The sequence below is a fragment of the Mucilaginibacter sp. L196 genome (genome assembly GCF_009765905.1).
Lineage (GTDB): Bacteria > Bacteroidota > Bacteroidia > Sphingobacteriales > Sphingobacteriaceae > Mucilaginibacter.
This window is the reverse complement of record NZ_LMUO01000019.1, coordinates 965,635-1,023,305: the sequence shown is the minus strand read 5'-3', so window position 1 is coordinate 1,023,305 and position 57,671 is coordinate 965,635. Positions and strand designations below refer to the sequence as shown.

Here is a 57,671-nt window from a genome sequence, read left to right as displayed (position 1 = left end):
TTACTACGCTGCTACTTTTAAGCTAAACCGGGATATAGTTAATTTCAAGGTCCCTAAAGATTTATTTCCAACTGGCGTGGCACATTTCACCTTATTCAACGCTCAAAACCAACCATTGAATGAACGGTTGAGCTTTATCAACCATAATGACAATCTTAAGGTAGAGATTAATGCAGGATCAGCGTTGTACGCCCCAAGAGATAGCATACCATTGCACATTACCGTGAAAGACAATAAAGGGAACCCGGTAGTGGGCAGTTTTTCACTGGCGGTTACAGATAACGGGCAGATCAAAAAAGCAGACATTAGCAAAACGAATATATTTACTCAACTGCTACTGGCAGCAGACCTAAAAGGATATATTGAAGACCCAGCATGGTACTTTACCCGGGATAATGATGCTGCAAAAGCGCTCGACATCCTATTACTGACCCAGGGCTGGGTAAGTTACAATTGGAAAGATATTTTAAACACGCCTACACAACCAGCTTTTACCGCCGAACCTGAATATATGGTCAGTGGCAAAGTCAATAATATATTGAATAAACCTATGGTCAACTCAAATATAATTTTAGTGAGCACGGGCAAAGTAAGGCTGTATAAGGATACCGTTACCAATGCCGCCGGGCAATTTGTTTTTAAGAACTTTCCGCCAATAACCGATAATACAACATTTGTGCTGGAGGCCCGCAAAGCCAAAGGAAAAATTATTAATGCCGGAATATCGGTTGATGAAAACAGGACGCCGTTGAATGTTGCATTGCCTTATTTCCCTGCGCCCACTCCATGGTATATCAATAGCGACAGTACTGTTCTAAATTATGTTAAAAAAAGCGCTGATTATCACGATGCATTGGCGGATTCAAAAAATGGCCCGGGCAGGCATATATTAAAAACGGTAACAATAAAAGCCAAGGCCATAATTAAAGATTCAAAAAACCTAAATGGTGCGGGTAATTATGATCAGGCCATTGCCCAGGATGACATAGAAAAGGCAGGCAAAATATCCTTACTGCAACTAATTAAGCAAAAGGTAAATAGTTTTCATGATGGTTACGGGACTAAAGGCAAAGGCTTAACCTTTATGTTAAAAGATAAAAAAATACATTTTTGGATAGACGGGATTGACATAGACAGATTTTATGATCCATCAGACAACCCGATTCCGGACGAGCATTACAACTATCAAAAGGATATACTTGAATATTTTACAGCTGAAGATATCACAGGCATAGAAGTGTTGTATAATCCGCAATATACTGCTTTATATGATGACAAAAATCTACCAGCGCTATATGATGATCAAAATCTGCCAACACCGCCGGTATCCGGCTCAAATGATATTACCACTGCCTATATTGAAATTACCACAAGGTCGGGCCAGGGCCCATTTGCAAATAGCCCTAAGGGTATTTATGTTTACAGGCCAGCGCCAATCACTATACCGGCACAGTTCTACACGCCAAGGTATCCTGTTAAAAATATGTATCCCGGCTTTACGGATCTCCGCTCAACAATTCATTGGGAACCTAATATAATTACCAATAAAAATGGTGAGGCCAATACATTCTTTTATGCGGCCGATCCGCTAACAACATATACCCTTGTTTTACAAGGAGCCGATTTGAACGGAAATGTAGGTTATACATCCCAGGAAATAACTATAACCAATAAAAAATAATACCTAAACCTTATATGTAAAAAGCTCAGGCATCCTTGTTGATACCTGAGCTTTTTTATTAAGTGATTAATCAATTATTACACTATCATCTTAAATCCAATTATTTAATAGTATAAACAGTACCTTTTACTATAACTTTTCCGGCAGTAATATTAGTTGCTGTATGCCCTTGGTGATCTGGCTGCGCACCGCCAATGAAAATTCGCGAAATGCCCGCCCGTTCTGTTTGCTTATTATTTTTATCAACCAGCGAAAGACTTTCCGGATTTATATTGAAACTTACCGTTTTAGTTTCCCCTGCCTTAAGATATATCCGCTTAAAACCTTTAAGCGCTACAATAGGCTTCCTTATACCATTATCCAAGTGTTTTACATACAGTTGTACTACCTCTTCACCAGCCACCTTTCCGCTATTTTGTACTTGTGCGGTAACTATATAGCTTTTGCCGGTAATTAACGTTTGTGGAACTTTAATGTTACTGTATTTAAAAGTAGTATAGCTTAATCCATAACCAAATGGATAAAGCACTTCTCCGTTAAAATAACGATAGGTACGGTTTCGCATACTATAATCATCAAAGGCAGGCAAGTCGGCTGTACTTTTATAAAAAGTAACAGGTAAACGCCCGGCCGGATTATAATCGCCAAACAATACATCGGCAATGGCCCTACCGGCAGCCTGGCCACCATACCAAGCATCTATAATAGCGGGTACATTTTCAGCTTCCCAGTTAATTGCCAATGCACTACCATTTAACAATACCAACACCAGCGGTTTATGTAATTTACTGAGGGCTTTTATCAAATCTTCCTGTGGTTTTGGCAGATCGATAGTTTCGCGGTCGCCTCCAGAAAATCCTTTAGCCTGTACTTTCATTTCCTCACCTTCAAGGCGCGGAGATAGCCCTAAAAACATAATCACTACATCAGATTTTGTGGCAACGGAAATAGCCTCATCAAAATTCCGTTTTACCTGCGCGCTATCAATTGCTCCTGTTGATTCGGCAAGTTCACAACCACGCGCGTAAACAATATTTGCACCAGGTAATTTAGCTTTAATGCCCTGTAATGGTGTTACTGTTTCTGCCGGTGTGCCATTATAATTGCCCCATAACATTTCTTTATCATCGGCATTAGGGCCAATAACAGCTACGTTTTTAATATTTTTGCTTAACGGCAGTATTTGATTGGCATTTTTCAACAATACAATAGATTTCCTTGCCGCTTCAAGCGCCAGTTGCTGATTAGCTTTTGAGTTAACTATACTATAAGGTATTGATGCATACTTTACCATGTTATTAGGGTCGAACATACCGAGTTTAAAACGGGCCATGAATAAGCGTTTTACAGAAATATTGATCCTATCCTCACTAATTAGCCCGCTTTTAACAGCATCAACCAGTGCCCGGTAGGTGCTGCCGCAATTTAAATCGGTCCCGGCGGTAACGGCCATGGCCGAAGCCTCTTCTTTATTTGCCGCCTCTTTATGTCCCTCATAAATATCGGCTACCGCATCGCAATCAGAAACTACATAGCCGTTAAAGCCAAGCTCCTGCCTTAAAACCTTCGACAATAAAAAGATATTGGCCGATGCTGCTACACCGTTATAACTGTTATAGGCACTCATGATAGAAAAAGCTTTGCCCTCCTGTACCGAGGCCTTAAATGCAGGCAAATAAGTATCCAGAAAATCATATTGATCTGTAGTTGCATTAAAACGATGCCGTTCCGATTCGGGGCCGCTATGTACCATATAGTGCTTGGCAGTCGCTACCAGTTTCAGATATTTTGGATCATTACCCTGTAGTCCTTTTATAAAATTTACGCCCATTGCAGATGTGAGGTAAGGATCTTCTCCATAAGTTTCCATTCCCCTGCCCCACCTGGGGTCACGAAATATATTAATATTGGGCGACCAGAATGTTAATCCTTCGTATCGCTCGTGCTTACCCTGACGGATGAATTCGTTATGTTTTGCCCGTGCTTCATCACTTGTAGCGTTTCCTATGCGATTAATCAGGCCAGCATCAAATGATGCGGCAGAACCGATCGGCTCAGGAAACACCGTTGCTAAACCAGCCCTGGCCACGCCATGCAGGCACTCATTCCACCAATTGTATTCGGGTATACCCAGGCGTGGTATTGCAGGCGCTTCGTCCACCATCTGGCTTACCTTCTCTTCCAAAGTCATCCGCGAAACTAAATCATTTACCCGCTGTTCAAAAGGCAGCTTTACATTTTGATAGGGCAATACTTGAGCTTGTAATTGCCCTACGCCAAACAAGCTTAAAACCACTGAGGTAATTATTCTCTTTTTCATTATAACAATATTATAATAATAAACTGATATTAGTGATAGGTTCAACTAATTGCTCACATCCCTGTTTCATAACGAGTTGCTTAAGATCTATTCTACGCCCCAACTTTTATTGGGTTTCGGCCCCATCTCTAGTTCCAGCGTCCCGCCGTTTACTAATTGTTCATGTGTAAACCAGGGTGTGTTCAGCACCTGCCCGTTCATTTTCGCGCTTTGGATATATTTATTTACAACAGAACAATTGTTGGCGATCATTGTAAATTGTTTGCCGCCGGGCAGATCAATAGTCACTTTACTAAATACCGGGCTACCGATAGTATAAATTGGCAATCCTGGTGTTATAGGATAAAAGCCCATTGATGAAAATACAACAAAGGCCGACATTCCGCCACCATCTTCATCGCCGGGAATACCGAAGATATTATCCTTAAACCATACATCTAACAGCAACCGTATGTGTTTTTGTGTTTTCCAGGGTGAGTTAGTAAAATTATACAGATAAGGAATGTGGAAGCTTGGCTCATTCCCATCAGAGTATTGACCAACCAAACCTGTAGCATCCGGAAATTTTGCCCAAAACGCATATTTACTGCGCCCTAATGGTTCGCGGAATAATTGGTCGAGTTTATTTTCAAACATGATTTTGCCGCCCATTAGCTTAACAAGACCTGGTATATTTTCCTGTACCTGCCATAAATAGGTCCATCCGTTGTTTTCATCATAGTAATCTCGGCCGCCCATGCCGCCATCAAATTTAGGGTCGATGTTAATCCAATTACCGCTATTATCCTTAGGCATGAACATTTTCACATCATCATTCCATAAGTTTTTGTAATTGCCTGCACGGATGCTGAATCTCGTTTGATCATCTTTCTTTCCCAGTTCGCCGGCCATTTCACTAAGTGCCCAGTCGTCATAACTAGCCCCAAGTGTTACCGCGACAGCTTGTCTTCGCTCTAAAGGATTAACCTGTGGCACTGTTTCAACTTCTCCCTTTTTTAAAGCTGGATAGTAACCTTTCGCGTAATAAAACTCATCCAGACTAGTTTTCGGTCCATTACGCCATGGTAGCAGAGTAGCTTCTGTAGCATTTTTAACCATTCCCTCATAAGCTTTATTAACATCAAAATTCCTAAGCCCTTTTCGGTAATCATCCAGTATCATAATAGTAGAATGAAAGCCGTTCATACATGCATAATCGCCAAATAAAACCGGGAAGGTGGGCATCCAGCCTCCTTGTGTATACATGGTAACATATGAATTCACCATATCCTGCTCCATAACCGGGTTAACAATAGCCCGCAATGGATGTAGCGCCAGATAGGTATCCCAGGTCCAGTCATCTACATAAAAAGGCCTGTTGGTATTGTGTATCTTTTTATCATAGCCGCTATAATATTTGCCATCTTCGGTAATATCCACCATTCGCTCATTACAGCGGTAATATGCTGTATAAAATGACCGTCGTTGCGCTTCAGTACCACCTTCTACCTGAATGTTGTTGATAGCCTTATCCCAGGCTTTTTCACCATTGGCTTGTATATCTGTAAATGATTTTCCGGCTATTTCCTCTTGAAAATTAGCCCGTGCCTGCTCTGGGTTGATATAAGATATAGCATAACGGAACTCAATTACCGAAGGTGCATCTTTACCAAAGCTGATCCACGAACGCACACCTTTACCCTGTATTTCAGTATCATTACTTAATTGATTGTTCCTAATTGTACCTGGTTGTCCAGCACTGCTAAACTCACCGTACATATATACTTTAATGTCATCATGGTAAGTTTCTATGCCTTCCATCACATTACCGTTTATAAATTTCCAGGAGCCCATGCCTGAATTATATAAATCAAACAACAGGTTTTTGTCTGTTTTACCGGTAGGGAAAGTGAATCGGTAAATACCGGTTTTCTTTCCGGCAGTAAATTGCACGGTTATCTCATCATCAATTAAATAAGTCGAATAATACCATGGCCGGGTTATTTCTAAGTCATTATCATAGGTTAATTTCTGTTTCCAGGCATTAACATTAACCGATTTGTTCCAAGGTTTTAAGGCAAAAACCTCACCTAACCTGTGCGATACAATCGTAAGCGGGAAGCTTGATATCTGATCATCCAGATAGTCGCTACGTTCAGGATACACCCTGATCACTTGATTAGGTAACTGTACCGTAGGGCGCGTTGGCTGCAATAGCTGGCCAACATTTCCTATCCGCGGATCAATATATTTCAGATTACCCGTGCCCTCGTTTGATGAATTATCCTGAGCGTGGCTATTTCTTATACCGAAACAGCAGCAAAACATCGCCAGATATAATACGGTACGGTTAAAAGGAGTTGATATCAACCTTAATTTGTGTTTTAACATTATTGGTAGAATTTATATAGAAAAAAAATGTCCCAGAGGGATAAGTAATAATCGGTTCATTAACCCCCGCAGGCAATTACTCCTGCAGGGGATAAAATTTTTATTGACTTACTTTAAATGCAGTCCTTGTAATATCCAGGTAATTAGTCCCATAAAATTGAGTAGGTTCAATCTGGGTGTCAGAAATAAAGTTATTAAACGAGTCTACGAAAATGAGCCTGCTTTTTGAGGCATTCCGTTTGGCGACATTGGTATATGTTGTGTACCAACTGCCATCAGCGGTTCTTGGCACGCTTACTTCCGTACTGGTTGGGCTATTGATCTGATAATTCCAACCCGCTTGAACGCATGGTACAAATTCCATGTTCCATGCTTCAATAGTTGATTTCCAATACGCCCAGTTTTGATCGCACATTTGAGGAAATAAATTGCGCCTATCTAAATCACTTCCTCCATAATCAGCCATATTTGCCTCATACATAGCATCTACACAATTTTGAAAACGATAGTAATATCTCGCCGGAGGCGTCCAATTGTTTTGCATACCTACGATATACAGTTGAAAGCCCATTGCTGATAAATTAGTCCTGAGCTGTTGATATAAGGTCACATTATTATTGGAATTTAACTCATAGGCATTGTTTATAATCAATAAATATTTTCCGTTAACTTTTTGATAGTTACTTTTGCTTAGCCAGAAAGCTAGTCTTTTAAAATCATTATAAAATCCTTGCAGTTTTGCTGCATTACTTTCTACTGTTGTACCAAAACCGGTAGTACCTCCAGAAAGCGTTATTCCTAATGTTGATTCACTCAGATTATAGCTTAGGGCAAAATTCATTGTAGCAGCATTAGGCTGGTTTATGAAAGTATTAACCAGTAAAGAATCTTGCTTGTAATTGGCATTATCAAGCGTAGGCGAACGGACAGAGAAAATAAAATAATCAATTTTGGCTGTTCCGGCATCGGCAATATGCTGCTGCATTATTGATGGTGTAGCTACACCGCCAACAGTAGGCACACCGTTAACATAGTAATATTTACCTACTGTTGGTACCTGGGTAATATTGGCATTAAATGAGCCAAATGAATAATAGAATGCACCTACAAGATAATCTGATGTAACCGGTACATTCGGAATAGTGTAATCAAGGAAATTATCCGCTGGGGTGGCATCCTTCTTTTTACAGGAAAATAACCCTGCTATCATTAGTAGCATAAAGCTGCTATAAATATAAAAATGTTTATTTTTCATCTTAAATCTTTATTATTAAGGTTATTTAATAAGTTGATAATACAGAGTATTTTATACCTGCTGCTTGTAAACTTTCTATAGTAGTTCCATACCATTTTTCCACAAAGCTGTAATCAACAAAGGCAGAAACTTTTGTCCAATCAATTGGCGTATAAGCTGGTTCTATTTTTAAGTGTGTAAATACATAATCACCACCGGAGCCTAATAATTTCACACCATTGGCATAACCTATCGGATTACGGTTAACCTCACTTTGAATAGGGTAAAACCAGCGGTCGGGTAAATCTGCATAAGTTCCATTTTCACCAGGATTATTACCGGGGCTAGTATGTGGAGGAAGGACAAGATTTTGTGTTCTGCGTTGTAAAGCCCATGCATCAAATGCCCCATCATCATAATAATTGAGCCACTCCTGTATCCAGATCTTAGTGGCGTTACCGGCAGGGATACTGGTATTAATGAAACCTAGGTCATAATTAAACCCGCGGCCTGCGGTACTCCATTTAATCCCGTTTTGAGCCTCATAAGCTGTGGCTTGGGCAGCTGTTAAGCCCCAAAAAGCAAAGTTGGCGTTTATTCCGGCGTAATAATACTGGTCGGCTGTTTGTGTGCCTCCATACCCATTTAATGCTGCCTCCGCCTTCATAAAGCAAACTTCTGCATAGGTCGTGATATAGAACGGGCGTGCGGCTGCTGTAAGCGCAGGCTGCATCGTACTATAGTTATTTGGTATTGTCGCTCCTGAAAATGGAGGAGTCGTTATATCCCATTGCGCAAGCATAACGGGAGATTTGGGCGTACCTAAATAAGGTATTGGGTATGAAACAATATAATGCAGGGCACTATTGACACTGGTTAATGTATCGGTTATATTGAAAGGAACAGCTGATGGCTGGAAATATGCGCCCAGGCGAGGATCCTTATACGATCTGAAATAAGTAAATGCATAATCACTCATCACAGGGGTTGCCGTACCGGTATAGGATGTACCTTGAACTAATTGCAAATAATAAACAGACTGGCTGCCGGTAGCAGTTCCATAAGTTAATTTAGCATCATCAGCATCTGAGGTTGGGAGCATGCTCTCATTTGACATTACATCCTGGATATTGCTTGCAGCCAAAGTGGGTAAATTAGTTTGTACCCTTAGTGCAATCCGTAATCTAAGTGTATTAGCAAATTTAATCCATTGGGTTAGGTTACCGTTAAATATAACATCCGTAGTAAGTTTATCACCATTAACATTAACCGCAGCTGCATCCGCCTTTAACCTGGAAAGCAGTGAGGTATAAACGGTATTTTCATCGTCATAGTTAACAACTGTAAGGCTTGTGTTAAAAGCATTACTATAAGGTATAGGCCCGTATGTACCTACCATATAGGCAAACACATAACATTCCCACATATCAGCAATGGCCATCCTGTTTGTGTAGGCTGGATTACCCTGATATAGTTTTTTGATTTGTTCTATATTTCCTAACACATTGATATACATAGTTGTCCATGTAGATTCATTTCCACCAAGATAGCGTCCGGATGGATCTACGATATGTCCACACTCCCATAGATATACGATATTATTAGTTTCCATTTGGTTTATCGTATTCAGATATACACCTGTTAAAACTGATTCAGGTGAGGTTGTTGTAAAGCGTGAAGGATCTGTATTAAGGCTCGTGAAATTTTTCGTACACGAAAAAGTAGTGCTAATAAGCAGTACAATTAAAATTTGGATAATCTTTTTCATAATAATTATAATGACAGTTTTAAATCAACACCATAGGTTGCGTACGGAAGCGAACCTCCCATTTCAAGCCCTTGCCCGTTTCCTGAAGAAGAAGCAGATTCTGGATCGATTCCAGGTGGAGTTTTTTGGAATATAGTCCAAATATTACGTCCTACTAATGATAGGCCCATGCTCTTGAACACTGTTTTCCTTAAAAACCGCGGGTTGAAAGAGTATCCGATGATAACCTGGGTTAGTTTAACAAAGGATGCATCATAGGTATACATGTGGCCAATGTGCCCTCCTACTTGCTGCCAGTAGGTTTGTGGAGAGATATACCTTGTATTAGGATCATTTAAGTTGGCTATCATATTGCCATTTGCATCCAATAAAGGTTGGCCATTTGAGCCTAACACAGGAAAGTAGCCCTCAAATATAGAGCCCTGTGCACGGCCGCCCGTCGGATAAGGCAAATTGTATGATGTTGTGGTACCATTTAGCTCATTTCCGCTCTCGCCCAATACCCCGTTGCTAAATAACCACGCGCTACGCCCACCCAGCGTTTGCGCTGAAGCTCCTGAAGTGAGATACCTGAAAGCAGTTCCTGAATAAATAGAACCACCAATATGGCTGGAAACCAAGAAATTAAAACTAAATCTTTTATACCTGAATGTGGAACCGAATGACATTAGTGCCTTGGGTTCGGCGTTGCCAAGTATTGGATTTGTAGTGGTATAATAAGGCACACCGCTGGTTGCATTAATAATAGGCAAACCAGAGGATGAGTAAGCTTGATCCTGTGCCCTTATTACTCCAATAGGTTGCCCTACTTGTGCATAAACATTACCGGTAACAGCCTGACCCAGTAAAATGGAGTTTATTCCCGGGGCTAAGGCTAGTACCTTGTTCCTATTTAGTGAAAAATTGTAAACAGCATCCCAACTGAAATTTTCTGTTTTTATAGGGGTAGCTGATAAGGTGAGTTCAATACCTTTATTTTGTACTGATCCTGAATTAATTATTTGTTGATTGAAACCATATTCAGGAGGGGTATAACCTGTAAGAATCTGATTGATTGATTTTGATTTGTAAACGTCTGCGTCAAGATTTAACCGGCCATTTAAAAAATGGAGCTCGGTTCCAATTTCATCAGATGTGGTTAACTCAGGTTTTAAATTACTGTTTTTCAGTAGCTGATCAAATGTCGTATAGTTTATTCCATTAAAACTACCACCGTTACCAAACTCCGAATATAAGTTATACGGGCTTGTGTCATTACCCACCTTAGCAATAGAAGCTCTTAATTTACCAAAGCTCAAAATACTTTTAGGGATATTTAAAAGTTCGGTAAAAACAAAACTTCCGCTAATGGAAGGGTAAAAGAAGGAGTCGTTTGCTGTAGGTAATGTTGACGACCAATCATTACGACCAGTTATATCTAAGTATAAAAAATCTTTATAACCTACAGAAGCGGTACCGTATACAGAGTTAACTTCTGATCTGATTAATGATTCACTCGCGGTGTAAATACTGGTTGTGTTAGAAAGATTTTTAACATCATGCACCGCTAAAGAAGCTGTTCCGGTTGTAGTATTATAGTAATTTGTGCTACGCAGATTCCCGCCCAGGTTAGCTACAATGGAAAAATCTGAAATATGTTTATTATACATAAACAATCCTTCGGAATTCCATACCTTATTGTTTTGCTGAAACTCATTATAAGAGCCTGGAATATTAGTCAAAGAACCTTGTTGAACAAAAGTATAACGGTTACCCCAAATCAGGTCGCCGGATTCTTGCGCCCTGAATTGCAGGTCCTTATATATTTTAAGGGTAGCTGTAATACCGCCGATAATGGTATTATGAATATCCTGATTTGCATCTTCATTGATGTCCCAATAAGGGTTTTCAATACCGCTGTTATTTCCTAGATTAATCGCATTCCCATTAGCATTTTTCCAGGGGGTTAAGCTACTGAGCGGAATACTCAATACTGCATTATTAAGATAATTCATTGGATTGGTAGGATCTTCATTACGAGCTGTCCTGTCATTCACCTGCTCCTGTATATATTGAACACGTGTATCTATCCGTAGAAATGGCGTAAAATCTCTGCTCGCAGCAAATTGGAGATTATTTTTTGCCACAACATTCTGCTTCTGGATTATATCATCACCATCTACCCTGGTGTAAGAGAAGCGAAGTGAAGAGTGGTCATCAGCAGTACTTAATGACAGATTCTGTGTAGATGTATACCCCGTTTGAAACAGACTGGTTACATTTTGTGGAGAATAAGTATCTAATACACCATTGTACGCAAGATAAGGCTGTCCAAGCATCGGCCCACCCCAATTCCGGCCACTGCCGGTACCTGCCTGTAAAACACCTGAACCCAATGGACCTACCAATGTACCAGTCATTTCGCCATTAACTCCCTCACCATATTCATATTGGAAGTTGGGATACTGTAAAACACGAGATATCATATAATTCCCATTATAGGAAATTCCTAACCCGTTATTTTTCTTTCCTTTTTTGGTGGTAACTAAAATTGCACCGTTAGCGGCCTTTGAGCCATACAATGCAGCAGCATTTGGCCCTTTCAATACTTCGATACTTTCAATATCGTCGGGGTTTAAATCGGCAGCGTTATTACCGTAATCCAAATTCCCTACCTGGCCATTTGAATCCGTGTTATCAATTGGCACACCATCAACCACCCATAAAGGTTGATTGTTACCAGTTATTGAGGATGGCCCCCGCAACACTACCCTTGTTGAACCTGTTGGCTGGCCGCTTGTAGTAATTTGCAAGCCTGAAACCTTACCATCCAATAAATCGGTTATGTTAGTAGCCCGGGCTTCAGTCATATCATTAACATTCACACCCTGTACTGAATAACCCAGTGATCTTTTCGCCCTTGGTATATTCAGCGCTGTAACAACTACATCCTGCAAATCCTTTGACGCAGGTATCATTTTAATATCTATCGTCAACTTACCAGTTATATCAAATTCCTGAGACTGATAGCCAATAAAACTTAAAACAAGTATTTTACTGACAGATTTTCCTGGGTTTAAAGAAAAGTAACCATTAACATCGGTTGCTGTTCTTAGCTGGGTTTCTTTAAGAACTACGGTTACTCCGGGTAAAGCCTCTCCTCTTTCATCGGTGACTTTTCCTTTAATAACATTGCCACCTGAAGGTGGATTTTGCTGGGCATACATTTGTGCTGCCATACAACAAAAAAATAGCATAAATAAAAGTTTCTTCATGTTTTTAATTTAATTGGTTGTAAGAAAAATGACTTATAAGTCGGTTATAATTGAATTGTAAATTAAGTAGCCGTTAATTAATAATTGTCTAATTTTTGATTAACCGGAGGCATAAAAAGCTTATTTTTTACGTTATAAGCCATTATTATATCTTTTTTTACTTTTTGTTGCCATATGTGTTAAATACTATCGTAACTATTTGACAAAAAGGCTTGTGTTGTTTCTAAAAAATGCTAACTGGGAGTTATTAATCACATTGAATATGACTTTCTTTATGATGATGCCTGTATTTTTAAAGCACCTTGCTGTTTTGCTTATGTATTATTTGCTAATTGAGGTATTCGCTATATATAATATTTGCTTACCGGTACACTACAGAGATATTGCCTGGATATAGGAAACATGGCAGGGAGCGCCAATTTTTCTTTTTTGTGAAATCTAATTATGAATGATTTTGAGTGGCTAGCTTAGCGCTTTTATCAAATAATAATATTCATAAACCTGGGAAGGATTAATAAGAGATTAGGTATAGTTTATTTTATCAAAAGATGCTGTATTAACTTTCGTTATTTTAATAATTTTTAATAGAAAATTGGAATGGCATATTGAGAATATGCCCCGGTTATTCAAGCACGGAATGAAAATCCTTTTTGAACTCTTCGCCATAAATCACTTTATATTCCTTAATAAAGTTTTCAAACGTATTTTTCGCCAGTGAATGCTTGCCCAGGCTGGATAAAGCTTTGCATTTAATAACCATTGCTTCCTCATTAACAGGATCGAAATAAAATATAAAGTTGGCCAGTTCGACCATAAATTCAGAATCATTAGTGTGACCTGAATGAGCAAAATGAATATAAGTATCAATTACTTCGTTTGATATTTCTGACTTAAAGGTATCCAGCCATTCATATTCTATATTGGAAAGAAAATTTCCACGTTTGGTAATTGCAGAAAGGCATTTAATTCTTTCTATATCCAGGTCCTTTTTATCTTTTACAATATTCAGATAGTTATGGTAATCTATATATATGTGATTGTAATCAATATCAATTTTCCAGTAACCGGTATCCTTTGATAAATAGCAATAGCCCATTTTATCAAGCAGGGTTTTTAATTTGCCAATATTTACCGAACGATTGTTACGAGCACTCTTGGCAGATTTATCGTGCCATAATATTTCATTCAGCTTTTCTGAGCTAAGCCCTCGCCCCCACCTTATAGAATATAAAAGAATAACTAAAAACAGCTCCTTAATTAATGGCGTAAAATATTTAGTAATATCAACACCTTCGGCATCAAATATCTGCAAATCTCCAAACAATAATATAGCATTTTTGAAATCTGCATTCTGGTTAAATACCCTTGCATCGCTTACAGGCATGTTAGTGGCACCGGCATTAATAGTATTATTTAGGATAACAACAGGCTCAGGTTGATGAACAATATCGATAGGTACTCCTTTCCTGTTTTTAAGGTACACCCATAACATAATAAATGCCGCTAATATTAGCATGCCAATAACATACCATTTGGTTGTACTTTTTGCTATTACAGGTAATGTGCTTGTACCGTAAGGAGGAGATAATAAGGTGTAAATTTGAACTTTAGTTTCGTTGTTATTTTCAGTTCTTAAAAGAGTTACAGCAATAAAACGTTTACTAAGCGGGCAATAATAAAGATCAGCAAATGAATGGGTATCATGGAAACTATAAGGTATGGCGTTGCCCATTAAAGTATAAGTAGGGTTTGTTAATGACCCCTTGATTAATTGCAACGTTGAATTATACTTATGCTGCGGAAAAATCAATCCATAATACGTTTGTGCGCGGTCGTCAATTACCAGCGAGTTAGCAAAAGCAAAGTCCTCGCCGTTTACTTTTAGCTCAAATAACTTTTTAAACGTTTTATCTTTAACAGTAAAACGCATCATACTGTAAATATTCCTGGGGTCTAATATTTGCTGGCCGCTAGTGTTGCCGTAACCACCTAAAACATACACCGTGTCCCCATCGGCTGTTGAACCTAAGCCGGCCAGATAACGCGGCGTAAAAAAGTCGCCTTTTGTTTTAACTTCATTATTCCAGGCTCCGGTTTTTAGATGATATTGCTGTACAATATTTTTATAGACCAGATGACCATAGCCCCCCAAAAAATACAATGATGTATCAGTCTTTGAGAAAAATTTATTTAGTTGCCAATAGTCTGTTACAGGCCAGGCTAGAAATTTTTTATTCCACTCATTGTTTTGAAAACTGTATTTTGAAACAAATTGCTGATCAGGAAAAAAATTATAAAGACTATTGTCAAATGGGTTATAAATAGACTGGTTGCCTTTGTTTAGTTCCAATTTATCTTTTGCATAGGCTTTATCATTCCACTTAGCCGTACCTACCGAATAGGAATATAATGAATCAGACGCAATAACATAAACTTCTTCTTTTTGGGCATCAAACGCTATACTGGCTATTCCCTTAACAGAAATATTTTGAACTGGTTGCCAGTCACGATGCATGGCCGTAACCCATACCGGGTTTATAGTAGCCGCGTCATTTTGAGCAACAATTTCATGAGCAACCTGGCCACTTATCTCATTTAAGGGCCAGTTATATTTCAACTGATTGTTTTCTGTAATCTTGATATCCCTTATTTTCATTGGCGGAATATCAGTTGTTTGGAATTGCTTATAATTATTTACACCGAACAAAATTTTATAACAGCTATTTTTTTTCAGGTGAAGGCCAGTTTCCGTATATGTGGCTTTGCCATTGTACAATATGATCTTGTCATGCTCAGTGTCAAATTTTATACGCACATGATTCCATTGATTAAATAACTTATCATGATCAATATCAAAAGCAATATTTGACAAGCGATCACCTACAATAATATTAAAATGCTTTTTATTAGCTTCAGCATTATAAACCAAATCAATATTCCGGTTGTCATCTTCAATTATTCTGATGATGTAACCAAAATAAACTTCATGGTTAGGTATGAACGACAGATCAAATGAAATATCAAAATTATCGTTGAAACAAAGTGTTTTATCAGGGCTCAGATCAAGGCTTGTTCTTTTATCCTGAAAAACCTCGTGACTTGAAAAAGCCAGTCCATAGGATTGACCGTAACTATTCGCTGTTAATATGATAAATATAAAAAGAAAGCAAAATACTATCTTAAAAATCCGGGAACCCAATCTCATTTTTATATCTATGGTTAACTTGTGCCAAAAATTGACATATTAATTTTTGACCGGTTTATTATGCTGTAATGGTTTATAACACCCGTAAACTATGGAATTATATTAAAACTCCATGCAGTTTCTTCAATCAAAATTAAGAGGATAATTAACAATTTCAATAGCTGTATACTGAATTACGTTTTTAACAATTTTTGCAACATTATTTTAAATAGTTGCATGTTAATTACTGTTCATTCATACATATTAAAGAAATACAATCGATTGTGAAACCAACCTTTATAGCCAACCATTACAAGGTCATTATAGCTAAAAAATATGGATGTTTTACTATGCTTGTGTTGGACAAATACAGGAGATGATATAATTAGTAAAACGAATACGTAAAATTTCGCCATAGTATATGTTTTAATAAAGAAATTTGGTTTATAAAATGATGATGGGCTTTTGACCTATCATTCTCCAAAAAAAGCATTGTTACATTAATTAATGTATAATAAATGATTAATTAAGCAGGGTGCCGATAACTAATTTTATCTATTTGGGGGACATTTTTTTAATCCGTATTAATAATTCGACAATCGATTGTTATTTAATTTAGAAGTATGCACTATAATTAATTTTTTATTAATCATTAATTATACAATCCTTGTTTCTTCGTATTCATATTTAGATCATTATATTCCTCTAACTTATGTTTAGTAAAAATTATTTTACCCGCCGGCTCCTTCTTTTTATGCTGGTAACTTTAAGTACAATACCTGATATATTTGCACAGGTGAACTTTAAGCATGTTTTTGCCCCCAACGATGAATTTGTAAAACCGCAGGAAAAACCCTTCCGCAGTAGCTTATGCCTCAACGGCGAATGGCAATTTCTACCAGTTGAAAAAGCAGAAAAACTAGGGATCGACAAAATCAAAAATCCCGATCTACCTGAAAAACCTGATTGGGAAACTACTCCCGTAAAAGTACCTTCACCATGGAATGTGAATAGTTTTGCAAAGGATGATGGTAGTGGCGGCGATTTTCTAACCTATCCCAGCTATCCAAAAAAATGGGAGAACATTAGGGCCGGTTGGTTAATGCGCACCATTTCTTATAAAAAAGAGTGGAAGAATAAAAGATTAATACTGCATTTTGATGCCATTGACGGTTACACGCAAATATTCATCAACAAACATAAGGTGGCCGAAAACTTCGAGATGTTTTTACCTTTTGAAGTTGATATTACCGATGACTTAAAACCGGGACAAGATAACGAGCTGCTAGTTTGGGTAGCTGATGCCCAACTATTTAATCAGCCCGGTAAATATGGCCGCCGCATATATGTTGCAGGTTCTTTTTGGGGGCAACATGCCATTGGAATTTGGCAAGATGTAAATCTGATAGCTAAACCTATTATAAATATCCAAAATACATTTGTAAAACCATCTTTAACAACAGATCTGCTTACAGTTGAAGCAACCATCACCAATACCTCTGATAAAGCACGCGAAGTAAGTATTTCTGGCGATATATCGCCATGGATAAACCTGGCAGGCCAAGATGTGATCAGCGCGCCGGAACCCAAATGGGATCTGGGTAAAATCACCCTCACTTTACCCGCAAACAAGATCATCATCCAGCCAAATTCACAAGCAACGATTAGTTTGAGTGTGAAAGTAAACGGCAGGCTTAAAGAATGGACCACCCAGCATCCTAACCTAAATGGCCTGGTGCTTACACTAAAAGATGGCGACCATGAAATTGATAAGCAATACACCCGTTTCGGCTGGCGCGAATTTACACTACTGGGAAGCAAATTATACCTTAATGGCAAGCCAATTATATTAAAAGGTGATTCATGGCACTTTATGGGCATACCACAAATGACACGCCGTTATGCATGGGCATGGTTTAAGCTATTGCAAGATAGCCATGCTAACGCGGTGCGCCTGCATGCGGAGCCTTACCCACAATTTTACCTGGATATGGCCGATGAAATGGGTATATGCGTGCTGGATGAAACAGGGATGTGGGCCAGTGACGGCGGACCCAAAATTGACGCCCCGGCATACTGGAAAAACACTGATGAACATTTAAAAAGATTTATTTTGCGTGATCGCAACCACCCTGCTGTTTTTGGGTGGAGTGTATGCAACGAGAATATGCCAATAGTGCTGAATGTATTCCATGCACCTGATTCGCTGGTAAAAAGACAAGTAACTGAAATTAATAATTGGATAGCCATTACGCAGGGATTAGACCCTACAAGGGCATGGATATCCGGCGATGGCGAAACACAAGCAATTAATACTATGAATTCGCCTGTTATTATTGGCCATTATGGCGGCTCTGATGAGAATTACAAGAACTTATCATCCCAGGGCAAGCCATGGGGTGTTGGTGAAGCCGGAATGGCTTATTATGCCACACCACGCCAAACCGCAGAATATAATGGTAACAGATCCTATGAATCGCAAGAGGGACGAATGGAAGGTGTTGCCGATGAAGCTACCAAACTCATTAATATGCTTAAAAAGTATCAGGCTTCATACATGTCTATCTTTAACCTGGTTTGGTATGGTGTAAAGCCATTGGAACTAGGTTTGGCTGATACAACAAGAGCGCCTAAACCATCCGACGGTATATTTTTTACTAAATATCAAGAAGGCCAACCGGGTGTTCAGCCCGAAAGATTAGGCCCATATACAACTACACTTAATCCGGGATATGACCCATCCCTGCCGCTTTATAAGACATGGCCTCTACAAACTGCTATAAGCGCATCATTTGCTGATACAACTATGCAGAAAGAGGTAACGGCACCTATTGAAAACGTATCTATAAACACTAAGGCTGTAGCAAACACAGTAATATTATTATCAGTCGACAAGGATTCTGTTCTGTATAAAACATTAAGCGATATGGGCGTTTTAGTGAGTACGCATCCTGCTAAAAATGGGCATAACCTACTCATTATTGATGGTGAGCATACACCTGCTGATGCCAAATCACTTGCGTTACAAAAAACAGTTTTACAACAGGGCGGCAAAGTGTTAATATGGGGAGTTGATCCTTCGGCTGTTAAAGCAGTTAATAAATATCTGCCTTTCCCTTTACAGCTTACTAACAGAAAAGCTACATCATTTATTACCTACAAAACAGACCAGCTAATTAACGGATTGGGTAATGCCGACTTTTATTTCTCAGAAATATCGGATAAACCAATCATGACCCATGGATTATCAGGCGATTTGGTAAAGCATAGCGACATTTTGCTGGATGCCTGCAATACCGACTGGAGAACATGGAATAAACGCGCAGAATATCTTAAAACCGCATCTGTATTGCGCAGCGAACGTGAGTACAAACCAGAAGGAAAAGCTCTGATATCAATAAATGCAGGGTCGGGTAAAATATATGTTTTTGCTATTGACCCTACATTGCTTTCAGCAACATCAATAAGCCTGGTGCGCCGGATGCTGGTTAACCTGGGCGTTGATTTTCCCGGTAAAACAAGCAGTAACACCGCCATTGGTGCCGATAATAAATTACATAATGCTTTGCTGCTTGCTTCATTTGATATATCGGGTAAAAGCAATGCGGAGATCAGTAAGATAAACCAGCTGAAAGATTTAAAGCCAGACGATTATTTTGCAGGAAAACAGGTAGAAAATATTTTTTGGGAAAACGTTACAAACCTTGATGGGGTATTTGATTTTAGCAAAATGCATTTTAATGGACCTACAACAAATGCTATCGCGTATCTGAGTTTTTGGATATACAGCCCGCATTCATTAACTAATTTATTATTGGAACCAGACCTGCCCCGCCTGGATATGTATTTAAATGCTGATGACGGTTACCAGGTTTATTTGAATAACAACCTGATTAAAGAAACCATGAGCGCCGGTGGCTTAACAGCACCTGCACAAGTTATTAAGGCGCTACCACTTGAGAAAGGCTGGAATCATTTTGTAATTAAAACCATTCAAAAGGGTGGCGAATGGAAACTTGCCGTCGGGTTTGATTGCGATAAAAAGGACTTTCTGAACGAAATTAAAACGCAGGTAACACATTAATAAACAATATTATATCAACTTAAAAAGCTATTAGTATTTAAAATACTAATAGCTTTTTAAGTTGATATAATTTCTTAAGCACTAATAGCCCTGCATTTAATTATAGCAGGCCGGAATAAAACGTTTAAATTCTGTATCAGGCATACCTTTATCCCACACATAACCCTTTTCTATATTCTCATATTTCACGAGTATTTCATGCTTTATAATAGCGCCGGTTAAACCCAATATGAAAGTATGTGAACAATCCAACTCCCACCCATCTGGAAACCGCTCATGAATAGCCACAGGAAGCTCCGGCCGGAAGATCGGCGGAGGAATACTACATAAAAACCCACCTATTTTAACCCGGTTAACTAATGACCATGATCTGTTAATGCCATAGGCAACAGCATTTTCCATGTTTCTTTCACTTGTTAAGTCAATCAAAACAATATTTTCATCATAATTATAAGAATCTATTACTCCGGGTATATCCGAAGTAAAAACCCATGTACCAACCCGTTTACCATCGTTATAGATTCCTTTTGCTACAATCACATTTTTGTATGGGCTATCGCTGGGCTCCTGCCATGCTTTTTTACTCGACCTAAATAAGTCTGTGCTGATCAACGAGACAAGCGTATTTAGTCGCCTTGCAATATTCAGGAGGTAAGTGTAAAAACTTTTCCTTAATAAAAAAGACGACACTAAATATCTTTTCATTGTTTAATATTTTTCAGGCTCTCTTATTAACTCCCCATCCTTTTATTTAGCCAGATCATTCAACATGTTTACTAATAATTTACCTGCTACAGGGTCTGTTACTGTTTTATCCAGCCTGATCTCAGACAACAGTACATAACCTTCATGATCCTTTATTTTGACGATAGGGAAACCTTTGATTTGATCCAGTCTTTTCATACGGTCAGTCACCTGGCCCGATAAATAGCCGTGTATTTTAATAAATGATGCCAGCGCCTCTACATTCGGATCGCGGTTGATGCGAAAAACACCAGAAATTACAGCCGGGCTTTCGCGCTTATTGTTGTTCAGGTAACGTGTTTCCAATGGCTCGATGCCATCAAATACATCCGATTCAGGAATATCCATCATCGTGATCTCGCCATTCTCTTTCAGCAAACTCCTAATGTATTCAGGATATAAAACAGGCGCTATACTACCCGATGCTGATAATAAAACCTTGCCACCTCTTGCTATTACGTTCCTGATACTTTTTATCTCATCCGCACTTGCCGAGATGGAATCGAGCCCGGATAATACATATATATCGGCCTTTTGCTTCAAGGCATCTGTCAATATTGTTTCTGTTGTATATTTAATACCAAGAAAATCAAGCGACGGGGCGATATCATTACCAGCATCATATACTACTATTTTTTTACCTATTAATTTAGCTGCGTTCAGTCCGGTTTTATTGGCCAGCAGTATGTCATAGTAATTTTCTGAAACGGTTTTTCCGTCGGCCACAAGCTTTAACAACAGTTTGCCTTCAACTTTATCTTCGGGCAAGTTTGCCGGGATATTGATTTTTGGCTCGACCCATTGGCGGGTATAATGTTCTACCTGCGGCACCGGCATTTTACCACTTGCTAATGCTGCTCCATTATTATCTACCAGCTGCCATTGTAATTCTGAAGCTGGTAAAGCTGTACCATCTTCCTTGTCGTCAATTATGCATATCCGGGTTGGTAATTGAGTACCTGCGTAAAAATGCCTCCCCCATAACTCCGCCGATACCAGTACTGGTTGCAACGCCTTTTGCATATCATAATATACCGGGAAGGGTTTAATACTATTGGCCAGGTAAACATTACTAAACCAAGTGATCAGCGAAAAATGCAATATCCCGGCTGCCTTATCATCACTGCGGCGCAGTGCTTCGGCCAACTCCTTGGTGATAAAGGCCTGTGGAATCATGAAATATTTAGGATCACTAAATTCATCGGTATATTTCCCGGCCAACGATTCAGGATTTTGATGCACATAATTATAAAAGCGCGTGGCATGACCGGTTTCATCGGTATACCCGGTTGACATTTCCTGGCTGATAAGCGGACGCCCATTATTCTTATTTTTTTGCTGAAACTCGCCCTTAAAAAAATCAAATATGGAATAATCATACCAATTGTAATAAGCATGTATATCATCAATATCACCATCATCAATCGTATTAAAATAATCCGCGCCAAACTTCTTAGTGTTACGTCTGTAATTCGAATCGAACACGATAGGCCGTGTAGGATCAATTACGCGCATATGCTTTACAACATCTGATATGATGTGCATTTTAATATTTGTGCGTACAGGATCAGGATCATTTTCATAAAACTTCATCTCGTTATTCACTGTCCATATTAACAGCGAAGGGTGGTTGCGATATTTTTTCAACAGATCATAAAATTCATTTTTCCAAAGGTTAATCAGGTTTGGTGCAGGCATACTGCTTTCCAAAAACAACCAGGGCCAGGTACCCTCGTAGCTTACGCCGATGCCATTGGCATCAAACGCATTCATCCAAGTTTCAGTACCCGGTACGGTATGTGTCCGGGTGACCATTATATTACCAGCTTTCATCAACTTAGTGAATTTATCAGCCAGCGCAGTATCATTAGGGGCCAATGGTAAAGCTGTTTGGTTACCACCACGCAACCAATAACGTTTGCCATTAAGATACAGGTAATCACCAATGGATTTAAAGGTGCGGAAGCCCGAACGGATAATTTTTGAATCGATCTCAGTGTTGTTACCTGTTAATAAAGTAAACCCAAAATCGTATAAATTCGGATGCTCTGGTGACCATAGTCTGGGTTGTAAATTGGCAATACTATAAGTAAATGTTTTTTCTTCGCCGGGTTGTAATTGTAGCTCTTTTACGGAGATTGCTTTATACAATTCATCCTTCTCCTTACTACCGGTAATGTTAGTACCTACTGAAAAAATGGCAGTTTTGTTGGCATCATTTTTTACGGTGATGTCAAAATCGGCACCTGTAAGGCTGGGCTTGATAAATACATCCTCAATCCTGAGCGGATCAGTGATTACGAGTGACACGGGTTGCCATATGCCGGCAGGATCGTCATCAAAAAATCCGTGAGCCAAATCGTGTACCATCTTTTGAGTAACCTCAACGGTAACGGCAACCCCTGCTATCTTATCAGCATCCTTAATATCTTTCACATAATCGCGCATCACTTTTACCGTAATTAAGTTTTTTCCCGGCGTAAGCAAACCGGTGGCATTGACTTGAAAATCGCCGAACATACCAATATGACTGCCAGCCTTTATGCCGTTGATATATACCTCAGCCACTTTAGATACGGCATCAAATGAAAGTTGCAGGTTTCTCCCATTGACCCCATCAGGCAAATAAATCCATTGGCGATACCAGCCTATGCCGGTCTTTTTATAATCAAAGGTATAGGCCTCACAACGGTCGGTCTCTTTTTGAAAGTAATTGTCTGACACGCCTTTGCTGGCGGTATTATATTTTTCGCCATGCAGCCAAACCCGGATGGGATTCCAAAAGTTTGGTACAGTCATTACATGCCAGTCTTCATCACTTTCTTTGGGATTTATAGCAATACTGTCATTCGTAGATTCATATCCCGGTGAAAACAGCCACTTACCATTTAATGATACCACCGTGCGCCCACTGTTAACATTATTAATTTTTATAGGCTGATAGGCTTTGCGTTGCTGCTTGCGCAATGCCTCTTTATTTACAGTAGCAACTGCATATTCCTGCACCCGGCCTGAAAGTTGATGAGCGCTGATAGATTTGATAGACAAATTGGCAAACTCATTAGTGATCCAACTACCGCCCAAAGTTATTTTACCCGCAGGCACCAATGCAGTGAGTTTATCTGTCACATCAATTCTCGGAAGCTTTTCATTATTTAGATACACACGGATACGGTTGCCTGCTACCTCAATCTTAAAATCATACCATTTTCCTGGTACCGGTTGAAAATCCAGTTGGCGCAAGGCCAAAAAATCATCACTACCCATATAACCTAGTCTTGCCAGGTACAGCTCTTTTTGTATACCCCCCTTTAACATTACAAAATAACGATCGTCGCGATTGGCGGCACGGAAACCTGCGCAGATCTGCACCTGCTCGGCTGTTTCAGGCACCCTTGCCCTGAATTTGATTTCATAGTTTGCCCAGCTATTTTCGCCAAAGCACAGGTAGGCATCTTTAGTGGTTAGTACCGAGTTTACTATACTAGCTTCGCCCCTGCCAATTTTCTCATATTTAGTATTTGAATTACCGAAATTCTCATTAAGATTAAAATTATCCTGCGCATATGAACTGGTGATCGTAAAAATCAATGCTAACGCTCCAGTGAACAGGTATTTGATTACTTTCATTTTAAGTATATTGTACTGCATTTATAATGAACTAAAGTATAGGTCTATACCTACCTTGATTGTAAACTGTTAGCCAGCAATCGTTCGCAAATAATGCGGTTAATAGCAAAATCACCTTTAGCTTGCAGGCTTTGTACTAACTGCGGCAAACAGTAAAGTACAATTTGCCCTTTACCATAAGGTATTACACATCCAGACATACCTACTTTAGGATTATGATCGGCCCCATAGCCAATAAACGCATCAATGCCCTTACCGTCAATCAGCAAACCATCTGTATTAGTACCTTTTGGGCTTTCTTTTAACCATTCCGGGCCCCCAAACGCACTGATGCCGTAACGCCAGTCCATAGCACAATCGGTTGGCAGGCCATCAAGCAACCAATGCTTGCGCACAAAGAACCATGAACCGAACCATGGCGCATTCAGGTTGCCCACTTTCCCACTATATTTTATAATGTTTCGTTTAGCCAGCTCTTTGGCAAAGGCATCGGCTCCGCGATCATTATCCGGCCACAATACCAAACGGGTGCCATCATTTTTAACACGTTTAAGTGCCTCTTCAAATTCTTCAGGCGATATGCCTGATTGTGTTTGTACCTCTGCCGCGACAGTTTTAGCCTGACCCGAAGCAGCCTGTCCTTCAGGAACTAAATTTTGGGACATTGGCGCATTTGTTATCGGTTTATCTGCTTTAAACAAATCATTAGTGGCCATTTTGGTAGATAGCACAATAACATCCAGATGTTTATCTGCAGGCACATCATTCAATTTTTGAGCATCAACATTCCATTCATTTTTCAGTGTATGAGTTAGTTCATTGTCTGATTCTATTAGCGCCACATTTTTAAATACCGGTGCAGCCGCTATGTCCACTACGTTAATCTCGTCTGATCCTGCCAATGGTTTTACACCCGGTTGTTTAGGTGTAATTACAGCCTCAATTTTTAATATACCGGCTGCATCAGCATTAAATTCAATGCCGTCTTTTAACAGTTGCCCATAGGTATCACCACCTATCGCGTTTACTTCTTTTTCGGTTTTAAAGGCAACGGTGCCGTCAGGCCGTTTAACAGTGAGGTTAAGCGTATAAGCACCTTTTCTGTTTGTTTCATTTACCAGAAAAACATCAACAATATCCTTATCTCCTTTTGCAACAATCATGTGGCGGGGTTCAATTACCAATATTTCAGGCTTGGTTGCCGCAGCAATTTCGGCCGGATTTCCTTTAAGAAAACGGTGGTTATCAACTAAACCAGAATGATTATCAATGGTAGTACTTTCCCACCCGCTGATCACCAGGTAATCATTATTGTTTTCGATGCGCGACTGCTCCATCATTTTTTTCCAGAAATAATACATACGGTAACCAATAGCAGTAAATAGCGATGAGTCTGTAGGGAAAGCTTTTCGGAAACCCCATTTATCTAGAAACTCATGATAGCCGCCAAGCACCTGGGTAGCATCTTCCTTTTCATATCCATCGGGATGTTTTTTATCAAATGAATGCACCAGCTGATCATAATTATCAGGCGTAGCCGCGCCCAGCATTTCGCCCCACATATTAATATTGGTGTGCGCATCTGATTTTTGTTTCTGGCGATAGTTATTAGGGTCTTTATATAGAAAATCAAGATAATTACACGGGCCACCGCAGGTGTGGATATCCTGCCAGCCAGCGTATGGGTCGTGCGTCCCGGCATAGCTGATATTTTCGCTATACGGCAGCATCAAAACCTGTGCTGCTTTAGGGTCGCCGCCGGAGTAAAACGCGATGATACGACTTGGATCAAGCGCATGCATTTCTCGGAATAATCGATAAATACGCGGATTACGTAAATCAAGTTCGCTTGATTCATTCTGCACGGTATACATAATAAGTGAGGGGTGACTACGATCCCGTTTCACCATTTCCAATATCTTCTCTTCTTCGTATTTTTCCCAGAATGTTTGGCCATCGCCATCCGGGCCTGCGCCACTGGTATTTACTGTATCAGGTTGCACATAATCGGCTTTAGGCTTAAAGGCATCCAGCAACTTTTCGTCTTTTGCCAAAAACTCACCATTTGGTCCGTAGGGCCCACGTGAGTAACGCGCACCAATGGCAAATTTACCACCTCCCGGTTCTTCGCAGCGTAGTAAACCCATACGGTCCTGCACGTCAAGCACGGCAGGTTTGCCAATATTGCGATGGAACTGCAAAGCGGTTAACCCCATCTTTTTAGCATTAACAACTTCACGTTCGGCCATCTCTGCATCCGGCCAAAGGCCGTTACGCCCCCAATAACCCCATGATATGGCAGAAACCGGAACGATACGCTTGTTATTAAACACCAGTTTAGCATCGGTACCAATACCCTTTGCAGTCATAAATCTAAAACCAAAGTTAACCTGACGGTCACTCGCCACTAAATTTAGCAGAGAGGCTTTGGCCTGGTATAATACCGGGTGATTTAATTGCCATGGTTCCGCTGAGTTTACCTGAGCATCAAGTTCTACTATTTTAGTTTCACCGGCATTAAGGTTAACTGTTTTGGTGCCTGTCCAAATTATTTTACCATTATGCGATATGCTGAATTTCACAAGCCCGCTATATTGCTTTCCATGGCTGCTGACTTCAGCTACTAAATGTACCTGATGCAGATCGGGCTTGTTAATGGCGGCCAGATCAGAAACGGAAACATTATCACGAACAGTTAGCTGTATATCATTATCCAACCCGCCAAACCCATGCGAGGGTGGCAAGAAGTATTTACCCCATTGTATGCGCATCTGGGCAAAATCAATCCAGTCCAGATGACCGCCGGGATTGGTGATTCGTACAGCAAGCTGCGTTTTTTCGCCGGGTTTTACAGCATCGGTAATATCAGCCTGAAAAGGAAGTTCGCTCATAATTGAGTAGCCGCATAATTTGCTGTTAACATAAACCTCTGATCGTAATCTTGCCCCCCGAAACCATACCAGCACCCGTTGACCCGGTTTAAACTGTGGAACTTGTATCGTACGCCACCACCAGGAAACACCTAAATAGTTTCCGTTTCCGAACGCGGTACCCGCGCCACGTTGCGCTTCATTTTTAGTATATGGCCTACGGCCGAATTTACCCCAGTAATGTTCTTCAACTGTGCTGGGCAATGTTACATTAATTCCCTGCTGATCATTAAGCGCTTTCCACCCACCTGTAGGTTTATTAACCGCCATTTTACTCAGGTTTACATCCGCCGGAAGATAAATATCATCGTTCTGCCAGGTTGCGTCCCTATCGGGCCACAGCCGCCATCCTGAACCGGAAATATCGGTTGAAGCAGATGAGCTCTTATTTGCCGTAACAGACTGAGCATAATTGTGCAGAGAGATAAATAGTACTACCAAAACAAGCAGTAATCTTTTTAGCATCATGTAGATTGTATTAAATAGGTTAAATAATAATTGGTGATACAAAAAAACAGATAGAAGTTAATTATTCATTAATAAATAATTAACTCGGCTGTTATTAGCAGGTATTATGAAAAAATCTGCTCTTTTATTATAATTATATATAAAACTATTGCTGCACTATTTTCCAGCGCAAGTTATCAATAGCTGCATCAGCGGCTTGTACAAGCAAAGAATTGGTGTCTGTTGATCCGTTATTACTTATTGCTTTGTGGCTATGTTTGTTTATTAACCTGCAATAACCTGTTCCGTCCCATTCCAAATGCCATTTTACGTTTTCAATATTTTCATCGTCAGTTTGGGTAAGCGGACTATTATCCGCTGATACATTGCCAACGCTGAGTAGCTTACCAGTCAATTTGTTTTTGATTTTAAAATAACCCGCGCCATCATATAATATCTGCCAATATTGGCCATCGGCAACTGCATCTGCAGATTGAATAATTTGCGGATTTGTTCCATTTTCGCTACCCAACTCCAATCCGCTAGTCCTATTCTTTAATTTGTACCATTTGCCGGAATCAAACGGAGAAATAGGAATTACCGGTGTAATTGGAGTATGTTCTTTCAGCATCCTGGCTCCCACACCTACCAAACGCAGATAATAATCGCTGGTAGCGCCATCATAAGTAAGGAATGGAGCCTGTACAGGCGGATTATTGTCGATCTTCATGATTTGGGTACCTTCATTTATTTCATCAAACATGGCCACAAATACGCTGTTGATCATCCCTATTTTTGAGGCTGCTACAAATTGCTCCCAAAGATAATTACCGGTACGGCGGGGCACAGCTGGCCCTGCCGGAGGTATTGGAGGCGGCCCAGCTATATGTGTACCTGAATTAAATACAGGCATAAATATTACGTTATTAACTTTACATTTTTCAATATCGCCAGCCCATTCAGAGGTATTTTGTACAGCATAGCCGGTTGCTGGGTCTTTAATCCTGCGGCCTACACTCCAGGGCTGCAAGCCTTGCATCCGCATCAGCATAGCCTGGAATTCCGGTGTGCCCTTTGAACGCCAGGTGTTGTCAACCCCGCCTACAAGGGTAGCCTGGTATTTTCCAGGTGCCAAAAGAAAATCAATTACCGGATTCATGTAATCGGGCTGAGACGCGGGGCGGCTGGGGAAAAACCCCCATATCAGCAGTACAGGCTTGCCATTATGATGCATGTATCGGGGATCGTTGGTAACACCTTCATCAACCATTTTTTTCCACTGGTTTATGATGATATTATAAACATCACTTTTAGACATTCTGGTATCAAAACCACTCATATCCCACATAAATGCCCAGGTACGCCCAGTTGCTGTTGCCGCACGCCTAACGTTATCCATTATAGTAAGTACGGCAGTACTATCGCGCTCCCCTCCGGCACCCGGAAAATGACCACAAAATTCAGATAACCATACGCCATCAATACCATAAGTTTTCATCCACTGGAAATGGCGTAATACAGTTTTAGGGTTTTGCGCACTGTAAAGGTAAGCTTGGCTTCCATTAGGATAAGTGAATCCCGATACAGGATATTTTTCTCCACGTGTTAATTCACTCATATCCGGCCAGGTATCAAAACCCAGTTTTGCCGGGCTTGGAACGGATGAGTTGAATAAGTGTGCCCAGCCCCTGTTTCCGTCATTATCACCAGGGGTGCGAAACCAACCCTGATAACCCGCCATTACCTTATTATTCATGGTGGTAGCATCCACGGTTTGCGCATGAGCACAGCTTACAAAAACACCGGGCGCAAACAGCATCATTACCATTAGTAGTGGTATGAATATGTATTTTTTCATCTTTTTAGGTTGATGTTTAAATATCATCTGGTATATCATATTTCAGTAAATAGTATTCTAAATTTTATTGCGGCCTGTTTGTCTCTAGTTTACCAAAGTTGTAGTTAGGCTTATTCCCCATCACAATTTCGAGTATTCCCCCATTTATAATATCCTCATGGCGGATGTAAGCCTTCTGATATTTTTTTCCGTTTAGCGACATGCTTTGTATGTAAATATTTGCGGCATTATTATTAACCGCGTTTACTGTGAATTTTTTGCCATTGTCGAGGTTAATAGTCGCCCTATCAAATAGCGGACTCCCGATAACATAGGTTTCTGAAGCGGGAAATACCGGATAAAATCCAAGCGATGAAAAAATGTACCAGGCCGACATCTGTCCGCAATCCTCATTACCAATAATACCATCAGGGCTGGCGAGGTAAAAGTCTTTCATGATATATCTGACTTTTTCGGCTGTTTTCCATTGCTGTCCGCTGTAAGCATACAAATATGCAATATGATGGCTGGGCTCATCCCCATGTGCGTACTGACCGATCAAGCCAGTCAGATCAGCCAGGCCATCTTCATCAGTTGACTTAAGTTGAAAAAAATCGTCCAGCTTTTTATTGAATGATTGATCGCCTCCTAACAGGGAGATAAGTCCCGGAACATCCTGCGGCACCAACCACAAATATTGCCAGGCATTGCCTTCGGCATATAAATTATTTTTGCTTTTAAGCGGACTAAAACCTGGTGCCCAACCGCCATCAGATAATCTCCCTTTGAAGAATTGATCAGATGGATCAAAATATAGCTTATAGTTCTCAGCCCGTTTTTTGAAATAATTATAATCAGCTGTTTTGCCCATTCGTTTGGCCATTAAGGCAGTGCTACCATCGCTAACACCATACTCCAGCGCTTTGGAAACAGACCGGCTTTGTTTATCAGCCGGGATAGGTTTAAGATTCTTCACATACATCATACCCAAAGAATCAGACATTGCTGTGCCTTTTACTGCCTGATAGGCTTTATTGACATCGAATCCTTTTATTCCTTTTAAATAAGCCTCGGCGACTACCTGCATGCTGCTGATACCTACCATAGTACCGGTTTCGTTACCCATTAAATGCCATATAGGTAATTTGCCTTGCTGCTGATAGATAGCAAACATGGTATTGATCATATCTCCGGCTCTTTTGGGCTGAATAAGGTCAAACAGCGGATTTTCTGCGCGATAGGTATCCCAAAGTGAAAAAACGGTATAATTATTAAAGGCGGCATGTGGATACACTTTTTTATCAGTCCCCCTATAATCACTGTTATGGTCATTGAACAAGGCCGGGGCGATCATGCTGTGATAGAGCGCGGTATAAAAAATACGCTTATCGGTAAGGCTTTTTGTTTCCACAGAAATCTTCGCCAGTTCCTTATTCCATTTGGCATCAGCTGCACGTACCACCTTTTGAAAATCCCATCCGGGAATTTCAGTATTGATATTAGCCAATGCATTTTCTGAACTCACCGGCGAAATGCCAACTTTTAATTGAAGAGTTGCTGGCGCGTTACCAAAGCTAATTAATCCCTTTATAGCCTCCCCTTTGCCGCTATTGCCTTTCAACAACCTGCTATCATCATATACCATAAATTGAGGTAGTGGCTCAGATGACTTTATAGCGAAAAACAGCCATTGGTTTTTGGCCCACCCTTTTGAAAATCGATAGCCCTCAATGGTATACTTATCTATTTGTTTGATATAGGTATCGGTACTTTTATCGTTTATTCCTTCTTTCAGATCAATTATAACATGAGCTTCTTTTCCTGTCGGGAAGTGATATTGATGAAAGCCCACTCTTTCAGTGGCTGTTAGTTCTACATTGATACCTGAAGCATCTAATTTAACGGCATAATAGCCGGGCCGAACATGCTCGTTTTTGTGTGAATAGTGAGATGCATAACCACTGCCGGGGATTTTCTCCTGCCCTTTATCTGTTTTAACCGGGCCAGTGTAAGGCATAATCAGTATGTCTGAAAGATCGCCAATGCCAGTGCCGCTTAAATGTGTATGGGAAAAGCCTATTAATACACTATCGCCATAATTATAACCGGAACACCAGTCCCAGCCTTTATAAAAGTTTTCCGGCCCTAACTGAACAGCTCCGAAAGGAACGCTAGCCCCGACAAATACGTGCCCGTGGCCACCGGCACCAATATAAGGATCAACATAAGAGGTTAAATGCTGATTATTGCGATTTTGCGCATTAACTGTATAATTGATACTCAACAAAAGAGTAAAAATAACAGCTAAGCTAAGACGGGTTTGATTCCTGTAATAAAGGCTCATATTTAATTAAAAACTGGTTATATGTTGATTGCTTGGTTAAACAATAAAACAAAACACGTTTTTAATATTAAAAAAAGTATAATAAAGTATTAACAGAGTTAATGAATCAGATAAAATCCATCGCGTATCATATTCTTTACATTTCATCTTATCTGCTAGCCAACAAAATTTCACATTTAGTCAAGCTGAACTAAAACAATTCAAATAACAGTCAAATGACGGGAGCAAATAAGCGATTCTAAGTAAATGATATACTGAATTGATGATAGGTATTTTATTAAAACTGATTGCATTCTTAATTATTTACAAGAAATACAATAAGTATTAGTAAATCCTCTGGGAATACTCCCCTTCTTTAGTTATCGATATTATTTTGTCGCGATATAATGGTTTTGAAATAAACTCTTTCACAAAATGGTAACTCAACGCCTCACGTCTTTCAGTAATATCTATTGATGTTGATATAATGTAAACCGAAATAGGTTTGGCCAAACGGGCATAATTTTTTTCCAGAGATTCCAAAACGCCCCAACCATCCATTTCAGGCATCTTGAGGTCAAGGAATATAACATCCGGAAGATTAACCGCATCATCTATATTGGATTTAATGTAATCCCATAAAGGCTTCCCATCATTAAAATATAGCACATGACCAAATACCGCGTTTCTTGCCAAATTTAACCTGATGATCCGCAAATCAAGTTCATTATCGTCTGCAACAAAAAGAGTTTTCATAAATTGTGATATTCGCTCAACAGCGTTTTGGTCATTTAGACGTAATTACGGGCATAGGGTTTAGTTAAGTTATCAAGATATTAACATTCCTGCTGTACTAAGCTGAATATTGGGTTTATTTTAAGAAAATATTTTGACGTTTGCGGGCTTTGTTTCTCCAGCGCGGTTGCCTTAATCAAGGGCCGATACAGTCAATTTAATAATATCATCAAATACAGCCCTGTCGCTTGTAGATTTAGCCGTTACCCGTATTCCTTTCACTGTATTGAAGATAAATCGCGATAACGCTCTCGCATCCTGATTTTTGTTAATCTCTCCGCTATCCTGGCCTTTTCTGATCACTAAATAAAAAGCGTCTTCCATTTGCTGATCGTTTTTGCAAACCAGGTTATTTATTTCTGTATCATGCGGCGCTACTTCAACTTCGGCGTTCACCATAAAACAACCTTTCTGTTGTTTATCGCACAACAATTCATTAGTAACAAATTTTAGTAACTGAATTATGGTTGCTTTTGCTGATCCTGAATTATTTATAATTTCCTGAATTTTACCGGCACCAGAATTTTGATAACTTTCCAATGCTTTTACAAACAAGGTATGCTTATCGGTATAAGTATCATATAAACTCGACCTGCTAATGCCCAAGCCATCCACCAGGTCTTGCATAGACGTACCATTATACCCCTTGTGCCAAAAAATTTGGATCGCTTTGCTCAATACCTCGTTCTCATCAAAATCTTTTGTCCTTGCCATAACCGGGAATAGCCTTGCTAATTAAAGCAAAGCTATTCATTTTAAATTATTTTCTGTTAAACGATGAGGATTACCTCACGCCACCGCTTGCCAACAATATTTCACCTGTTAACCAACGTGAATCTTCAGATGCAAGAAATGCAGCAACATCAGCAATATCATCAGGCTGACCAATACGGCCAAGCGGTGTTGTTTTTACGAGCTCTGTTTCAAAATCACTGCCTATAAAACCTGCAGTATGTGTACCTTCTGTTTCAACCATACCCGGATTAATAGAGTTTACACGTATTTTTTTTCCGCTAAGCTCTTTTGCCAGAACATGAGTAATAGCATCAACTGCACCCTTAGTGGCGGTATAAATGGAGCTTCCTGGAGGCGTGATGTTACTAACAGCTGAACCTATATTGATAATGCTGCCGCCATTTGTATTAAAGTTTTTCACCGCGCCCTGGGTGGTTAACAATAACCCAAGCACATTGGTATTAAATTGAGCGTGAAAGTCCTCAGCATTAATTTCTTCAATAGCGCCAAATTTGTATACACCTGCGTTATTTACAAGTATATCAACCGGGCCAAAGGCTTTTGTAGTTTCATCAAATAAACGGGCGATGTCATCAGCGTTTGATACATTACCTTGTATAGCGATAGCTTTGCCTCCTTCAGCGGTTATTTCGGCAACTACTTGATCTGCGCCTGCTTTTGCCGATGCATAATTTACAACAACGCTTGCCCCTGCTGCTGCAAGCCTTTTTGCAATACCTGCCCCAATCCCTTTTGATGCGCCTGTTATAACGGCTACTTTATTTACTAACTTTTTCATGTTGTGTTTAATTATTTTCTATTTTTGGAATAAACGTTCCGCAAATCTATATTCATTTCGGAACAATCATTCCAATTAAAATAATTATTAGCCAGGGATGACAAAGCGCATCAAAGTCGCACATAATTCAGCTATCAACAATCGAAATTGTTCTTACCTGATCTTTTACCTACCTTCATATTATGATTAATGTAACTCCGGAACTACTTCAATCTTTTGAAGCACTTAAAGAAGTCCCACTGGAACAACTGAAATGGTTGATTGACAATAGCGAGCAACGTATTTTGCCGGATGGTGAATTTCTGTTTCAACCTGGGCAGCCTATTAATGCTACCAATATTTTTATAAGTGGGCGGGTAAGCATGTATATGATGCAAAATAATGAGACCCGGGAAATGGCAGTTTTTGAAGCACAAACCGTTTCCGGTTATTTACCTTTTTCAAGGGCTAAAACAGCCCCGAGTTTTGCTAAAGCAGCAGAAGATACACAACTACTTAGCTTCCCGGCAGCTAAAATGCATGAAATGATTGCTGATCATTTTGAGCTGACACAGGCCCTGGTACATGTTATGGCAAGCCGTATCCGCGACTTTACAGCCTTGCAGCAACAAAGTGAAAAAATGATGGCATTGGGTAAACTATCCGCAGGATTAGCACATGAATTAAACAACCCAGCATCGGCCATAGTACGCGGTGCGGCATCGCTTAAACAACACCTGCTTCACGCGCCTAAAACATTTAAGGATATTATCGAAATGAAAATGACCGCGGATCAGGTCACCATTGTAAACGATATGCTGATAGCCGTTTTGAATGAAAAGGAAAAGCGCATATTAACCTTGATGGAACGCAGCGAACTGGAAGATGAAATGACCGACTGGATGGATGCCCATGAAGTAAATAATGCACAGGAAATTGCGGAAAACTTTGTAGAGTTTGGCCTTAAAGTAAGCGACGCCGAAGCGTTTAAGCAACATATTCCGACCGAATATATTTCGCAGGTAATGAACTGGATCAACAGCAATATGGTAACCGAAAAAATGGTAACCGATATTGAGGAAGCATCACGCCGTATTACTGACCTGGTGGGTTCAGTAAAGAACTTCACCCATATGGATCAAGGGCATGATAAGCAATATGCCGATATACACAGCGGCATACGCAACACCTTAACTATGCTTCACCATAAAATACATAAGAATAATATTGAGGTAGTGGAGCATTTTGATACTACACTACCACCGGTAAAAGCCATGATAGGCGAACTTAACCAGGTTTGGACTAACTTAATGGATAATGCGCTGGATGCCATGGAAGAAACCGGAAAAGGCGTTTTAGAAATTAAAACGTTAAAGGACGGAGCGTTTGTAGAAGTATCAATAATTGATAACGGGCCTGGCATTCCTGAAGACTATCGTTCACAAATATTTGATCCTTTTTTTACGACCAAGGAAATTGGTAAAGGAACCGGACTTGGCCTTGATGTGGTAAGCCGGATTGTAAAACAACATCGTGGTTCTATCAAAGTGCAATCGGTACCTGGCAGAACAGCTTTTATCGTTTGTTTCCCTATTGATGGATAATTTTATACTTACAACAAAAACTAAATGAGTCTCCCTATAATATTTTGTATTGATGATGATGCCCACGTATTGCGGGCGCTTACTCGCGACATGAAAAATAAGTATCGCGATACCTATAGAGTTTTAAGCACTACAATTATACAAGAAGCATTTGATAGCCTGCTTGAATTAAAGAATAAAGGCGAAACAGTTGCCATGTACCTGTCGGATCAACGTATGCCCGAGATGGAGGGCGTGGATTTTTTGGAACAGGCAATAAAATATTACCCAAATGCTAAACGGGTACTGCTTACCGCCTACTCTGATACCGACGCGGCTATTAAAGCTATAAATACAGTTCAATTGGATTATTACCTGGTTAAGCCCTGGGATCCACCAGAAGAGAAGCTTTATCCCGTAATTGATGGTTTACTGGATGACTGGTTAAGCACTTATCAGCCTGATTTTAAAGGAATAAAAGTATTGGGGTATCAGTACTCTGGCTTATCGCATGATATAAAAGATTTCCTTGCCGGTAATTTAGTACCATACCAATGGTTTGATGTACAGCTTAAAGAAAAAGCGGAAGAAAAGCTGGCCCTCAATAAGCTAACCCTTAAAGACCTACCTGTGGTGTTTTTTGAAGATGGCTCGCACCTGGTTAAGCCTACTATCGCACAGATAGCTGACAAAATAGGCCTTAACCCGGAGCTTAAAAATGACATGTATGATGTAGTGATTATCGGTGCCGGACCCGCAGGGCTTGCGGCTGGTGTTTATGGCGCATCAGAAGGATTAAAAACCCTGATGATTGAGCGCAGGGCACCCGGCGGACAAGCAGGCACCAGCAGCAGGATAGAAAACTATCTAGGTTTCCCTACGGGCATCAGCGGTTCGGAACTTACCCGGCGTGCTATGACGCAGGCTACACGTTTAGGTACTGAATTTTTATCGCCCCGATCTGTAAATTCTATCTTGCAAAAAGATGGCTACAAAAAAATAATGCTGGAAGATGGTAATTGTATAGATACCCGCAGTATTATTATCACCACCGGCGTTGATTATCGTAGATTGGAAACCAAAGGCATACCAGACTTTGCCGGTGCTGGTGTTTACTACGGAGCAGCGATGACCGAAGCTACTGCCTGCAAAGATAAAGAAGTGTATGTAGTAGGCGGTGGAAATTCAGCCGGGCAGGCAGCCATGTACTTATCTAAATTCGCGAGTAAAGTATATATTATTATACGCAAGGCGGATTTAACAAGCACCATGTCGGCTTACCTTATTGATCAGATCAATGAAACCAGGAACATATTTGTACTTGGCAGAACTGAGATTGTTGAGGCAAAAGGTGATGGGCAATTACAAGAGCTTGTATTATGCAATATCGACACCAAAAAACAACAAACGTGCCCGGCATCAGCGCTATATATATTTATTGGTGCAAAGCCTTTTACTGAGTGGATACAGTTAGATATTATAAAAGATGACAAAGGTTTTTTAGAAACAGGCAGAGATTTGAAAGTATATGAAGGATTTACCAAAATTTGGAAAGAATCCCGCGACCCTTATTTGCTGGAAACAAGCTGTCCCGGTATTTTTGCTGCTGGCGACGTACGCTCAGGTGCTATGAATCGTGTAGCCGCCGCCGTGGGTGAAGGCTCAATGGCTATCAGTTTTGTACATAAATATTTAGCGGAGGTAAAATAATTGAATAGCTATAGGTGGTATTAAAACATCTTTAGTGATTCAATAAATGAGTATCGGTCTAATGTTATTTATGACAGCATTAGACCGATACTTCAATTTGTTTCTTCCTGGTATTGATGATAAGTGCTAAAACCAAACCTGTAAAAACCATCAGCATACTAAACAGAAATATGTACGTCATCCCAAAATGACTGGCAACCGCCCCTACTAATGGCCCAGTTAAACCTAACGAAATATCTAAAAAAAGCCCATAGCCTCCAAGTGCGGCCCCTTTATTTGAACTAGGCACTATTTTAACAGCCTCAACTCCCAAGGCCGGAAACACCAGCGAAAACCCCAATCCGGTAACTCCTGCTCCTATTAATGCTACATGGGGCATATAAGCTAGCCATATTATTAACAAACCTATAGTTTCGAGGGCGATGCAACATATCGCTATTTTCATGCCGCCATATTTGTCTATCGAATTAGCAAATAAAATACGACCAACAATAAACATTGAGCTAAATACAGACAAACATAAAACCGCACTTTGCCAGTGTAAATAAGTATAATACAGTGTAATAAAAGTAGAGATTGTACCAAAGCCTAAGCCGCTTAATGTTAAGCAAATACCATAAGGACTTACTGCTTTTAAAACCTTCAAGAATGATTCGCCCGGTATACCCGCATTTCCTTTCAATGGAGTTTTATTTTTGGCGTAGATAAAGCCTGCTATACCAATAAAAAAGATCAATATTCCGATACTGCCAATACCATAACCGTTATGTAATAAAATGCCTATCGGTGCCCCGGCAGCAAGCGCGCCATAACTGGCTATGCCATTATATGATATTGCTTTAGCTGTATTTTTATCGCCAACGGCCAGTATTGCCCAATTTATGGGGCTTGCGCCAATTAATCCTTCGCCAAAGCCTGTCATTAATCGTGTTATAATTAAAATGATCAGGCTTAATGTTGTATGTGCCCTTAAAGCGTATACTGCAAACAATAAGACACCACTTAAAGTGAAGCCAATCATACCTAAAACAACGGCGGGTTTAGGCCCTTTTTTATCTACAATATTCCCGGCATATCCCCTAAAAAGAAAAGTAGTAACATATTGCAGGCTGATGACTATCCCTGCAATCATGGCATTGTAACCAAGTTGCTGATGGATAAAAACAGGTAATACACCCAGCGCTAAACCAATAGTAAAATAACCTAAAAAGGTAAATGCCACATAGCTTGCTATGTGGACCCCTACCTTTGATGATGAAGTATCTGCAACTGTTTCTGCCTGCATAAAGTTAAATACTACACAAAGCTACTCATATTAGAGATTGCACCATAGTGTAAAATTGACACTTTACTTTGTTTTAACATTAATTAAGCATACCAACTCAACTTATCTATTAATTAAAGAATCACAAATGCGATGGCGACACACCAAAAGCTTTTTTAAAGGCGAATGAGAAATGGGAAAGGTCTTTAAATCCAACCTCCAGGTAAACATCTGACGTGCGTTGACCTCTTTCTTTAATAAGATACCAGGCATCATTCAGCCGTTTTTGTTGTAGCCAGCGATTGGGTGATTGTTTAAAGATACGCTCAAAATCACGTTTAAAGGTTGCCAGGCTACGGCCTGTTAAATAGGCAAAACGACTAAGATCAACATTGAATTTATAATTTTCGTTCATGTAGGCTTCAAGGTCTATTTTACCCGGCTCGCTGAAATCAAATAATACATCCTTTAATTCGGGATTAGTTTGAAGCAATATCATCACAGCCTCTTTTACCTTTAACCCAGTTAAAACTTTATTGCTACTTTCAGCATCATCAAGATATGGCGTTAATGAGTCAATATAATTTTTGAATAGCGCATTGGGTTTGAGGATAAGGGTGTTATCTCCCTTATAGTGCTCATTGGCGTGCAGATCATACTCAGCGCTAATATTTCGTAAAGTTTGTTGGTCGATACGTATCGAAAGAGATTTATACTCACCATTTACCGGTGGATATTTTATGTACTTAGTTAGCTGATTTTTTCTAAAAAAGCGAAAATCGCCTTCCTTAAACAAATATGTTTTACCAGCGATATAGGATTCTGATCCACCGGAAATAACATACCCGAACACGTGTTCGGGTATGAATTGTTCTCCTTCCCTGCTGATATGACTATAGCAGGAATACAATATCTGTTTCGGATCTTTTTCTGTTTCCTTTATCGGCATAATCAAATTTAATTATTTATTGCCTTTAATATTCATAATGGTCTTTCCGGCTTCCGTATCCAGGAAATTGGGTGCTTCATCATGGTCGGTAGATAAACTTACCGGCAGCCATTTCTCCATTTCCTCTTTTCGTTGCTCATCAGCCATTTTTAATATGTTTATCGCTTCGCTACCTAAAACCAAATGTACAGGAGGTTCTGCGCTATCAATTAAATCGATCATTGCTTTAGCGGCTTTATCAGGATCACCCATCGGAACAAATTGCCCGCTTTTGAAAAAATCATAGCGCTTATCTACTGTTTCTTCGTATCCTTCAACTTTAGGCGCATAGCTCATGGATGCTCCGGCCCAATCCGTACGAAAACCACCGGGCTCAACACAGGTTACACGTATACCTAATGAGCTAACTTCCTTCGCTAACGCCTCGCTAAAACCGCCCAAACCAAATTTAGCGGCCTGGTACATGGTTAATCCGGCATTACCAACCCGTCCGCCTACTGAACTTATCTGCAAAATATGCCCTGAGCGTTGTTTACGCATGTAAGGCAATACCGCGCGTGTAATTTCAATTGGCGCATATAAATTGGTTTCTAGCTGGCTGCGTACCTGTTCCTCTGTAAAAGCCTCTGCAGCCCCAATAATACCGAAACCGGCATTGTTTACCAATACATCAATCCTACCAAAATGCTTTACAGCATCTGCTACTGCCTTTTTAACTTCAGTATAATTGGTAACATCAAGTTTAATTGGGTATACCTGGTCTTTATATTTTTCAATCAGATCATTTAATACTTCGGGGTTGCGGGCTGTTGCTGCAACTTTATCGCCGTTAGCTAATACTGCTTCTGTAAGGCTGCGTCCCAATCCGCGGGAACTGCCTGTTATAAACCAAATCTTTTCCATATCCTTTATTTATTTAAAACAAAGGTAGGTTATGTTATAAAGCTAAGGTTTGTTAAAAAGCTCAATTTGCTTTGGTAAAAAGCTCATGAGATATTACTTTTCATCAACCATGGCTGCCATAGCTTGCAGATACCATGCTGCGTGCGGAATCCATTGTTCAGTCCAGCGCCATTCGTTGCCGGCATCTTCGGTTTTATAGTCTATCCCGCTACCATCGCCATTACCTTCTTTGCCAGTGATGCCATTGGATATCCCGCCACGTTCAGACCCATGCCCAAAATTTGAATGCATGTAAGGCACATTATTTTTGCCGAACTTATACATAAAGCATACCTCATAAGGGTTATCACCCAAAATCCAATTGATCTGGTTATAAGCAAACGCCATTAAGGCCTTTCTTGGTTTGATTTGATTTGGAGAATTATAAACCAATCTTGAACCAATTATTGCAGCAGTAGCCAACGAGCTTAACCGGGCATTTTCGCCTTGCCACCACCAGCCGGTTTCATTATCATGCGGTATGAAGAACCCGTTTTTAATGCTGTCCTTATACCTAAACGTTTGCCTTGCGTAGCCAAATGGGTTGCTTATATCATTAGTTACCTTTAGTTCATAATCCAAGGCTGATTTAATAGTTTGCAATGCACTTGACCGATAGACAGGATCTTTCTCTATTGTCAGATACCTGGCGAGAGCGATAATAGGCAAGCCAGCATCAGAGGCATGCCAGTATGGGCGGATACCATCATCAGCAATAAAATAGCCAGCCTTTGATAAACGCATTGCCAGATGATGCGCTCTTTTACGCGCTTCAGTTTTGTAAATACTTTTATTCGTAGCTATCCAAAGCTCAGTAGAAGCCATCAGCGCGCAGTAATCATCAATTATATTTTCTTTATGATTATCGTCGTATTTTGTGTTGTAGATTAGTAAATGCGCGAAAGCACGTTCGGCACCATCCAAATATTGTTTTGAGGTAAAGTCGCCATGCTTTTTCCAGCGGGAAATACGGGCCAATGCAGCTATTGCCATGCCACCACCCTCGCGGAAAGCGCATTGGTACTCATTGGTCGTTACGCTGTTGGCGTGTAAACCTACTATTCTTCGTGCATCAGGGTTTTTATTAAAATAACTAAACACCGTCATATAGAAATAGTCGCTATCTGACAGCGAACGCATCATATAATCAGCACCCCATAAGGCTTCATTTTCTAATGAATCTTTTACGCCCAGTTTCGTTAATAAACCGGGGATAGCCTCGTCAGCGCTGATCATTGACCATGTAACCAACGGCGTTTGCTGCGGCGACATAAAATTGGCATATGCCAGATGTGAAAAATATTTACTTACATCGCCGGAGGCATCGCACCATCCACCATGAACGTCAACTGTTTTATCGCTACCAAAAAGTTTCATTTTTGAATCGGCAGCAAGTTCAGCAGGTGTATTTGCCCGTTGTTTGTGATAATAATGTATTACTGATGGGATAGTGAGTTTAGCTAACTCATTAACGCCGATATTAAATGCATCTGAAGTATATGTTTTACCTGATAGGGTTACGGATAAACGATATTTACCGGCTTGTGTAAAGGCGCTAAAATCAGCTTTGTAAAAATGCTTGCCGGGAGCCCATTCGGTTATTTGCATCTCGCAGCCAAGTTTACCTGTAAAAACTATTTTGTGAGTATTTACTGATACTAAGGCAAAACCTGGGTTATCTGTAAAACTTTCATCGTAACCAATTAATGCAACTTTAGGTGCATCGCTGTTAAAAGCAACCTGGTTAATATAAATTATTGGTTTTGCGTTGGTGACGAATGATAGCAGGCATCCGCATAAAACAAACAATAATTTGATAGACTTAACTTTTGACATATAATTGGTTTAATACCCCCAAATTTAAACACATAAAATGAGATAAGTGCTGACAGTAGTTTGTCAGCACTTAGATATTGTCCTTATAAATGCACTTCTTATTAAACTTTATATTAATAACGTATCAACACGGTGTGCTAACACAATCTGATCGCAGGGCGACCAGGAGAAAATAGTAAAACGACCATCCTGGGATGCCACCAGAGCAAATGCATCATGCTGATCATACACAAACTGGGCCGCTGAGAAATGACGTGTACCGCCATCGCTTGAGGGTGGTATAATTACAGCGGGTGTATTAATGATGGGTTCGGTAACCATTATCTGCCTAACTGTTTCATGTCCGGGCGAACGGGAGATCTTTGCACCAAAGGCCAGCAATTCATGCTTATCGTTAATAATTGTTGCGCCATCTACCGCGGTAAGGCCTCCTATCAATTCAATTTCATCGTTTAGCTTTTCCTGCCAGGCTGATAAATCCTTCTCACTTACTTTTTGTTCCATCAGAACAGACAAAGTATTAAAAGCCGGAGAAACCGGGTATGACATTGGATGAATGATTGATTTGCGCCAGCCTTCATGATCGGATGGGACGATCAACAATGTACCTCCGTGCCCATGTGCCCGCATGGATACCGCAAGCTGTACATGAAGGTTTACAGCATTATTATGCGTAAAGGTATTAGTAAAACCAAGTAATGAATTCAGCATACCCGGGCAATCAGGCATGTTGATGCTATCTTCATCAACAATTTTAACTTCATCGCCTTTTAATACAGCTACGTTAACATATTTACCAAAACCATCAACCCGGCGGTGCTTAACAACCAGCAAACCCGGTTCAACAACTTCCAGCACAAAGCAAAAACCGGGGATAATTTGTGTAGTACCCCATATATATAATTCATTATCATGCTGCCATACGCCGAGGTGGATGCCTGGACGTTCAACGGCGGGAGCAAGTTTTGTTAGAATGTCGGCAGTTAAAGCAAGTGGATATTCAAATATGAGTGGTTGGCTTGTACTCTCAGGAGGAAGAAAGGCCAGCGATATTTTTGGCGAGCGCCCCTCCTCTTTCCGCAAGCTTGCCCAAAAAGCAGTATCTATGATGGACGCTATTACTTGTTTATCCGGTTTTGGGGCAAGGTTTTCTTCGCCACGTAATTGGGCTTGTTGCTGCTGATGTTCAAAATGTGCTTCAATGCCAGCAGAAGCACTAATAGCTGCTTTATAAGTAGGTTGCGGTAAAGATTGTTGAATTTGGCTTTCCATATTTTATAATGGTATAAAATTAGGCCTTATTCGCCTTTATACAATAATAGCTATAAAATATGACGCTGGAATGCTGGTTTGTTAGATAAGATTTAAAGAATATAACAATCTACTTTAATAATGGCGAGTTAACCCTATTGTTTTCTGTTTTCGCTAGAAGTTTTCCGAGTGCGACCAATAATAATGAAAAGCCCAGGAAAACTATCACCAAACCTCCGATATTTAAAAACACCTTAGCATACCCTAAACTGCCTGCATCCATAAAGGGATATGAATAATCCCCGGTTAATGTACCACGAATAATCACATATACGGCATAAATTAATGGATATACTAGCCATAAACCTACATTCCATTTTAAATTTAGTTTAGATGTGCAAAATATCCAATACAGGATGAAAAGAGCCGGCATTACCACATGCAAAAGCTCATCACCAAATTTTTGTAAACCTTGCGGATTCCAGATCTGCCTTAATATAAGATTATAAATTAAGCTTACTATAATAATATAAACGGTTAAAGCGGAAACGACTGAAATACGAGAAAAAAACCTCCCCCACGAAGATTTAAGGTTAAATAGTGCAAATATTACGCAAGCAGTAACTAAAATATTGGTTTGGATGGTAAAGAAGCTAAAGTATTTAATCAGCGTTGCCCCAATGGGTATTACCCTGTTTATAATGGTTGCATATAATTGTAATATGATTGCAATTACACCTGTTAAAGCAATTATGCCCAAAAATATCTTTTTGCTTTTTCCATCTATCATATATAAATGTAGGCAGAATATTTAACCCTATATAATTTGATAACTGTTAATTATTCAAGGCTTATGCTTGCTACTCTTTCTTTTTACCAATATGTAATCCTTTTTTCTCTCTTTCTAATTTATTTTGCTCACGCGATTCAGCTATTTCGTATTCCAACTCCGGATCAATATTTTGTTCCTCTACTTTTTTAGCTTTTTCCAATAGCAATTCATGGTTTGCTTGTAACCATTCCAATTGTTTTTTACCATAGGAGAAACGTGTAAACAAGACAAACAATACCGGAACAACAAATATTGAAATGGTTGAAGAAGCTACCATCCCGCCCAAAACCGTTACCCCAATAGTGTTTCTTGATGCGCCACCCGCTCCTGTTGCCAGCGCCAATGGTAATACGCCAAGTATAAAGGCCATTGAGGTCATTATTATCGGCCTTAAACGTAAGCGGACCGCCTCCAATGTCGCCTCCAGTAATTCTATACCCTGATCCACGCGTATTTTGGCAAACTCTACAATTAAGATGGCATTTTTAGCGGATAAACCGATAAGTGTGATCAAACCAATTTGGGCATACACATTGTTTGTAAGCTGATTTTGTGTAACGAGCGGCCATAGCGTTAAGAAAACTATTGCACCAAAAGCACTAACCGGTACCGCAAGCATTACCGAGAATGGTACTGACCAACTTTCATATAACGCAGCCAGGAATAAGAACACGAACACAATGGAAAACATGAAAATATAAACCGTGAGCGATCCTGCTTTTATTTCTTCATAGCTTAAGCCCGAAAACTCAAAGGTATAACCACGTGGCAATACAGTCTCCGCAAGATGTGTTAATTCATCCAACGACTGTCCGCTACTATATCCATCAGGTATCGATCCATCAACTTCAGCTGAACGGAAGATATTAAAGTGACTGATCAGCGGTGCAGCTATAGTAGGCTTGTAACTAATAACGCTGCTTAAAGGTGTCATGTTACCTACCGAATTACGCACATAGTATTTATCCATGTTTGATATCAATGCACGATACTGTGTATCTGCCTGTATAACAACATGATATGTTCTATTGTATAGCGTAAAGTTGTTTACAAACAAACTACCCATATACGCTTGCATTGTTGAAAATACGTCTGAGATATTTATACCCAACTTCTCGCACTTAGCTCTGTCGACGGTTAGATCGTAACTTGGTGTATGTGCTGAAAAATAACTGAATGCCGTTGATGTAGCAGGTTTTTTTTGAGCTGCCGCTACAAACTTATGTACTGCCGCTTCAAACTGATGTATATTATCAGTCGAATTTCCCTGCTCAATTTGCATGCTGAAACCAGCTGCGATACCGATACCCCTTATTGGCGGCGGCTGTATCACCACAACACTGGCATTTTTTATACCGGCCTTGGCAAATCTGGTTGTAAGCACTTTCATTATCCCCGGGAACATAGTACCTGGTGTTGTACGTTCATCCCATGGTTTAAGCATCAGGAACATAGAACCACTATTGGAAGTAGCACCACCGTTAAGTATGTTAAAACCGGAAGAAGCGGCATAATGCAGTATCCCGGGAGTGCTTGTTACTATCTTCATTAGCTTTTCCATCACCTGGACAGATTGCGAAGTTGAGGAAGCATCGGGCAACTGGTAAGTAATGTACAACCTTCCACCATCTTCCGATGGTACAAAACCCGATGGTTTTAATTTAAACAGGTATATCGTGCCCACACAAATACAGGCAAGCACCAGTATTACAACCCATGAGTATTTAATGCACCTTCTCACCCCATTAACATACCTAGCAGTTATTCTTTCGAAAGTATTATTGAAAAACTCGAAGAATTTCTCGGTCCACCTTACGAGTAAATTTTTGCTTTTAACCTCGTGGTGTGATGGACGTAATAATAATGTACAAAGTGCCGGTGTTAAAGATAGCGCTACAAATGCAGATATGATAACCGATATTGCAATGGTTATAGCGAACTGCTGATACAGCCGCCCTACTATACCGGGTATAAAACCTACCGGGACGAATACAGATGCCAGGATAAGAGCGATAGCTATTACCGGAGCTGATATCTCCTTCATAGCCTGGTAGGTAGCTTCCTTAGGCGACATATGCTGCTCATCAATATAATGCTGGACGGCTTCCACCACGATAATAGCATCATCCACGACTATACCTATTGCCAGTACAAAACCGAACATGGTTAAGGTATTGATGGTAAACCCGAGTGGTATAAAAAAGATGAACGTAGATAGTATGGATACCGGGATGGCTACTATAGGGATGATGGTAGATCTCCAGTTTTGAAGGAATAGTAATACCACTATCGCAACTAGGCCCAAGGCTTTTAGAAGCGTGCCAACCACTTCATCCATGGATACTTTGATGATAGTAATTGATTCAAATGGTACACTATAGTCAACATCAGCCGGAAATGTTTTTTTCAGCAAGGCAAGCTCTTTATAAACATTATCGGCGGTTTGTAATGCATTGCTGCCCGGCGACTGGAATATTTGAAGTATTGACGCACGCTTACCATCAACAAATGAGTTACTGGCAAAGGTAAATTTGCCTAATTCTACTCTGGCTATATCTTTTAAATAAACCATTGCCCCTGTGGTAGGGTTTGTTTTAACAACTATCTTTTGGTAATCAGAGGCTTTGTTGAGCATACCGTTCACCAAAATACCTGTTTCAAAAGATTGTGAACTACGTTGCGGCGGGGAGCCTACTGCACCGGCTGCTACATAAACATTTTGGGCAGTTAAGGCCGAATCAACATCGCCGGTTGTGATATTATAAGATGCCATTTTATCCGGATTCATCCAGATACGCATACTAAACTGATCGGCACGCGCGGTTACATCACCTACGCCGGGTACACGTAATATTGCATCTAAAATAAATGTGTTGGTATAATTATCCAAAAATGTAATATTGTGCATTCCATTTGGTGAAAATATCCCAACCAGCATTAGCATATCCGGGTTACTTGCACGTACAGTTAACCCTAATTTACTTACTACTGCCGGTAGTGCAGGACTTGCAATACCCACGCGATTTTGAACGTTTAAGGCGGCTATCTGTACATTGGTACCAATGTTAAAGGTAACCCTTATGCTCATACCGCCACTATTGGTATTGGTGCTTTGCATGTACTCCATACCCGGTGTGCCGTTTACCTGTTCCTCTATCGGCGTAGCTACTGTTTGCTCAACAGTTTCCGCATCGGCACCGGTATACGAACCTGATACCGAAACACTTGGCGGAGATATATTAGGATACTGATCGACTGCCAAATTAAAAAGACATATCAACCCGGAAATCATTAAAACCAGGGAGATAACAATAGCAGTTACAGGCCTTTTTATAAATGTGTTAGCGATCATGCTTGACCTGGTTTATTCAGTTCGCGAGATTTTTGTATCTCAAATTCAAGTTCAGGATCAATATTTTGCTCTTCAACCTTCTTAGCTTTTTCCATTAACTCTTTATGGTGAGACTTCAGGTATTCTAGTTTTTCCTTACCATAAGAGAACTTGGTAATAATTACATACAGTACCGGAACCACAAATATGGCTATGGTAGATGCCGCAAGCATCCCGCCTAATACAGTGTAGCCTATGGTTCGTCTTCCTACGGCACCGGCACCTGTTGCCAAAACCAAAGGTAGCACACCTAATATAAAGGCTAAAGATGTCATTACAATAGGGCGTAAACGTAAGCTAACTGCGTCCAATGTTGATTTGAGTAATTCCTCACCCCTATCTACACGCACTTTGGCAAACTCTACGATCAGGATAGCGTTTTTAGCAGCCAGACCTATCAGTGTAATTAAACCTATTTGCGCATATACATTATCTGTTAAGTCAGGTACGCATACCAATGCCAGTATGGCCCCAAAAGCACCGATAGGAACCGCTAATAGTACCGAGAACGGAACAGACCAGCTTTCATACAAAGCAGCTAAGAATAAAAATACAAACGTGATTGAGAACATGAAAATATAAATGGTGGTTGAACCAGCTTTTATTTCCTCATAACTCAAACCTGAAAATTCGTACGCATATCCTGTAGGTAAATCTTTCGCTGCCAATTTTTGCAAAGCATCCAGCGCTTGTGTGCTGCTGTATCCAGGCTTGTTAGAACCGTCGATCTCGGCTGAACGGAAAATGTTAAAGTGCGATATTAATGGCGCTGCAACTGTTGGCGAATAACTAACTAAAGTTCCTAATGGCACCATTGTACCAGCCTGGTTACGTACATAATATTTATCAACGTCTGATATCATGCCACGATAAGCTGTATCAGCCTGAACTACTACGTGGAATGTACGGGCATAAGTAGTGAAGTCATTAATATATAAACTACCCATAAATGCCTGCAAGGCGGTAAAGACATCGTTGATGTTAACTCCGAGTTTTTCGCATTTTTCCCTATCGACTGTTAAATTATAATTCGGTGTGTGCGCTGTATAAAAAGTATACGAACTGGTAATAGCCGGATCCTTATTAGCATCCGCAACAAACTTATTCATTACAGTTTCAAATTGCTGTAAATTATCGTTTGTGCTACGCTGTTCAACCTGCATACTGAAACCTACTGTTGATCCAACACCTGGCAATGGTGACGGTTGTATAACTTCTACAGCAGCATTTTTTATTCCCGCCGAGTCTATACGTCTTTGTAGTTCACCAACGATACCCGGCACCTGTTCTGTTGATTTGCTACGCTCATCCCACGGAGAAAGCTGGCAGTAGATTGTACCATTGTTGGAGTTACTTGCATTGGTAACTACGTTTAAGCCTGATAATGCTGCATAATGTGCTACACCCGGTGTAGTGCCAACAACTTTCATCAGTTGCTGCATAACATTTGTTGCAGCCACCGTTGATGATGCCGGTGGCAACTGATAGGTAACATACAGGTTTCCATCATCCTCTGAGGGAATAAAGCCGGTTGGTTTAACTTGAAACAATAAATATGCTCCAATACACACGCAAACTAATAGTATAACTATGTATTTAGCACCGGCAATACACCTTCTTACACCTTCAGTATAGCTATCGGTAATACGTTGAAACCAATCATTAAATTTGGTAAAATATTTGGTGAGACCTTTATTTTTCTGACTCTCATCAGTAGGTTTTAACAGTAACGTACAAAGTGCCGGTGTTAACGATAAAGCTATAAATGCTGATATAATAACTGATATAGCGATGGTTATTGCAAACTGCTGATATAAACGGCCTACAATGCCGGGAATGAACCCAACAGGAACGAACACCGCCGCAAGGATCAACGCGATAGCGACAACCGGGGCCGATATATCTTTCATGGCCTGATAAGTTGCTTCCTTAGCCGACATTTTATCATGATCGATATAGTGCTGTACGGCCTCCACCACAATAATGGCATCATCCACCACAATACCTATCGCCAACACAAAACCAAACATGGTTAAGGTATTGATACTAAAGCCTAATGGAATAAAAAAGCAGAATGTACCAAATATAGATACCGGAATAGCCAAAATAGGGATAAGCGTTGAACGCCATGTTTGAAGGAATAAAAACACTACTACCCCAACCAAACCCAGGGTTTTTAACAAGGTACCAACAACGTCTTCCATCGAAACCTTTACCACTGTAACCGCTTCAAACGGAACGCTGTAGGTTACATCAGATGGGAAGGTTTGTTTTAACTTGGCAAGTTCATCATAAACACCTTTTGCAGTTTGCAATGCGTTACTGCCCGGTGCCTGGTATATTTGCAAATATGATGCGCGGTGCCCATCAACAAATGAGTTACTTGAGAAGGTAAACTTGCCTAACTCAACCCGGGCTATATCTTTAAGATATACTAAAGCACCTGTAGAAGGTATCGTTTTAACAATGATGTTTTCAAACTGTGGAACTGTGCTTAAACGACCATTTACCAAAATACCTAACTCGTAGGTTTGACTTGATGACTGTGGTGGTACACCGGCGGTACCCGCGGCAACCTGCACGTTTTGCGCATTTAACGCATTGATAACATCTGTTGGAGTTAAGCTGTAGGATGCCATTTTATCTGGGTTCATCCAGATACGCATACTGAAATCATCAGTAAACTTGCTGATACTACCTACACCAGGTACACGTAAAAGCGCATCCTGTATAAAGATGTTGGTGTAATTATCTAAGAAAGTAATATTGTGTGTGCCTTTAGGTGCATAAATTGCCACCATCATCAGCATGCTTGGGTTTACCGCACGTACAGTAAGGCCTAAACGACTTACAACGGCAGGTAATAATGGAGTGGCAATACTTACACGGTTTTGCACATCAAGCGCGGCAACATCAATGTCGGTACCTATTTTAAAGGTAACATTCATTTGCATCAGCCCGTTGTTGGTGCTGTTGCTCTGCATGTATTCCATGCCAGGTGTACCGTTTACCTGTTCTTCTATCGGGGTAGCCACTGTTTGTTCAACAGTTTGGGCATCGGCACCGGTAAATTGGCCATTCACCTGTACAACAGGCGGCGTAATATCCGGGTATTGGTCAATAGGTAAAACAAGGATACTAACGATCCCCGTGATCACCAATACAATAGATATAACTATAGCAGTTACCGGTCTTTTTATAAAAGTATTAGCAATCATATATTAAATTTCAATGGATAGAAGCTGTATATAATCATTCCGGTATTATTTCCCTTTTTTACCACCAGATGCAGGCGGTACTACATTCTTGGTTGTAATTGGCGCACCATCATGTAACGTTTGAACTCCGTCAGTTACTACCCTATCGCCTATATTAATACCGCTTTTTATAATAATGTTGCCGCCTATAACCTGGCCAACCTGCACTTTTTTCTCTACTGCAATCAGCTCTTTCTTTTTATCTTTAGCAGAGTCAGCTTTGGCTGCCGGATTGTTAACCATGGTGTCTTTGGCCATGTAAATAAAATATTCACCCATTTGCTCCACAACTGCTTTATTCGGGATCACCATTTGTGGTGCTTCATCCTGATTATGCACCCTTACTAAACAGCTCATACCCACCCTTAAATCTCCTTGGGGATTAGGGAATACCAACCTGATCCTGATAGCACCTGTTTGAGAATCAACCGCACGATCAATAACCGAGATTTTTCCTAAATAGGGATAAATTGAATTATCAGGCAAAGCGATGGTAAACAATGAATCAACAGGTTTCTTATTGCGCAGCATTTTTTCAAACCTTGGCAACTGTTTTTCGTTGATGATAAAATCAACCGCCATTGGGTTATCAGTTGAAATGGTATTTAATATAGTAGTGTTAACCGATACCACATCACCCAATTTAACATTACTGAAACCGATTGTACCATCAAACGGGGCGTAAATTGTTGCAAAACTTAAATTTGTTTTTGCTGATTTTACCGCTTGTGCCGATGCTTTCACCTGGCTTTTTGAATTAACAAGTGTGATTACAGCATGATCATACAATTGTTTAGCTACCGCGTTATATTTATTCAAATATTCATAGCGATCGGCATCTTGTTGAGATTGCACCAACGTACCTTGTGATACCTTTAGGTTGGCTACTGCTGCATCATAGTTATCTTTGTAAATTTTTGAATCTATATCATATAACTTCTGACCTTTTTTCACATGAGTACCTTCTGTGAAGAATATTCCAGTAACATCACCTTGTACTTGGGGTAATATATTAACCTGCATTAATGCCTGTGTAGTTGAAGGGTATTTATCATAATACAACACCGTTTGTGCCTTAACCTTCATTAAATTAACGGGTACCTCATTATTTTGAGGGGGTTGTTTTTTACCGCAAGCGCTTAGAATTAAGCAGCTTGCAAAAACCATATTTAAAATTATTTTGTTCATGCCAGGTTGTGATTTTTGCGTTAGTATGTGATGGTGCCCATTGCTTTTTGCAGGTCGATCTTGTTAGATAGTACCGTAAATAAAGCGTTTAGATAACTGATTTCTGATGATATTAAATTGGATTCGGCTGTGATAACGTTCAAATATGCCACAATGCCTTGTTTATATTGTAACTGAACAACAAAGTAAACCCTTTTGGCCAATGTTACATTTTTTTGCAATAGCTCAAGGTTATACATATTGCCCTTATAATTAGCTAATGACGAGGTGTACTGAGAATAAATTTGTGATTTTAGGTCGACAGCATCCCAGTCCAATTGCCTTTCTTGTAATCTGGCTTTGCGTAAATTGTTTGTACGGTAAAAGCCAGTAAAAATTGGTATGCTGACTGATAAGCCAATCAATGATGTTGGATAAGAACTATTAAACAGCTCGGAAGCTTTGTTACTTTCAAAATCAAGATTATAATTATAGAAGGCTGATACTGTAGGCAGGAATGATAACCGGTAATAATTAACCAATTGATTTTGTAATGCCAGTTGTGTTTTTACTTGTTGAACTTCAATGCGTTTTTCATAGTCCAGTTGCTGAGTGGTATCGATATGAATATCCCGCATCATTTGCAGCGTATCAAAATCCACATTAAATTGCTTTGCAGGCGGATAGCCCATGTATTGCTTTAATACAGCATACTCAGGAACAACATTTTCATTTGCCTGTTTAAGTTGAGCTTTTGAGTTATTTAAAGATATTTCTGCCTCTTCATAATCGGTTTCGTCAACAATACCACCAACATATTGATGATAAGAATCGCGCAAGCTTCGGCCTAAGCGGGCGGTGTCTTCCTTTAAAACATTAATTTGCTCCAGCGTAAGCAGCACGTTATAAAATGATTTGCTTACTGTAGATACGATGAATATTTTAGTACTATCGCTTACTTGTTGCGCTTGCTGTATGTAAAAAGGCGCGCTTTTGGCGGCATACAACAAACTTGGGTTAAAAATAGCCTGCGACACCTGTAATTCGGGTACGAATGTATTACCATAAGTGGTACGAGTACTTGTTGCAGATGTTCCTGTTGATGTACTAGTTGTTGGTACAGTAGTGCCACTGCTGCTTTGTTGTATATAATGCACCAGATCGCCATTGGCACTAACCTGTGGCAACCATCCTGATAAATTTATAGAGTTTGTTGCATGGGCAATATCAACACCTATCAATGCTTTGTTTATTGAAGGTTGATGTTCAAACGCGTAATTGATACATTGCCTAAGTGTGAGATAATCAACAGCCTTATTGCTGGTATCTCTGCCAATGGGTACAAATAATTTATTTGTATCGGGGGTTTGTGCAAAACTATGTATTGCTACAACTGAAAGACAGGCGATTAACAAAACCCTGCGGGTTAGAATACCTGGAAAATCATTGATTAATTTAGCTAAGCAAGATAATTTGTATTTCATAATTTCATAGCGGTACTAATTGTGCTGTATATACACCCGTAAACCGTAACTGTTTGCAAAAATGATAAAATACCTGATTATAATAAGTAACAATATTGTTAAGCGTTCAATAATAAACTATAGATATAAGATTGTTACTTAATAATATAAATAATATCATTGTTTATATGCTATTCTTATTGTTATTTATACTACCTATCTAACAATAAAACAAGTACTTATTTAGTTTTTCCTGCTAAAAAAAATGAACTTATAATCACTGAGATTTAATAGAAATACAATTTGAGGTACACCTATTTTATCAATCGTTTTATATTTCAAAACCTGAGGTTTTATTAAAAACTGGCATAATAACAGCGAAATTAAAATATAACAGATACCTTAGTATACTCTAATTGACTTTATAATTGTTTTATCAGGATCAACACAATTCCACTCCCCTATCTTTAAACGAAGACGAGCGATTAGCGTCACTTCGTTCATATAATATATTAGATACCGCAGCAGAAAAGGACTTTGATGAACTAACAACACTCGCTTCTGTAATTTGCCAAACACCAATAGCGTTAATAAGTTTAGTTGATACAGAGCGTCAATGGTTTAAATCACATATAGGTTTAGCAGGTTCTGAAACGCCAATAGAACAATCATTTTGTGCACATGCCATCGTTTCTTATAATGAGATTATGATAGTTGATGACGCACGTAAAGATGAGCGTTTTGCAGATAATCCATTAGTTACCGGTAATCCTAAAATAGTATTTTATGCAGGCGTACCATTAATTAATGAAGAAGGCTTTGCACTGGGAACACTTTGTGTTATTGATCGGAAGAAAAAACAGTTAAGCGCCGAACAAACTACTGCTTTAAAAGTACTGGCCAAACAAGTGGTTGACAAATTGGAGTTAAGAAGAAAAATTACGGATTTGCAAATTGCTAATCAGGAGCTAAGAGACGCGAATGTATTTATACAGAAGTTTGCTTCGACAGCGGCCCATGATATTAAAAACCCTTTAAGTAGCATATTGTTAACATCACAGGCGTTAAAAATACGCCTGCAAAAACTACAGGATGAAGGCTGTAGCCGTCTTATTGATCTTAATATCACATCAACAACGCGTTTAATTAGCCTGCTTGATGAAATGTTGGATTATTCAAAAGATCCATCGTTGCTGTTAGTGAAAAAATCTGAAATAGATTTAAAACAATCTATAAAAAAAGTTGTCAGTATGATTAATATACCTGATAATCTTGAAATTATTTTACCGGATACCAATCCTAAATTAACACTTTCCATAGTTGCTTTTGAGCAGATATTTATCAATTTAATAAGTAATGCTATCAGGTATAATGATAAACATCAAACCATAATTGCTATTCGTTTTGCAGAAGACGACGAGTATTACAAATTTGAGGTAGAGGATAATGGAATTGGTATAGCAGAGGCTTACCACGAAAAGATATTCAGCAATAGCTTTACCTTAAAAATCACCGATCGCTATAATAAAAAAGGCACCGGAATTGGGTTGGCAACTGTAAAAGACCTTATTAAGGCCTTAAAAGGCAATATCTACGTAAAATCTACTCAGGGTATAGGCACTACATTTTTTCTATCTATAAAAAAATAAAAAACTCCTATTTCTTGGGCCTATTGTAAAGCTTGCGCAATTTATTCTTTGCTTTTTCGAGCGTTTTTTTTCAAACTTGGTTGTCCGGTGAATACTTATTTTAATTTCACCGCTTAATACTGGTATCGAGCTTAATTAAACCAGCTCCACCGTTGGCGCTGTAATCCATTGATTGGGTATCGCCGGTATACCTGATGATATTCGCTGTATCACTCTTGGTTTTATCGGCAGGTACCTGATAAGAGTTTTGCGCAGTATCCTGGCCGCTTCCAGCCGTATGATCGCCAATACATCCAGTAAAAGCTGCTGTAGCCAATAAGGCAAATGCTATTTTTATATTTTTCATAATTTTTATAGTAATAACAACTATTTAGTTGTACAGTTTTAGCTAATTAAATTCTATTAAACAACAACGCCCGGTATTAACCGGGCGTTGTTAAGTGTGATTCTCTTAACGTTATCTACGATGACCGCCGCCGCCACCTTGATGACCACCGCCGCCTGCCGGACGACCGCCACCGCCCGTAGGACGAGCCTGCTGCCTTTGCTGTTGCATTTGTGGACGAGCTTGTTGCTGCCTTTGCTGTTGCATTTGTGGGCGAGCTTGTTGTTGCCTTTGCTGCGGGCGTGCTTGCATACGTTGTTGCTGCGCCTGATGACGTACAGCTGTATTTTGTTGGCTATGCTGAACCTGTGTATTCCTTTGCGGAGCAGCAGCACGATGTGAAGTTGTTGCAGCATTGCGAGTTGCACCACCTCTGTTAGTAGCACGCACAGCAGGTGCAGCATGCCCCTGAGCGCCCAACCTACTACCATTAGCCCTATTCATGGATGCAACTGAAGGCCTGCCCTTGTTTACCGAAGCACGCTGATTGCGGTTACCTCTGGCGCTGTTTTGAACAGCCACCTGGTTACGTGTAGCCTGAATATGATGACCACGTGCGGCTAAAGCATCCTGCCTTGTTGGCCTTGCATTTGAGCCGCCGGGGCCGTTAAAACTATAACGATTATTGTTGCGTACGTAATTGTTGTTAACGTAAGTATTACGAACCACGCGTGAATTTACTCTCCACGCAGCAGTATTATACCTAAACCTGCCGCCAGACCACATACCGCCGTAAAACCCTATGCCGCCGTAACCGAAGCCATAATTAATACCCCCATAATAGCCCACACTTAAGCCCCAATAGCCTGCATGGAAACCATAATAACCACCTGCGAAAGCCCAATAAGGCGGGGTCCATAAATAACCAGGGTCAGGTGGAGCCACCCAAACCCCCGGAACCCAGTAATAGTCATTATCGTTATTGTCCCATGCCCAATAACCCGGAGTCCACAAGTAGCCATCAACCGGGCATTCGGGTTGTACATAAACAGGTATAGCTGGAGGCGCTATACGAGCTGATATTCCTATGCCCACACTTACCTGGGCATAGGTACAGGGCGCTGCTATTGCAAGGCCCGTAATCAACAGTATACTTTTTATTATCGTTTTCATTATAGTATGTTTTTTATATGAACACGATAATTAGGTAAAGGTTTAAGATACTGGTTTATTAATTGTAATATATATTAAAAGTTTATCTTTAACTTTTAAACCAATATGATTTAATTGATCAATTATTATGAAATTTTTAGAGGTTATATCGGTTCCTGTTAGTAATCAGGAGGCGTCAAAACAGTTTTATTTGACTATTGGATTTGAGGTAATTATTGAGGCACCGATGGGCGATGGAAATACCTGGATACAATTAGGCATCCCGGGGCAGGCCACATCTATTTCACTGGTAACCTGGTTTGCACAAATGCAACCCGGCGGATTAGCCGGTGTGGTAATAAAAACCGAAGATATTGAAGAGGACGTAGCCGAACTTAAAGCCAAAGGTGTAAATATTAAAGATATTGATCCAACACCATGGGGTAAGTTTGCAACTTTTTATGATCCGGACGGTAACAGTTTTGTTTTACGCGAAGGGGAATGACCTGAGCAAAATATCATAATTACAAGTATAAATAAGGAATTGTTCATTTAATATACCGCTTGATGCGCCCCCTTAAAATCCCCCCATACATAAACAGCTATTTAAAACTCGACTATTTTTCAAAAGATGTGTTAGCGAGTATTGATAAGATTTATCATAATTTATTAAAGGGCGAACCGGAAGTTTCAATAGTTATGCCCGCTTATAACGAGGAAACCAATATTGTGCAAACACTTGCATCCCTTTGCAATAATGTTACAGGCCGATCGGTGGAGATAATT

Annotated in this window: 33 protein-coding genes (2 of these 33 only partly in view); 7 read left to right on the top strand and 26 right to left on the bottom strand. The window is 39.9% G+C overall.

Features of this window, described 5'->3' with window-relative positions:
- Window positions 1-1,681: the 3' portion of a hypothetical protein gene (locus tag GSQ74_RS20725; RefSeq protein WP_158996112.1), read on the top strand. It extends 1,169 nt beyond the left edge of the window; only the last 1,681 of its 2,850 coding nucleotides appear in the window; its start codon lies off the left edge, out of view; the stop codon is at window positions 1,679-1,681.
- A 100-nt stretch (window positions 1,682-1,781) separates the two neighbouring features.
- Here the strand turns inward: GSQ74_RS20725 and GSQ74_RS20720 are convergent, their stop codons facing one another.
- From GSQ74_RS20720 to GSQ74_RS20695, 6 genes are all read right to left on the bottom strand, one after another.
- On the bottom strand, window positions 1,782-4,001 hold the full coding sequence (locus tag GSQ74_RS20720; RefSeq protein WP_158996111.1) for a glycoside hydrolase family 3 C-terminal domain-containing protein: 2,220 nt from the start codon (window positions 3,999-4,001) through the stop codon (window positions 1,782-1,784).
- An 87-nt stretch (window positions 4,002-4,088) separates the two neighbouring features.
- The gene (locus tag GSQ74_RS20715; protein ID WP_158996110.1) at window positions 4,089-6,371 is read right to left on the bottom strand and encodes a GH92 family glycosyl hydrolase; all 2,283 of its coding nucleotides are present in this window, start codon (window positions 6,369-6,371) and stop codon (window positions 4,089-4,091) included.
- 100 nt (window positions 6,372-6,471) lie between these two features.
- Window positions 6,472-7,626, bottom strand: a complete 1,155-nt coding sequence (locus GSQ74_RS20710; RefSeq protein WP_158996109.1) for a glycoside hydrolase family 99-like domain-containing protein — start codon at window positions 7,624-7,626, stop codon at window positions 6,472-6,474.
- A 25-nt stretch (window positions 7,627-7,651) separates the two neighbouring features.
- Window positions 7,652-9,373, bottom strand: coding sequence for a SusD/RagB family nutrient-binding outer membrane lipoprotein (locus GSQ74_RS20705; protein WP_158996108.1), 1,722 nt, complete (start codon window positions 9,371-9,373; stop codon window positions 7,652-7,654).
- Between the two features lie 5 nt (window positions 9,374-9,378).
- The gene (locus GSQ74_RS20700) at window positions 9,379-12,627 is read right to left on the bottom strand and encodes a SusC/RagA family TonB-linked outer membrane protein (protein WP_158996107.1); all 3,249 of its coding nucleotides are present in this window, start codon (window positions 12,625-12,627) and stop codon (window positions 9,379-9,381) included.
- Window positions 12,628-13,249: 622 nt separating this feature from the next.
- Entirely contained in the window at window positions 13,250-15,832 is a 2,583-nt protein-coding gene (locus GSQ74_RS20695) for a galactose oxidase (protein ID WP_158996106.1), read from the bottom strand.
- Window positions 15,833-16,523: 691 nt separating this feature from the next.
- Here GSQ74_RS20695 and GSQ74_RS20690 point away from each other — a divergent pair.
- Window positions 16,524-19,895, top strand: a complete 3,372-nt coding sequence (locus GSQ74_RS20690) for a glycoside hydrolase family 2 protein (RefSeq protein ID WP_158996105.1) — start codon at window positions 16,524-16,526, stop codon at window positions 19,893-19,895.
- 96 nt (window positions 19,896-19,991) lie between these two features.
- Here the strand turns inward: GSQ74_RS20690 and GSQ74_RS20685 are convergent, their stop codons facing one another.
- The 8 genes from GSQ74_RS20685 to GSQ74_RS20650 form a co-directional block, all read right to left on the bottom strand.
- Window positions 19,992-20,600, bottom strand: a complete 609-nt coding sequence (locus GSQ74_RS20685) for a hypothetical protein (RefSeq protein WP_158996104.1) — start codon at window positions 20,598-20,600, stop codon at window positions 19,992-19,994.
- A 42-nt stretch (window positions 20,601-20,642) separates the two neighbouring features.
- A complete protein-coding gene (locus GSQ74_RS20680) occupies window positions 20,643-24,269 on the bottom strand; it encodes a glycoside hydrolase family 2 TIM barrel-domain containing protein (protein ID WP_158996103.1) in 3,627 nt (1,208 codons plus the stop codon).
- Window positions 24,270-24,319: 50 nt separating this feature from the next.
- The gene (locus GSQ74_RS20675; RefSeq protein WP_158996102.1) at window positions 24,320-27,667 is read right to left on the bottom strand and encodes a sugar-binding domain-containing protein; all 3,348 of its coding nucleotides are present in this window, start codon (window positions 27,665-27,667) and stop codon (window positions 24,320-24,322) included.
- Window positions 27,668-27,812: 145 nt separating this feature from the next.
- Complete coding sequence (locus GSQ74_RS20670) at window positions 27,813-29,504, bottom strand: RICIN domain-containing protein (RefSeq protein WP_158996101.1); 1,692 nt, start codon at window positions 29,502-29,504, stop codon at window positions 27,813-27,815.
- A gap of 64 nt (window positions 29,505-29,568) precedes the next feature.
- Window positions 29,569-31,827 (bottom strand): GH92 family glycosyl hydrolase, encoded by a 2,259-nt coding sequence (locus GSQ74_RS20665; RefSeq protein ID WP_158996100.1) that lies wholly within the window; start codon window positions 31,825-31,827, stop codon window positions 29,569-29,571.
- A gap of 324 nt (window positions 31,828-32,151) precedes the next feature.
- Complete coding sequence (locus GSQ74_RS20660) at window positions 32,152-32,562, bottom strand: response regulator (RefSeq protein ID WP_158996099.1); 411 nt, start codon at window positions 32,560-32,562, stop codon at window positions 32,152-32,154.
- Between the two features lie 171 nt (window positions 32,563-32,733).
- Window positions 32,734-33,315 carry a TetR/AcrR family transcriptional regulator gene (locus GSQ74_RS20655; RefSeq protein ID WP_158996098.1) on the bottom strand — a complete coding sequence of 194 codons (582 nt, stop codon included), beginning with the start codon at window positions 33,313-33,315 and terminating at the stop codon, window positions 32,734-32,736.
- A 70-nt stretch (window positions 33,316-33,385) separates the two neighbouring features.
- Window positions 33,386-34,135 (bottom strand): glucose 1-dehydrogenase, encoded by a 750-nt coding sequence (locus tag GSQ74_RS20650; protein ID WP_158996097.1) that lies wholly within the window; start codon window positions 34,133-34,135, stop codon window positions 33,386-33,388.
- Window positions 34,136-34,317: 182 nt separating this feature from the next.
- Here GSQ74_RS20650 and GSQ74_RS20645 point away from each other — a divergent pair, with 182 nt between their 5' ends.
- Window positions 34,318-35,718 (top strand): ATP-binding protein, encoded by a 1,401-nt coding sequence (locus GSQ74_RS20645; RefSeq protein ID WP_158996096.1) that lies wholly within the window; start codon window positions 34,318-34,320, stop codon window positions 35,716-35,718.
- 24 nt (window positions 35,719-35,742) lie between these two features.
- Window positions 35,743-37,407 carry an FAD-dependent oxidoreductase gene (locus GSQ74_RS20640; protein ID WP_158996095.1) on the top strand — a complete coding sequence of 555 codons (1,665 nt, stop codon included), beginning with the start codon at window positions 35,743-35,745 and terminating at the stop codon, window positions 37,405-37,407.
- 79 nt (window positions 37,408-37,486) lie between these two features.
- On the opposite strand, the gene GSQ74_RS20635 is transcribed toward GSQ74_RS20640, so the two are convergent.
- The 10 genes from GSQ74_RS20635 to GSQ74_RS20590 form a co-directional block, all read right to left on the bottom strand.
- Window positions 37,487-38,692, bottom strand: a complete 1,206-nt coding sequence (locus GSQ74_RS20635; protein WP_158996094.1) for an MFS transporter — start codon at window positions 38,690-38,692, stop codon at window positions 37,487-37,489.
- Window positions 38,693-38,813: 121 nt separating this feature from the next.
- Window positions 38,814-39,620: an AraC family transcriptional regulator gene (locus GSQ74_RS20630; RefSeq protein WP_158996093.1), complete on the bottom strand. Its 807-nt coding sequence runs from the start codon at window positions 39,618-39,620 to the stop codon at window positions 38,814-38,816.
- Between the two features lie 12 nt (window positions 39,621-39,632).
- Window positions 39,633-40,523 (bottom strand): oxidoreductase, encoded by an 891-nt coding sequence (locus GSQ74_RS20625; protein ID WP_158996092.1) that lies wholly within the window; start codon window positions 40,521-40,523, stop codon window positions 39,633-39,635.
- Window positions 40,524-40,616: 93 nt separating this feature from the next.
- Entirely contained in the window at window positions 40,617-42,398 is a 1,782-nt protein-coding gene (locus GSQ74_RS20620; RefSeq protein ID WP_158996091.1) for a glycoside hydrolase family 9 protein, read from the bottom strand.
- 108 nt (window positions 42,399-42,506) lie between these two features.
- Window positions 42,507-43,670, bottom strand: a complete 1,164-nt coding sequence (locus GSQ74_RS20615) for a putative sensor domain DACNV-containing protein (RefSeq protein ID WP_158996090.1) — start codon at window positions 43,668-43,670, stop codon at window positions 42,507-42,509.
- Window positions 43,671-43,779: 109 nt separating this feature from the next.
- Window positions 43,780-44,439, bottom strand: coding sequence for a Pr6Pr family membrane protein (locus GSQ74_RS20610; RefSeq protein WP_158996089.1), 660 nt, complete (start codon window positions 44,437-44,439; stop codon window positions 43,780-43,782).
- A 70-nt stretch (window positions 44,440-44,509) separates the two neighbouring features.
- On the bottom strand, window positions 44,510-47,833 hold the full coding sequence (locus GSQ74_RS20605) for an efflux RND transporter permease subunit (protein WP_158996088.1): 3,324 nt from the start codon (window positions 47,831-47,833) through the stop codon (window positions 44,510-44,512).
- Window positions 47,830-51,090: an efflux RND transporter permease subunit gene (locus tag GSQ74_RS20600; RefSeq protein ID WP_158996087.1), complete on the bottom strand. Its 3,261-nt coding sequence runs from the start codon at window positions 51,088-51,090 to the stop codon at window positions 47,830-47,832. Before GSQ74_RS20600 ends, GSQ74_RS20605 begins: the two co-directional genes overlap by 4 nt.
- 45 nt (window positions 51,091-51,135) lie before the next feature.
- A complete protein-coding gene (locus tag GSQ74_RS20595) occupies window positions 51,136-52,215 on the bottom strand; it encodes an efflux RND transporter periplasmic adaptor subunit (protein ID WP_216846790.1) in 1,080 nt (359 codons plus the stop codon).
- A 122-nt stretch (window positions 52,216-52,337) separates the two neighbouring features.
- Window positions 52,338-53,780 (bottom strand): TolC family protein, encoded by a 1,443-nt coding sequence (locus tag GSQ74_RS20590; RefSeq protein WP_158996085.1) that lies wholly within the window; start codon window positions 53,778-53,780, stop codon window positions 52,338-52,340.
- Between the two features lie 407 nt (window positions 53,781-54,187).
- Here GSQ74_RS20590 and GSQ74_RS20585 point away from each other — a divergent pair, with 407 nt between their 5' ends.
- Window positions 54,188-55,408 carry an ATP-binding protein gene (locus GSQ74_RS20585; RefSeq protein ID WP_158996084.1) on the top strand — a complete coding sequence of 407 codons (1,221 nt, stop codon included), beginning with the start codon at window positions 54,188-54,190 and terminating at the stop codon, window positions 55,406-55,408.
- Between the two features lie 106 nt (window positions 55,409-55,514).
- On the opposite strand, the gene GSQ74_RS20580 is transcribed toward GSQ74_RS20585, so the two are convergent.
- Entirely contained in the window at window positions 55,515-55,754 is a 240-nt protein-coding gene (locus tag GSQ74_RS20580; RefSeq protein ID WP_158996083.1) for a hypothetical protein, read from the bottom strand.
- A gap of 111 nt (window positions 55,755-55,865) precedes the next feature.
- Window positions 55,866-56,906 (bottom strand): YXWGXW repeat-containing protein, encoded by a 1,041-nt coding sequence (locus GSQ74_RS20575; protein WP_158996082.1) that lies wholly within the window; start codon window positions 56,904-56,906, stop codon window positions 55,866-55,868.
- A gap of 127 nt (window positions 56,907-57,033) precedes the next feature.
- Here GSQ74_RS20575 and GSQ74_RS20570 point away from each other — a divergent pair, with 127 nt between their 5' ends.
- Together GSQ74_RS20570 and GSQ74_RS20565 are read left to right on the top strand one after the other, a co-directional pair.
- Entirely contained in the window at window positions 57,034-57,390 is a 357-nt protein-coding gene (locus GSQ74_RS20570) for a VOC family protein (RefSeq protein ID WP_158996081.1), read from the top strand.
- 62 nt (window positions 57,391-57,452) lie between these two features.
- Window positions 57,453-57,671, top strand: the beginning of a protein-coding gene (locus tag GSQ74_RS20565) for a glycosyltransferase family 2 protein (protein WP_158996080.1). 588 nt of this gene lie beyond the right edge of the window; the window shows 219 of its 807 coding nt (coding positions 1-219); it begins with the start codon at window positions 57,453-57,455; its stop codon lies off the right edge, out of view.

Excerpts from the sequence above, each read along its gene's own strand:
- GSQ74_RS20685 (WP_158996104.1), bottom strand. The coding sequence starts at position 20,600 with ATGAAAAGATATTTAGTGTCGTCTTTTTTATTAAGGAAAAGTTTTTAC.
- GSQ74_RS20705 (WP_158996108.1), bottom strand. The coding sequence starts at position 9,373 with ATGAAAAAGATTATCCAAATTTTAATTGTACTGCTTATTAGCACTACT.
- GSQ74_RS20660 (WP_158996099.1), bottom strand. The coding sequence starts at position 32,562 with ATGAAAACTCTTTTTGTTGCAGACGATAATGAACTTGATTTGCGGATC.
- GSQ74_RS20615 (WP_158996090.1), bottom strand. The coding sequence starts at position 43,670 with ATGGAAAGCCAAATTCAACAATCTTTACCGCAACCTACTTATAAAGCA.
- GSQ74_RS20720 (WP_158996111.1), bottom strand. The coding sequence starts at position 4,001 with ATGAAAAAGAGAATAATTACCTCAGTGGTTTTAAGCTTGTTTGGCGTA.
- GSQ74_RS20635 (WP_158996094.1), bottom strand. The coding sequence starts at position 38,692 with ATGCAGGCAGAAACAGTTGCAGATACTTCATCATCAAAGGTAGGGGTC.
- GSQ74_RS20620 (WP_158996091.1), bottom strand. The coding sequence starts at position 42,398 with ATGTCAAAAGTTAAGTCTATCAAATTATTGTTTGTTTTATGCGGATGC.
- GSQ74_RS20665 (WP_158996100.1), bottom strand. The coding sequence starts at position 31,827 with ATGAGCCTTTATTACAGGAATCAAACCCGTCTTAGCTTAGCTGTTATT.
- GSQ74_RS20625 (WP_158996092.1), bottom strand. The coding sequence starts at position 40,523 with ATGGAAAAGATTTGGTTTATAACAGGCAGTTCCCGCGGATTGGGACGC.
- GSQ74_RS20695 (WP_158996106.1), bottom strand. The coding sequence starts at position 15,832 with ATGAGATTGGGTTCCCGGATTTTTAAGATAGTATTTTGCTTTCTTTTT.
- GSQ74_RS20670 (WP_158996101.1), bottom strand. The coding sequence starts at position 29,504 with ATGAAAAAATACATATTCATACCACTACTAATGGTAATGATGCTGTTT.
- GSQ74_RS20710 (WP_158996109.1), bottom strand. The coding sequence starts at position 7,626 with ATGAAAAATAAACATTTTTATATTTATAGCAGCTTTATGCTACTAATG.
- GSQ74_RS20640 (WP_158996095.1), top strand. The coding sequence starts at position 35,743 with ATGAGTCTCCCTATAATATTTTGTATTGATGATGATGCCCACGTATTG.
- GSQ74_RS20645 (WP_158996096.1), top strand. The coding sequence starts at position 34,318 with ATGATTAATGTAACTCCGGAACTACTTCAATCTTTTGAAGCACTTAAA.
- GSQ74_RS20630 (WP_158996093.1), bottom strand. The coding sequence starts at position 39,620 with ATGCCGATAAAGGAAACAGAAAAAGATCCGAAACAGATATTGTATTCC.
- GSQ74_RS20600 (WP_158996087.1), bottom strand. The coding sequence starts at position 51,090 with ATGATTGCTAATACTTTTATAAAAAGACCGGTAACTGCTATAGTTATA.
- GSQ74_RS20675 (WP_158996102.1), bottom strand. The coding sequence starts at position 27,667 with ATGATGCTAAAAAGATTACTGCTTGTTTTGGTAGTACTATTTATCTCT.
- GSQ74_RS20650 (WP_158996097.1), bottom strand. The coding sequence starts at position 34,135 with ATGAAAAAGTTAGTAAATAAAGTAGCCGTTATAACAGGCGCATCAAAA.
- GSQ74_RS20605 (WP_158996088.1), bottom strand. The coding sequence starts at position 47,833 with ATGATCGCTAACACATTTATAAAAAGGCCTGTAACTGCTATTGTTATC.
- GSQ74_RS20580 (WP_158996083.1), bottom strand. The coding sequence starts at position 55,754 with ATGAAAAATATAAAAATAGCATTTGCCTTATTGGCTACAGCAGCTTTT.
- GSQ74_RS20575 (WP_158996082.1), bottom strand. The coding sequence starts at position 56,906 with ATGAAAACGATAATAAAAAGTATACTGTTGATTACGGGCCTTGCAATA.
- GSQ74_RS20590 (WP_158996085.1), bottom strand. The coding sequence starts at position 53,780 with ATGAAATACAAATTATCTTGCTTAGCTAAATTAATCAATGATTTTCCA.
- GSQ74_RS20715 (WP_158996110.1), bottom strand. The coding sequence starts at position 6,371 with ATGTTAAAACACAAATTAAGGTTGATATCAACTCCTTTTAACCGTACC.
- GSQ74_RS20655 (WP_158996098.1), bottom strand. The coding sequence starts at position 33,315 with ATGGCAAGGACAAAAGATTTTGATGAGAACGAGGTATTGAGCAAAGCG.
- GSQ74_RS20610 (WP_158996089.1), bottom strand. The coding sequence starts at position 44,439 with ATGATAGATGGAAAAAGCAAAAAGATATTTTTGGGCATAATTGCTTTA.
- GSQ74_RS20570 (WP_158996081.1), top strand. The coding sequence starts at position 57,034 with ATGAAATTTTTAGAGGTTATATCGGTTCCTGTTAGTAATCAGGAGGCG.
- GSQ74_RS20595 (WP_216846790.1), bottom strand. The coding sequence starts at position 52,215 with ATGAAGGTTAAGGCACAAACGGTGTTGTATTATGATAAATACCCTTCA.
- GSQ74_RS20680 (WP_158996103.1), bottom strand. The coding sequence starts at position 24,269 with ATGAAAGTAATCAAATACCTGTTCACTGGAGCGTTAGCATTGATTTTT.
- GSQ74_RS20700 (WP_158996107.1), bottom strand. The coding sequence starts at position 12,627 with ATGAAGAAACTTTTATTTATGCTATTTTTTTGTTGTATGGCAGCACAA.
- GSQ74_RS20690 (WP_158996105.1), top strand. The coding sequence starts at position 16,524 with ATGTTTAGTAAAAATTATTTTACCCGCCGGCTCCTTCTTTTTATGCTG.